Consider the following 57,671-nt stretch of genomic DNA (forward strand, 5'->3'; position numbering starts at 1 on the left):
GCAATATTCTAAGAAAAAAATTTCAGTATTATCTCTCACAGCTCTTAATATATCAGCGATTGTAAGTTTAAGTTCTATTGCTTTTATGGCGACTATAGGCTTACAGAGCGTATTTTTTTACATAATCGCAGCAATTACATTTTTAATACCTACGGCACTTATATGTGCTGAATTAAGTAGTATGCTTACTGAAAATAATGGTGGTGTATTTAGTTGGGTTAAAGCAGGCCTTGGTGAAAAAGCAGGCGTGCTAGCAATGTGGCTTGAGTGGTTTAATAATGTAGTAGGCTTTCCAAGTACGGTTACAGCACTTATAGCAACTTTTGCATATATAGGGTTTCGAGGATTTGTAGAAAATACTCAAACTAGTTTTGCTTTTTGGCTTGTAATGGTTGCAACATTTGTAGCGGTTAGTTTGTTTAATTGTTGGCCAATGCGTAGAGTGATTATTCTTAATATAATTGGCGTGGTTTTTGGAATGATAGTTCCAGGGATTATACTTATTGCTGGGGCTATATATTTTGTATCCACAGGGCAAAATCATTTACAATTTAATGGGGCTAGTGATTTCTTGCCAGCACTATCTTTAGGCACTTATGCCTTGCTTGTGAAGACATTATCATCGTATTCAGGTATTCAGTCTGTAGCATTTCACATGACAAATATTGAAAACCCTCAGAAGAATATTCCTAAATCGATACTTTTAGCAACAGTTACAATTGTTTCTTTGACTATATTGGCAACAGTCTCACTTATGATTGTGATTCCTGTAAAAGATGTGAATGTGCTTAATGGGCTTATTCAAGGAATTTCAGAAGTGCTGAGCATCGTTGGTCTAGCAGATATGAAGCCAATAGTAACAATCATGGTAACAATAGGAATGCTAGCAGCCTTGAGCACTTGGGTGCTTGGTCCTGCTCGTGGGATGCAAACAGCAGCAGAACAAGAGTTTTTCCCTAAGGTTATGGCAGGTAAAAATAAATATGGAATGCCTGTAAATATGCTAGCTATTCAAGTGGCGATAGTTATATTTTTGTCTTTAGCATTCTTAGTTATGCCATCTATATATGCAGCATTTGCTTTACTTGTGGCAATAACAGCTCAATTTACCGTTGTAATGTGGATTATGGTGTTTGCTGCAGCTATCCGCTTAAGATTTAAAAAAGCTAATGAACATAGAGTTTTTTATGTTGGTAAGAGAGGTACTAACTGGTTGTTGGTAAGTATGTCTTGTGTTGCTATATTTATGTGTATACTTGGCTTTATATTAGGGCTTTTCCCACCATCATTTTCTCATGTGAAAAATGTCTTCCAATATACGATGATTTTAGTAGTTGCAGACATAATAATTGTAGCTATTCCATTAGTATGGATTTGGTTACATAGGAAGAGGATTCTGTAGGGAGTGTTTAGTTTATCTAACTAATTCTTCAAAAGCTTGTTTATATATGGTCTAGCGAACCACATTAATATAGATACTATTGCAACTGTTAGCCCAATACTACCAAATACATTTCCATAGGTTTGTATGCTTTCAGATGGAGTGATATTAGCACTTACTGCTGTTAATTTACCTACCCAACCAGATATCGGACCAGCTAACATAGCACTTAAAAACCAAAATCCACAAACAAACCCAGACATTCTTTTAGGGCATAAGCTTAGCATCATAGCTAAACCTAAAGCAGATATGAGTAACTCTCCTATAGATATAAAGAAATAAGAGCTAATAACCCACCAACTAGATACGATTCCTGATGTTGTGGTAAACTGGGGAATATATAGAATTAGAAAAGCAATAGCACAAAAAGTCATTCCAGCACAAAATTTTGTTGCATGAGTCGATGAATAGTTTGTATAAATTTTAGATAATATTGGAGAGAATATTAAAACAGCCATAGGGTTGAAAATATAGTATTGGGCTGGTGATATGTTGTATCCAAAAAAAGCATGATTAACATTGTTTTTAACAAAAAGAATCATTGTAGAAGGCATTTGGTTATACATTACAAAAAATACTATAGCCTGTGCAAATAGTAATAAGGCTACAAGCATCTTGATGCGAGATTTGTTACTTTCTTTTGTCATAGAAAGGATGTAGTACAAAGTAGCTATGATAAGTGTTGTGACTACTAAAATGTTACTTATCAGAGTATGTAATAGTAATAAAGCTACTATATATACACTAAATACAGCTAATAAGACAACCGTGATTAAAGAATTGATACTTAGTGGTTTTCCACCGGCTGTCGTATGTATAGAACTAAGTTTTTTATAAAACCCAATATAGCCAATCAAACCGATAATAAGACCAATTGAACACGAGATGAATGCTATTGACCAACTGTAGTGTTGAGATAATAAAGGGATTGAAACAGTTGCTATAAAGCAACCCACACTAATAGACATATAGTATAGAGTTATTGCGCAATCAAGCATTTCAGGGTTATCTTCATAAAGCTTAGATATCAAAGAAGATGGATTCGCTTTAAAAAGAGCGTTTCCTACAATAATTCCGGCTAATGAATAATATATAGTATTAGTATCAACTATGCTTAGGCTAGCATATGAAATAATCAAAAACAAAGCACCAATTATAATGGTTCGTTTGGCTCCTAATATGCTATCACCAATCCAACCACCCAACCAAATGAATGCAAATAAGAAGGCATTGAATGTACCAAATAGTACATAAGATTCAGCTTCTGAGAGATTCAGTTTTCCAATCAAAAACAACATTAGTATTGATTGAATACCATAGAAACCATATCTTTCCCATAGTTCTAAAGACCAAATTATCCAAAAAGGCAAGGGAAGCATTTTAGTTTTAGTATTCATAAGAGGTTCTTAAAAAAACGGTATTGAAAGAAATATTAGCATTTAGTTGCAGTGTTATCGAATTAAAGTTTAATTTCTCGAATTAAACCTATCTCACCATCTTTTGAAATTTTTATATAATTACCGGTTTTATACCAGTCACCAAGGACATAGCGAATATAATTTTTTTCATGATGGATATTCATTCTATGTGTATGACCATGAATTATTACATCACAATCTTTACGATATTTAGCAATACCCTCAGCAGTTACATCTACAGTAGGATCTTTACGATTTTTTGCATAACTATGATTCCTAACATTTTGAGCAGTTTTTTCTCTCAAAAACAATGGGAGTCTTCTAAATATAAATCTAAGAGGGTAGTTATAAGCAATCCATTTGCGATATATTTGGTAGCTTTTATCATCTGTGCAAAATAAATCACCATGTGAAAATAGTATTTTCTTACCTGCAATTGTTGCATAGTATGGATCTTTTAGTATTTTCACACCACTTTGCTTAGCAAATTTTTTACCAATTAGAAAATCACGATTGCCATGGATGAACAGTATTTCTAGTCCATCGTCGCAAGCTTTCTTTAACCAGCTTGTTATTTCATGATAAAACTCATCTTTATGATTATCGCCAATCCAGTAATCAAAAAAGTCACCCATGATAAAAAGTATATTTTCTGAACTTGTTATGCTTTTTAAAAATTGTTTAAAAACTTCAGCCATTTCTGCATGACCTTCGTTTAAATGAAGGTCTGCAACAATGTAAATGTCTTTATTATGATCCATATTTTTCACGATAGTTTTTGAATTTTAATATAGTATCATCACTGAGATTCTCTTTTACATACTCATAGATAGCTGAAAAATTTGTTACAGCTAATACTGGTATATTAAAATCTTGCGAGATCTTTTTAGTCGCTGAAATATCACTATCTTTAGATTTTTCTTCACGATCTATAGAAAGCACAACTCCAGCAATTTCAGCATGTATTGTTTTAAGCTTTTCTTTTGATTCATAAAAAGCTGTGCCAGCCGTCATCACATCATCAATAAGTAAAACTTTTTTATTGCTCATATCAGCACCGACAAAAACACCACCTTCACCATGTTTTTTTGCTTCTTTACGATCAAATGCATAAGGCATGTCGACATTATATTTGGTAGCTAAGATAGTAGATATAGCTGCTACCAAGGGTATGCCTTTGTAGGCAGGACCAAAGAGTACATCATATTTGATGTCACTTTGTGATATTTTTTGTGCATAAAATTCAGCAAGTGTAGCAAGCTGTTTACCCGTATTAAATAGTCCTGCATTGAAGAAATATGGGCTGATTCTACCTGATTTTAGCGTGAATTCACCAAACTTTAGCACTTGGCTTTTTAGTGCGAAATCTATAAACATAGTTTTAATTAGTAAATTTGTAATAGCTTAATTATAACCGACCTTACGTACTAAACATAGGCTTCATAGATATAAGTTGCTATAATGTAGTCAAATTAGATTTTAGAATACTTTTATGTCAAAACACATTCATATACTAGGTATTTGTGGAACCTTCATGGGCTCACTAGCTATACTTGCTAGACAAAAAGGTTATAAGGTCACAGGCTCAGATTTAGGTGTGTATCCACCGATGAGTACTTATTTGCAGTCACAAGGTATAGAGATTATCCAAGGTTTTGATGTATCTCAACTTGATGCAAAGCCTAATGAAATAATTATCGGTAATGTGATGAAACGTGGAATGCCAATAATCGAGTATGTTTTAGATAATGAACTTAATTATTTTAGTGGACCAGAGTGGCTTTATCAAAATATTTTAAAACATAAAAAAGTCATTGCTCTTGCAGGAACTCATGGTAAAACAACTACTACGACTATGACTATAAAGCTACTTGAAGAGGCTGGGTTAAACCCTAGCTTTCTAGTGGGTGGTATTAGTGCTGATTTTGGTGTTTCATCTCGTTATACAGAATCTGATTTTTTTGTAATAGAAGCAGATGAGTACGATACAGCTTTTTTTGATAAACGCTCAAAGCTTATACATTATGCTCCTGATATTTTGGTCATAAATAATCTTGAGTTCGATCATGCGGATATTTTTAAAGATATCGAAGCAATATATTGGCAATTTCATCAACTACTTAGAAAAATGCCTGCTAAAGCAACTGTTATTTATAATGGTAAAGATGCAAATGTACAGAAAATTATCGATATGGGTTGCTGGTCAAAACTTATGAAAGTGCAAGATACAGAGGGTTTTCATATTGGTAACCATGAGGCTGATTATTCTAAATTTGATATATACTCAGGTAGTAGCGAGTTTGTATCTATAAAATGGGATGTTATCGGTGAGCATAATGCACTTAATGCATTAAGTGCATATACTGTAGCTAAGCAGATAGGTATAAGAAATAGTGTGATTGAAAAAGCATTTGCAGAGTTTAAAGGGATAAAAAGGCGCTTAGAGGTGCTTTATAAATCAGACAGCATAACACTATACGATGACTTTGCACATCATCCAACATCTATTGAACTAACACTTGATGCAGTACGTAATAAAACTGCAGAAGCATTCGTGGTGGCAATTATTGATCCTCGTTCAAATACGATGCGACAGGGCAATAATAAAGAAAATCTACCTAAAGCAATACTAAAAGCAGATAGCGTACTTTTATATGACCATGAGTTATTAAAGTGGGATGCAAAAAAGTTGTTAGGTAATAATAGCTCTGTTAAATATATGAAAACGGTCGATAGTTTTGTTGAAAATATAAAGGGTATAGTGGTAAATAAAAAACAAAAAATAGAGATAGTTATGATGGGTAATGGCTCATTTGATGGGCTTAGAGAAAAGCTAGTAGCATTATTGGAGAATAAATGAGTAGTTTAGTTTATGGAATCCACTCAGTGGATAGTTTGGTAAATACTGACCAAGCAAAAGAGATTTTTATATTAAAAAAGCAAAATGATAACCCTAAGGTTGAAAAAATTTTGGAAAAAGCAAAGTCTAATAGTTTAAGAGTTAGTTTCGTTGAAAATGTTAAGGAGTTACCTTTTAGAATAAAAAAAGGCGTTACGCATCAAGGCATTTTTGCATTAGAGAAAGTGGATTTTCAAAGTTATTCAGAAAATGATATTGAAGGTTTGTTACCTACAAACAAAGAAGCTTTTATACTTGTTCTTGATAATGTGCAAGACCCACATAATTTTGGTGCTTGTATTCGTTCAGCACATTCAGCAGGGGTTGATTTTATAGTTGTCTCAAAAGATAATAGTGCGCCAGTAAATGCTACAGTAAAAAAAGTTGCGTGTGGTGCAGCTGAGCATACTAAGATAGTAGTTGCAACAAACCTTGCTCGAGCTATCGAAAAGTTAAAAAAGGCAGGTGTATGGATAGTTGGGTTAGCTGGAGAAGCAGATGAGAATTTATATGCTATGAATTTGAAGGATTCTATAGCTATAGTTGCTGGAGCAGAAGGCTCGGGAATGCGAGCAAGAACTAAATCAAGCTGTGATTTTTTAGCTAAGTTGCCAATGCTTGGAGAGGTTTCCAGTTTGAATGTATCGGTAGCTACAGGCATTGCATTATATGAAGGTGTAAGGCAGAGAGGGTTGGATTAAACTTTAGGGTGATTCGTCCCTTATTTAGTAAGTTGATTATCTTATTTAGATCGCATAAAAAGTAAGAGAAATGCTAGCACTTGGTTCTTGTGCAGCTGTACAAAAATAATGCTTTCAAAACTCACTTAATCATTATCTTACAAGTACTTACTACGATGTGCGTTGCTATTAAAATTAAAGTAGGGAGATCAAATGCAATTAGCATTTTTAAATAGTAAAAAATATGCTGCAATAAATGCATTAAAGGCAGCTCTAGCTGCATCTATAGCTTATCTGTTAGGTATGTTTTTAGAAAGTCACTTTCAGATGGCTCAATCATATCTTTGGATAGTAATTACAGTGTTAGTTGTAATGTCTACTCAGCCTAATTTAGGAGGGGCTTTAGATAAAGCTTTAATGAGGTTTTTAGGAACTGTAATTGGAGCAATCATTGCTATTATTATTTTATTGTTGGTTCCTCGGTGGTTGCATTATTGTTTTGCTATACCTTTCATTATCTTCGCAGTGTATATGGCTGGATCATCGTCAAAGTTTGGTTACGCAGGTACTTTGTCAGGGATTACATTAATCATAATTTTATTAAACCAGAATCCTGGTGTGCAAGTAGCAATGTATAGAGCTGCTGAAATATCTTTAGGGATAGGTATATCTCTATTGGTAAATAGACTTGTATTTCCGATACGAGCAGAAACTAGACTTAAAGAGAGTTATGCTAAAACTATTTTGCAAGTTAGAGATTTCTTTGAAATCTTATTTATCGAAAGAAATGATGATCACCGCAAGTTGAGGGAAAGTTTATTTGGCGAATTTGCAAAGCATCTAAATCTTATTAAAGAACTAAAGTATGAAAAATCTGATAAGAGTGTAAAAGAATTTGAGAAAATGAGCTTATATTCCCGTAGACTTTATAGGTATATGATTATTTCTTATGAATATTTAGAGTCTAGATTTAGTGATAAAACTCTTGAAAATCTTAATGATGAGGTTTTTAAAATGTTCAAGCAACATATTGTTGAATCACTGGAAAACATTGCTAAAGATATTAAAAGTCGAAAAAGGATAAGTTATCATGAAGTTGTTAAGTATGATAAACATATTTTGCCTTTATTAGAGGATGAACAGCATGATGAAATATTTTTATTTTGCATAAAAATGTTTTTGGATGCATTAGAAAAATTTTCTAAAGAATACAACTATATCTTACAAATATCAAAGCATTGAAAACCTTGCTAAATAAGAGTTTTTAATATAGTATTTGAGCTTGAAAAATATTTATTTTTCTTGTTTAGAAGTTAGAGGGAATCATGAAATTATATCCAAAAAATCTTGTAATAATGATACTTATTACAACTATTATTATAGATGTTATGGCTGCAGGATTAGTTTTTCCGATTATGCCATCTCTATTTTTTGATAATATCTGTGTAACATTTGGCGATCCAGGCGGTAATTTTCAGAACTGGTATTACTCTATAGCTTTATCTTGTTGGCCACTAGGCTTACTGATAGGCTGCCCAATTATTGGAGAATTATCTGATAAATATGGTCGTAAATCAATATTGATAATAGCGTTAATAAGTACGTTTCTTTCGTATTTACTATCTATTTATGCGATTTATTCACATAATTTTATAATGTTTGTTGCTAGTAGATTTATCAGTGGTTTAGCTGGTGGTGCATTTGAGATTGCTCAAGCAGCTATAATAGATATGTCAGATGAGAAAAATAAATCTAAAAATATTGGGTTTGTAACTATGGCAGCGTCTCTAGGGTTTGTTATTGGTCCGGTGATTACAAGTTTAGTTGCATCTGTAAATGTTCATCATACTTTACCATTTGCATTTGCTGCAGTGATGGCTTTTATCAATGTAATTTTTGTTGCAATAGTGATGAAAAAAGATTTACCAAAAAATCCTGGTTTAATTATTCAGATTGGTAGTATTTATAAAACTATATCTTTTTTAGTGTCTGATAAGCGAGTTAGAGTGATAGGTGTAGTTTATTTGTTACTGCAGTGCGGCTGGGGCTTTTATGGCCAAGGTGTAGCATTGTTTTTAGACCATGTTTATGGCTATAGTGTCGCGGATATAGGTGCTTTTTATGCGTTAATGGGACTGTCAACGGCAGTAGCTTGCTTGGTTTTACAACCTAAACTTTTTACGAAATTTAGTAATTCTAATGTTTTTGTTCCGGCTGCTATTGTTTTAGGTGTGGGAAGTATTCTTGTTGGAATTATAGGTCCTCAAGAAGGTCAGTGGATTTTAGCTGCGATTTTATCAGTATCTCAGCTTTTGTGTTATACAGCTTTATTAACAATGATTTCATCAGCTGTTTCAAGTAGAGAGCAAGGAAAAGCTATGGGAGCTGCTGGTGCTGGATTTGGGTTAGCATGGTTTTTAAATGATTTAATGATGGGTCATTTATCTTCAACATCGCCATCAGCACCAATTACATTTGGTGGAGGAATGTTTTTTGTTGCAGTAATATTGTTTGTATTTGCTGTTAAAATCATGAAGGAAAAGGTAGAATAATAAGCTAGCTTAAATACACTATAAAAATTAATGCAATTAATCTCTCTAAAAAATATTTCTCTAAACTTTGGCACACAAATTATTCTTGATAATGCAAACTTAGAAATAAGTAAAGGCCAGAAAATATGTCTTATTGGTCGTAATGGTACAGGTAAATCTACACTTCTTAAAATTATTGAAAATAAAATGCAAGCTGAAGCCGGCGAGGTTATAGTGCATAACAATGCCGTAGTATCTAGCATGGTGCAAGATGTACCGGCGGGACTTGATGGAACTATTCGAGATGTTGTATTGTCTGGATTAGGCGAAATAGGTGAAAAATTAAAAAGATATAACAAACTCTTAGAAACAAACCCTATGTCGGAAGAGCTTGAAGGGTTACAGAAAGATATTGATCATAACCATGCATGGGGATTTTTAAATGAGGTTGATATACTTGGGTCAAAGCTTAAACTCGATTTAGATGGTAGTTTCAAAGAGCTTTCAGGTGGTATGAAAAGGCGTGTAATACTGGCAAGAGCATTGGTTAATAATCCTGATCTGTTGCTTCTTGATGAACCTACTAACCACTTAGATATTGACTCAATAAAATGGTTGGAAGAGTTTTTAAGAGATTTTAAAGGAGCAATACTTTTTATAACGCATGATAGAGAATTTTTGAATAATGTTGCTAAGAGTATAGTTGAATTAGATAGAGGCAAACTTTATAAGTTTGATGGTAACTATAAGACATTCTTAGAAAAAAAAGAACAAATATTAAATGCTGAAGAAAAAGCTAATAGTGAGTTTGACAAGAAACTTGCTCAAGAAGAAGTATGGATTCGTCAAGGAGTGAAAGCTCGTCGTACTCGTAATGAAGGTAGAGTAAGAGCATTAGAACAAATGCGTAAAGATCGTAAGCAACGTAGGGTTAAAGTTGGTGGTGCTGATATAGTCGCAGCGACAGAAAAATCATCTAAAAAACTTATCCAAGCTAAAAATATCTCTTGTGAATTTGAAAATAAAAAGCTCTTTAAAGACTTTAGTGTTGAGATACATAAGGGTGACAAGATAGCAATTATTGGGAAAAATGGTTGTGGTAAAAGTAGCTTACTTAATTGCTTGTTAGGTACAGCTAAACCTAATGCTGGTGAAATTGAACATGCTGATAATATCAAGGTGGCTTATTTTGATCAGTTAAGAGATCAGCTAGATATGTCTTTGAGTATTATTGATAATGTTAAGGAAGGTTCTGACTTTATAAATATTGCAGGCAAAGAAGTTCATGTAATTACATATTTACAAAAATTCCTTTTCACACCAGATAGGCTTCATGCTCCAATTACGCATTTGTCAGGCGGAGAGAAAAACCGTTTATTATTAGCTAAGATTCTTTCTAAGCCAAGTAATATTATAGTTTTAGATGAGCCGACAAATGATCTTGATATTGAAACATTAGAAATACTAGAAGAAATGCTTATAAACTATCAAGGGACATTGCTTTTAGTGAGTCATGATAGAGAATTTATAAACAATGTCGCTACAAGCACTATAGTTTTTGAAAATAGTGAGTTAAGTGAATATGTTGGCGGCTATGATGATTGGATCTTTCAGAAAGCTCAGTCAAACTCAAATCAAAATCTAACCAGTAATTCATCATCAAAAATAGAGGTTAAGCAAGCTAGTAAGCTAACGCACGAGCAAAGAAAAGTTTTAAGAAATTTACCAGTTCAAATTGAAAAACTAGAAAAGAGTGTTTCGAATATAGAGGCAGAAATGGCAGATGTAACTTTTTATCAAAAATCACCAACAGAAATTAGTAAGGTTGAAAATAAACTTGGTGAATTAAACCAAGATTTAGAGCAGAAATATATTCTATGGGAAGAGCTTTTAGAGCTTGAGTAGTAAATTTATATTTTTTTTAACTCATTTACATTATGCTATTATTATAAAGTTAGGTATTTAAAAATAACAAGATTATGAAAACATATAAAAGAGAAAGACACGATATTATAGAAGAAAGAAAGGTTCTGTCTATAACAGCTTTGGCAGAGTTTGCTGAAAGATATGGGTATTATGTAGTTCAATCATTACTTATATTTTTTCTAATAGAAAAATTTAATATATCTCAAGAGTTATCGGCATCTCTAGTTGGTACAGCATTAGCTATGATCTATATATCTGCAATTGTTGGAGGATATATAGCGGAACGCCTATTGGGGTACTATCGAGCAGGGCTTTTAGGTTCTGCTTTAATGTTAGTAGGTTACTTTTTACTAGCTTCAGCATCAAGTCAAAACAGCCTGTGTTTAGGGCTAGGTCTGATATGTATCAGTAGTGGACTTATCAAGTCAAATATGGCGGCTTTTATAGGCAGGTTCTATGACCGTTCTTCTTTTGATGACTCAAGAAGAGATTTTGGTTTTAATGTTTTTTATATGGGTATAAATCTTGGTGGTTTTCTTGGGTTAATCCTTGCAACATCACTAAAAGATCACTTCGGTTACGATATAGCATTCTATAGTAGTTTAGTGGTCAATTTATTAATGTTTATAATGTTATGTAGTGGTTATAAACTTATAGATAAGCATTTGCTAGATATTAGATTTAGCCTATTAGTTATTCTCAGAGTTTGCTTGATTTTAGTAGTTTATATATCTTTATTATTTTATGTGTTTAAGTACCCTGAAGTAGCAAATTATTCAGTTTTAGCTTCAGCAATTGTGTCAATTTTTATATTGCTTATTTCTATCAAGAAAAGTAGTGTCCGTAAAGTTATAGCTGCATCGGTATTCTTTTTGTTATCTATAGTATATTGGGCTTTATATTTTCAGATGTTTATTTGCTTGCTTTTATTTGTAGAGTATTCGGTTAAGCAATATCTTTTGAATTCTGGTCAAATATTGAGTGTGGTGTCATTAACTATCTTAGCTTTTGCAGTGATTATGGGCAGACTTTGGATATATCTTGCTAAAAAAGATAGAATGACTAATGATATTGACAAGTTTAACCTTGCTTTTGTAGTGATGGCTTTAGCGTTTATTGTTATAGAAGTGTTTATTTATGCGACTCCTGGAAGTATTAAAGTCTCACCTTTTGCATTTATAATAGGCTATTTCATTATAGGTATATCTGAGCTTTGTATTTCAGCGATAGGGCTTTCTTTAGTTACTAAGATAGCTCCAAAAGGTTTTGTAGCTCTATATATGGGAATATGGCTAATTACACTAGGTATAGGTGGTAAACTTGGGGGCGTTTTATCTTCTTATTTTTATATCCCAGAAACGGATGTGGTATTAGCTAAAACAAATATGGCAGATGCATTAGATGCATTCGTACTAATCGCAGTATTAGCTTCTTTAGCAATATTGTTGCTTAGAAAGTTTGTCAATAAATACACGCACTAAATTCTTTTAAGAAATATATCTAATCAAACTGTTTATAAACAGGTCTATATCTTTTATAATGTAGCTCAACTTTATATAAATACTATTTATCTAATAAGTATGAAAGAAATATCTAACATAAAAGTAAAAGTCCAAAGTGGCGGTAAATATACTACAGAGCAGGGTTTTCATGCCGTAAAAGATGGTATAAGAGATAAAAAAGAAAATTCTGTACATATTCGTAAACCCGACTGGTTAAAAGTTAAAAAGCAAAATTCAGCAGAATATTTAAAGGTTAAGTCTATAACTAAAGAGCATAAACTAGCAACTGTTTGTGAAGAGGCAAAATGTCCAAACATTAATGAGTGTTGGTCTCATGGTACGGCAACTATTATGCTTATGGGTGCAGTTTGTACTAGAGCTTGTAAATTTTGCTCAGTAGATACAGGTAATCCAAAAGGTTGGCTTGATAAAGATGAGCCAGTAAATACAGCTAAAAGTGTCAAACTTATGAATCTTGAATATGTTGTTTTGACATCTGTTGATAGAGATGATCTTGAAGATGGTGGGGCAGAGCATTATGCAAAAACTATATCAGCTATAAAAGATGTGGACAGTAGTATAAAAGTAGAGGCTTTAACACCTGACTTTGCTGGTGAAATATCAAATATAGATAAAATTCTTGCAACACCTGTTGATGTTGTAGCTCAAAATATTGAGACAGTTGAAAGACTTACCCATCCTGTTCGTGATCCTAGAGCAGGTTACTGGCAAACTTTAAACTTTTTGAAATATGCTAAAGAGAAATCTCCTAATGTAATAACCAAAACAAGTATTATGGTTGGTTTAGGTGAAACAGATGAAGAAGTTTATCAAGCTATGGATGATATAAGGAATGTTGGCGTGGATGTTTTAACTTTAGGACAATATATGCAACCAACAAAACATCACTTGAGTGTAGAGAGATTTGTTACTCCTGCAAAGTTTGAAGAGTATCGTAAAATAGGCTTAGAAAAGGGCTTTTTAGAAGTAGCCTCAGGACCAATGGTTCGATCAAGCTATAGAGCTGATAGAATCTTTAAAAAAGATAATTTAGGTTTGTGAAATATAAAGACTATAGGTGTGAAAATGGCAAAAGTGGCGGTTGTGCTTTCTGGGTCTGGATACTTAGATGGTACTGAAATACAAGAAGCTGTATTAACTATTCTTGAGTTAGAAAAACAAGGTGTAGAATGGCAAGGCGTTGCATTAAATGAAGATCAAAGTCATGTAATTAATCATCTGCAGCAATCTATTGATTCAAAAGCGTCAGCGAGAAACATTCTAGAGGAGTCAGCTCGCATTACACGTGGTAATGTGATTGATCTTGATGATGCTGATAGTGATGATTATGATGCTGTGATTTTTCCCGGTGGATTTGGTGCAGCAAAAAACATTATGAACTTTGCCTTTGTTGGTGATGAATCTTATACCATGAATCAAGAAGTACAAAAATTTGCACGAGCTTTTTATCTTGCAGACAAGCCTGCTGGATATATTTGCATAGCACCATTAATGATACCTTTAATTTATCCTGAAGGTACTAGAGCTACAGTTGGTACGGATGAGAACACATCAGCTATATTGGCAAAAAAAGGTGCAGAAGTGGAAATTATGGATGCAACGAATATATGTGTTGATGATGGTGTAAAACTTGTATCAACACCTGCATATATGTGTGCAAAAAATATATTGGAAGCATCTGAGGGGATTGCTAAATTAGTTGAAAAAGTTATTGGCTATATTTAATGCAAAAATTTAAATTTCAAAATGGAGCTTATGGTTAAACCATAGGAAGACTGTAATACTCAAATAGTAGTATTATAGCTATAAAAAAATAAGGAAGAGAATAATGGCAGGTCATAGTAAATGGGCAAACATTAAGCATAAGAAGGCCAAAGAAGATGCTAAAAGAGGTAAGGTTTTTACTAAGCTTATTCGTGAGATAACAGTTGCTGCAAGATTAGGTGGTGGCGATAAAGATGCTAATCCTCGTTTAAGAGCTGCAGTAGCTACAGCTTTTGCAAATAATATGAGTAAAGACACCGTAGAAAGAGCAGTAGCAAAAGGTGCTGGTGGTGATGATGGTGCTAATGTAGAAGAAGTACGTTATGAAGGTTATGGCCCTGCTGGTGTAGCTATTATGGTTGACTGTATGACTGATAATCGTAACCGTACTGTAGCAGAAGTTCGCCATGCTTTTTCAAAAAGCGGTGGTAATCTTGGTACTGATGGTTCTGTTGGTTATATGTTTGAGAAAAAGGGGATTATATCTTATGATGATAGTGTTGACGAAGACACTATTATGGAAGTTGCATTAGAGTCTGGTGCAGAAGACGTAGTAACTCATGAAGATGGCAGTATTGATGTAATTACTGCGCCACAGGATTTCTCTGATGTGCAAGAATCTTTAGTTGAGAAAGGATTTGCTGCAATAAGTGCTGAAGTGACATTTGATGCTGATGTAAAAGCTGAATTAGATGTAGATACTGCTGAAAAGGTTATGAATCTTATTGATAAACTAGAAGATCTTGATGATGTGCAAAGTGTGTATTCAAATGCTAACTTCACTCAAGAGTTAATGGAACAGTTAGGTTAGTCATGTTCTTTAATAAGCTTGCTTATTCTATATTATGATAATCCTAGGCATAGATCCAGGCTCTCGTGTTACAGGTTTTGGAGTTATCAAAATCCAAGATAATAAAATCTATTATGTAGCAAGTGGTTGTATTAGGATCACAGAAGAAGCTACAGCAAATCGCCTAAAGCAAATTGCAGATGGAATCACAGAAGTAATAAATACTTACGCTCCTACTGAATCTGCTATTGAGCAGATATTTATGTTTCAAAACCCTGGTGGAGCTTTAAAACTTGGACAAGCTCGTGGTGTAGCAATGTGTACACTTGCGATAAATAATTTAGAAGTAAGCGAATACTCTGCCAAACAAGTAAAGCAGGCCGTAGTTGGTAATGGTGGAGCAGCTAAGTCGCAAATCCAACACATGGTTCAATCACTACTTGGTCTGAGTAAGAAGCCACCAGAAGACGCTGCAGATGCTTTAGCTATAGCAATATGTCATTACCATAGTAGTAAATCATTAGCTCGTATGACTGGTGCTAAAAAGATCGTGCATGGTAGATTGAAATAATACATCTAAAACTAGTGCTTTTTTCAAAAAATTATTATTTATTGTAAGTTGCTATCTCAAAAACTGTTTTAAGAGTAAATAAAATTCAAAAAAGTGTTTGACCGTAACCTTGGGTAATACTTTATAATTCTATTATCAGTTATTTGAAACTCTAGATTTATGCAGTGGTATACAAAACAAATTAGTAGTCTAACAGGAGTCTCTATTAAGGCTTTATATCATTATGATAAAATTGGCTTATTAGTACCAATAAGAACCTCAAATGGTTATAGAATATATTCAGAGAAAGATTTAATAAAACTTCAAAATATTATTGCATTAAAAGCTTTTGGTTTTAACTTAAAGCAAGTAAAAGAGATTTTAAGCAATAACCTTGATATAAGTAAAAGTTTGAATCTTCAATTAAAGCTTCTTCAAAAGCAACAAATACACCTACAATCAATGGTAGAGGTACTAGAAATTGCAATAACTAAAAGTAAAAATGAAAAGTTTGATTTTAATGAGATATCTAAGCTAATTAAGGAGCATAATATGCAGGAAATTTATCAAGATCAAAGTATTAAAGAAATATTGGATGGTCTTGAAATACAGCAATATGAACAACTTCAAAAAGACTCACAGTCAAAGAAAAAAATATCTGCAAAAATGTTTGCAGTGAGATGGAAGAATATTTGCGATGAAATTAGCTTAAATATTAAAACAGACCCAAATAGTGAGTATGGTATAAGTATAGGAGAGAAAATACATGCCATTGTTTATAATCTATATGGAAGGAAATACGCTAGATTAAAACATGCTATTTGGTATAAAGGTTTTATAAGTGGTAAAGAGAGTAATGCAATTTCTAAAGAAACTATTGTTTGGATTGAGCAAGCGATGCAAGCATATTTTTCAAATAGATGTAAAAATATATTTATGAATTTAGGTGAAAAAGAAGATACTCTTATTGCAGAGCAGTTTGGACAGTTATTAGATGAGATGTATGGTTGTGAAAGTGATTTGAAATTAGTGTTTTTTGAAGACTTGTATAAACACCCTAAAGTTCCAGAAAAAACTAAAAGGTGGGTTAGAAAAAATTATAAAACATTTATATAAATCGTTGTTTATTAAAAGGATTAACTTGATTGTTGGTTAATAAGCTTTATTCTATCTTTTATACATGTTTACAAATAAATAGATAACTTATGATAAGTTTTATAAAAGGTAACTTACTAGAAAAAGACCCAGCAGCACTACTTATAGATGTGGGTGGTTTAGGCTATGAAGTCTCTGTGCCAATGACTACTTTTTACTCATTAGGTGATGCTAATACAGAGGTCTCTTTATATACGCATTTTGTGGTAAGAGAAGATGCTCAACAGCTTTATGGTTTTAAAACAAAAGTTGATAAAAAAGTATTTCGGGAGTTAATCAAAGTAAGTGGTGTAGGCGCTAGAACTGCTATAGCGATACTTTCGGGTATGGAGTGTAAAACTTTACTACATTGTATCGAAAATAAAGATTATGGTTTATTAGCAACTGTTCCTGGAATTGGTAAAAAAACTGCAGAAAGGTTAGTTGTGGAAATTTACGATAAACTCTTAAAGCTTGCAAATGAAATTCATGGACAAGAAGACTCTATGAATAGTGGAGCAGGTGTTTCATCATCAGATACTACAAATCTAGCGCCTCAAGGAAACTCAGTGTTTAATGAATCGGTAGATGCTCTTATGGCACTTGGATATAAGCAAAAAGATGCTGAAAAAATGATTAGAACTACTATTGGTGATTCTAAAAATGCTTCACAAGCTATTAAGAAAGCTCTTCAAAGTACTATCAAATCTAAATAGCATCTACTACCCATCCTCCTTTCTCTTAAAGTTTATAATCTCACGGCGTTGCTTTTTAGTGGGTTTATCAGCGCTTAAAAAACTAGCAGATTTTCTTAATTCAGTTTCCTTTTCTCGTTGAACTATACTTTCAGCAGTTTCTGAGTATAGTTTCTGAGCTTTGGTTGCTTGTTTCCTAATATCATCAAGGGCTAGTACAACTATTGTTTTTTTAATATATGATTGTTGGATTTGATACTCGTCCCCGACACTTACAGTTTTACTGACTTTAGTTTTATGGCCTTGAAAATGCACCTTACCTCCTTCAATGGCTTTTTTTGCTAAAGCACGAGTCTTATAAAATCTTGCTGCCCAGAGCCATTTATCTAGTCTGATACTCATTAAATTGTATTTTTATCTATTGATGTACTTATTATAACTAATTACGAGAAGCATTTTAACTAGTTATAATATTTGGTATTCTAGTAAGATATTTATTCTTTAACAAAAAATTATGACACAACTTTCAACTATAAAGCTTCGTAAGATGACTACTTCATTAGATGCCCAAAATAATGCTATTTATCAAATAGATGATATTAAATTTAATGATTTTATTGGCAAGAGTATCAAAATAGAATTTCTCGGTGAGATTAACTGTGTGTCTTGTGGAGCAAAGACCAAAAAGAGTTATTCGCAAGGGCATTGTTTTATGTGTATGCGCAGATTACCAGAGTGTGATATTTGTATAGTTAAACCAGAGCTTTGTCATTATGCCGAAGGGACTTGTCGAGATTCTAGTTGGGGTGAGGAAAATTGTCTAAAAACACACATTGTTTACTTGTCTAATACTGGAAATATGAAGGTAGGAATTACAAAAATAAAGAATGTACCATCAAGATGGATAGATCAAGGTGCAGCTTACGCACTACCAATATTTGCAGTAGAAAATAGACTGTTATCAGGTCTTGTAGAAGTTGCTATAAAAGAGAATATAGCTGATAAAACAAACTGGCGTAAGATGCTACAGGGAGAACCTGAAAATTTAGATCTACTAGCTATGAGAGATGAGTTATTAGAAAAGTCAAAAGAAAAAATAGCTGAGATAAAAGCTAAATATGGTGAAAATAGTGTCGAGCCTGTTGACTCAAAAGTTCAACATATAAATTTCCCAGTAGAGCAATATCCATTAAAAATAAAATCATTTAACTTTGATAAAGACCCTATTATTGAAGCTAAATTAATGGGTATAAAAGGACAATATCTGATATTTGATACAGGTGTAATAAATATTCGTAAATTTAGTGGTTATAAATGCAGTATAGAGAGTTAGTTATGACTAAGCATGTTGCAATAATTGGAGCTGGAGCTAGTGGCATTATTTGTGCTAAAAAGTTTTTAGATGCAGGTTTTAATGTTACTATTTTCGAAAAAAGTGATAACACAGCTGGAGTTTGGAATTTCAGTGACTCTGGAGTGGTATATGACAGTTTAAGAACTAACTTGCCTAAAGAGATTATGGCTTTTGAAGATCAGTTAGTTCCATATGGTGGTGAGGAGTCTTTTCCTGGTTATGCTGAGGTGAGAGATTATTTAGCCAATAACTCTAATGCTTGGGGTGTTGATAAGATTATAAAATTTGAGTGTGAAGTTATAGATACTGTCCCAATTGAAAAAGATAATCACCTCACTAAATGGAAACTTTTCTATAAAGATGGTGTCAGTGAGAAATCAGAAGAGTTTGATTATATAGCTACATGTAATGGCCACTATGAAACCCCAAATTTTCCGGATGATGTATTTATTGAAGCAGATACTAAAGAGCATGTGAGTCATAGCAAAAGCTATAGAGCTCCAACAAGCTTTGGGGCTAGAATTTTATGTGTTGGTTATTCTTCTTCGGGTAATGATATTGCTAGAGATTTGTTAGAGTCAGGTCGAGAAGTTTTTGTATCTCAGAAAATTATTGATGAAACTTCAGAAAAACAGAACTTAGCTAATGTAGAAGGTATAAGATTTGTATCTCAAATTAAGTCAATAAAAAAAGTTGGGGATGAATGTATTGCAGAAACACAGTTTGGCTCAACCATAAAATTTGATAATGTAATTTTTTGTACTGGATATAAATATAGCTTTCCATTTTTGAATGATGAAATTATTTCTACAAAAAATAATATGGTTAAACCACTATATAGTGAGTTAATTCATGAGAAATATTATTCGTTAGCTTTTGTAGGTCTTCCTTGGAAAACTTTACCGTTTGTATTAGCAGAATCACAGGCGATATTTCTATCTAAAGCTTGGGTTGATGACAGTATTATTAAATTAGTAAATCATCTTGAAATAAGCCAAGACCATTATACTAGGATTAAGAGAGAAAGCTTGTCTGGTAAGTATTATCATTGCTTAGGAGATAAACAATGGAGCTATGATAAAAAATTATTATCATTAGTTGGAGAGCTATCACAATATCGAATCAATAGGGTGGATGCTATCGAGGAGGTTTTTACTGTAGTCGCAATAGCAAAAGCTAAAGATTTACAGAGTTATCGAGATAAAAACTATAGTTTCGATAAGTTAAAAAAGTTTTCTCGTTAAAATTTATTTAATTATACATAAACTACAAGGTGACTTATGATTAGACAGCAATATCATTTTAGGAAAGTTGGGGACGATACTTTAATTTGGGATGTTAAAAAAATTATAAATTTATCTAAAAACCTTGAACCTAAACAAATATCTCTTGATAAAATTAAAGAGTTTAAAACAGAGTATTGGTATGAGCTTGGAGATGCTAACCCTACATGTGAAGGCATAACTAATCATGCTAAGTTAATTAATCAAGCTGATTTAAGTTACCCTATAATTTTATGTAAAAATGGTGAGATTTTAGATGGAATGCATCGCGTGTGTAAAGCACATCTGTTAGATCATAAAACTATATTAGCTGTACAGTTTAAAGAGAGTATAAAGCCAGACTATATAAATATAGATCCATGTGAACTATCTTATTAGCTTGGAAAATATAAAAAATTAATGAATTTTATAAATAAGTATTATTTGTAAACAGGAAACTTGTTGCATAGGTTTAGAATTTTGTTCGCAACTTCTTTTTCAATTTCTTCATTACCACAGTTAAACACGACATCAGCCAGTAAATTACCAACTAACTCACATTCAGCTTCTTTAAACCCACGAGTTGTAATAGCTGGGCTACCAATTCTAAGTCCAGAAGTTACGAATGGTGAGCGAGGATCATTAGGAATAGAGTTTTTATTTACTGTAATATTTGCTCTACCTAAAGCCGCTTCAGCTTCTTTGCCAGAAAATTCAGTACTAGTAATATCTAGTAGCAAAAGATGATTATCTGTACCGCCTGAGATTATGTTGATATTTCTTTCTTTAAGAGCTTTTTCAAGGGCTTTAGCATTTTTAAGTACTTGTTTTTGATAATCAACGAAACCTGGTTTTAATGCTTCTTTAAATGCTACGGCTTTAGCGGCTATTACATGCATTAAAGGGCCTCCTTGAATACCTGGGAATATTGCTGAGTTAAATTTCTTAGCTAAATCAGGGTTATTATTACAAAGGATTAAACCGCCACGAGGACCACGTAATGTTTTGTGAGTAGTTGTAGTAGCTACATCCACATAAGGGAAAGGGCTTGGATAAACGCCAGCTGCGACAAGACCAGCCACATGAGCTATATCTGCCATTAGTACAGCATCTACAGAATCCGCGATTTCTTTAAATTTTGCCCAGTTGATAATACCCGAGAAAGCAGAGAATCCAGCAATAATCATTTTAGGCTTATGCTCTTTAGCTAGTTCAGCAACTTGAGCATAATCGATATCACCCTCAGCGTTTAAACCGTACTGAACAGAATTATAAGTTTTACCAGAGAAGTTTACTTTACTTCCGTGAGTAAGGTGTCCACCAGCACTTAGATCCATACCTAGTACTGTATCACCTGGTTTTAATACGGCATTGTAAACAGCAGCATTTGCTTGAGAGCCTGAGTGAGGCTGTACATTAGCATAATCAACTTTAAAAAGTTCACATGCTCTTTCTATAGCTAATCTTTCAGCAATATCAACAAACTCACAACCACCATAGTATCTTTTACCATGGTAGCCTTCAGCATATTTATTTGTAAGTTGTGAACCTTGTGCTTCCATTACAGCGGGACTTGCATAATTTTCAGATGCTATTAATTCAACATGTTCGTGTTGTCTTCTTACTTCTAGCTCTACAGCTTCAAATATTTCTTTGTCGGAATTCTTTAGATTATCTAAGTCATGATTAAACATTTAGTCTTTCTCCTGATACTTTGCGTGATTAAACCTCTTCGATAGTGTAAGATTATATCCTATATTATCGTATATAAAAATATCTAAGTTAAGTTATGGGAAAAGTAATAGATCTTGATGAGATCGATAGAATCAAGCATGAAGAAGAAGCTTCGCACTATAGACTAAGTAGAAGTAAAAGTAGTGTTAAAAAAGATATGGATGAGATTACCGATTTTGGTAGATCTTTGATTGAGCTCAATAATGCTCAGTTAGCAAAAATTCCTCTTACAGAAACTGTTAGAGAAAATATAAAAGATGCAAAATCTATGCAAAAAATTGCCCTCAAAAGACAGGTTCAGTTTATTGGTAAACTTTTAAGAAAAGTTGATAATATAGAAGAGTTGCATAAAGCTTATGATGTTGCGACTAATCAAGATAAAGAGGCAAATCTTTTGTTTCATCGTATAGAAAATATGCGAGATAACTTGGTAGATCCTGAGAAATCAAAGGATGCTTTAGAGAAGCTAATAGCTGATTGTCCAAATATTGATGTGCAGAAATTAAGACAACTTATTAGAAATCATAATAAAGAAGTTGAAAAAAATAAGCCAAACAAATCTTTCAAAGAGATATTTCAACTAATAAAAACTTCATACGAATAAGGTTTATCAAGGCAATTAAACATTGATAAAAGTATTTAGCTTTATTATCCTTTACATTAACTAATTTACCTAGATATATACTCATGCAAGAAATTAAAGATATTCAGCATTTAATCAAAGCAGATATTGATGGAAATAATAAGTACATTATTGACTCATTATCATCAGATGTAGTTCTTATAAATCAAATTAGCCATTATATAATTAATAGTGGCGGCAAAAGGTTACGTCCATTACTTGTAATGCTATTTGCTAGAGCCTTAGATTATAACGGTGATGAACATTTATCATCTGCTGCAATCATTGAGTTTATTCACACAGCCACTTTACTTCATGATGATGTCGTTGATGACTCTCATTTGCGTAGGGGTAAAGAAACTGCTAACAATGTGTTTGGTAATGCAGCTAGTGTTTTGACTGGAGATTTTCTTTATTCAAGAGCTTTTCAGATGATGGTTGGCTTAAATAATATGCAAATAATGCAAATACTCGCTGACGCTACAAATAAGATCTCAGAGGGAGAAGTGCTGCAGCTTTTAAATGCTAGAAACACATCTCTTACAGAAGCGGACTATGTAAATGTCATATACTGTAAAACAGCTAAACTTTTTGAAGCAGCTTGTGAGCTAGCGGGTGTTATAAGTTTAAATGAATCTGACTATAAAGAGCATTCTTCAAATATCAAAGATTTTGGTGTGTATCTTGGTAATGCTTTTCAAATAGCAGATGATGTACTTGATTATGTATCTGATGCTGAAAGTTTGGGTAAAAATGTCGGAGATGATCTTGATGAAGGTAAGATGACGCTACCAACGATTTATGCTCTAGCAAACTCTTCGGCAGAAGATCAAGCGATTATAGTAAATGCTATCGAGAAGGGTGAATATGATATTTCCCAGATAGTTGGTATTATAAAAAATAGTGGAGCTATAGAGTACTCTTACAAAAAAGCTTGTGAATATGCAGATTTAGCAAAACAGTCAATTAGCTTTTTAGCTGATAGTGACTATAAAAAAGCTCTTGAGTTGCTATGTGATATAGCTGTGAAGAGAAAGAGTTAGAAAGTATTCTTAGAAGTATATCTTTTATAAAAATTAGTCTCATGATGCAAGGATGTGTAAATGTCTAATTCTGTCTTAATTCTAAGTGACATGTTTGGAGTAAATGATAAGTCAGAGTACTTAAAGAAGACTCTTTATTTTTTTGATAAGTTAGGTTTTTCTTGCGACATGTTATCCACACCTGAGTACTGTGGTATAAATAATTACTATAAAGAAAAAGATATTCATATTGAATTTATTGAAAGAGGAATTGATATAGGAGTTTATAAGCTATCAAAAAATAGTAGTAAATATGACATAGCTATAGGATTTAGTATAGGTGGTACGATATTGTGGAAATCTATTAAACAAGGTTTTAATGTTCCTAAAATATTATGTTTCTCACCATCAAGGTTAAGATTTGAAAGCGGTAAAATAATGACAGAATCACACATGGCACTTTCAGATGAGGGACATTCTAAGTATCACTTTGATAAGAGTTTACATGATTATTTATATATTGAAAAATCCTCAAATCATGATTTTTATAAAGATATAAGTTTAGAAAAATTTCTTAAAAATTTACTATAGCTAATTTCAATGATTTTTTATAGAGATAAAGGCATTAATTTGTGTTACTTAAAATCTTTTAACGTAATTTTAAAAGATAATGCTTGGTTAGGACCTATTGTAGCAGGCGCACGAGAACCATAAGCAACATCAGAAGCACAGTAAAGTACTATAGTTGAGCCTGTTGTGATTTCAGGGATAGCATCTTTCCAGCATTGGATTAAGTTTGGTAAAGGGAATGTCGCACTATCATTTGAATCAAACGATTTACCGATTAACGTACCTTTCTCGACATCACTAAATTCAGCGTTGTCTTTTTGGTAAGCAGGCACTGGGGTAGTTCCTTTATAAGCAATAGTTACTGTACTATTTTCATTCGGCTTTTGACCATCACCTTGTTTAATCATCTGGTAGTAAACTTTATCGTTTACTTTAACGATATTATCAATTTTAGAAACCTTATCCATAAAGTCTTCAGAGTTTGTTTTATTTTCTCTAGAAACTTCTAACTGCTTTTTGATCATTTTATCTTTTAAAGAATCCATGTTCCTTTTTATATCAGTTTCAGAGATTTTTGACTCAACACCATTCATAGCATCTTCAAATCCAGCAGTAGCTTTTGAGTCGTTTAACCCAAAACCTTGACCTGCAATCCCACTACCCACTTGGTAGCCAACAGTATAACTAGCATCAGCATTCATTTTTAATACTGTTTTTTCAGCTTTAGCTTTAGTTTGTGGTTTAGCTTCAGGCTTAGGTTCGACTTTAGCAGTGGTTGCTTGTTTTATATCATAGTCTTTAACTGTAGTCTTAGTTTCTGTTTCTGGCTTGCTTGTAGAACAAGAGCTAATAGCAACTGTAATAGCCGTGCAAGATATTAAAGTTACGATTTTTTTTAGTTTCATAAGTTCTCCTTATCGTTTTAAATCATTTTTTGTAATATTTAAAAAGTTAAAAAGCTCTTTATCTAACATTTGCGAGGGCGAGATGTTAGATAGTGCTTTAAAAATCACATTTTTTCTATCGGGATTGTTTTCTTCCCACTTGTTAAGCATACCTTTGATAAATACTCTTTGCAAATTATCTTGAGAGCCACAGAGATTACATGGGATAATTGGAAACTCTTTAAGCTCCGAATACTGTGCCGTTTCTTTCTCGCTAACAAATGCAAGAGGGCGTATGACAATATTGCGCTTATCATCACTTAGTAGCTTAGGAGGCATTGATTTTATAGAACCATTGTAAAACATGTTTAAAAAGAAAGTTTCAATCATATCATCACGATGATGTCCTAGAGCAATCTTAGTTATACCATTTTCTACTGCATAATCATAAAGTATACCGCGACGCATTCTCGAACAAAGTCCACAAGTTGTTTTGCCTTCAGGAATTACTTCTTTGACTACGCTATAAGTATCTCTCTCAATAATGTGAAAATCTACGCCTTTTGACTGTAGATAGTTCGGTAGAATATCTTCTGGAAAACCAGGTTGTTTTTGGTCTAAATTTACAGCGATTATATCAAATTTAATAGGTGCTTTTTTTTGTAAAATTATGAGTGTTTCTAGTAGGCAGTAAGAGTCCTTACCTCCAGATAAGCACACCATTATCTTATCGCCATCTTCAACCATATTGTATTGGTTGATTGCTTGAGCAGTTTTACGGACTATCTGTTTTTCTAGTTTTTTTAAAGTTTGTTTGTTTGTATCAGTCATTTTTTTTTAAGATTGTTTGTTTTATATGAGCTGGAATTTTCTCTGGTCTATTTGTACGAGGATTATAGCAGGCTATTTTGATTTTAGCTGTAGCCATTAACTCTTCACTATTGCATAGTCTTATATAAGCTTCAAATTCAATGCTTGCAGCACCATACTTAACTATATGATGAGAAACTTCAATATTTGCAGGGTGAAGTAGAGGACGAATGTATTTGCAAGATTGCTCAACAATTACAAATTGAACACCATTATCTTCTGCCCATTTCATAAGGTCTGACTCTTCATAAGCCCAAGTGGTACGAGCTTCTTCAAAGTAATCAAAATATTTACCATTGTTTACATGGCCATTTTTATCTGTATCTGAAAAGCGGACGGTAGTCTTGTATTTGTATAGAGATGTAACTTGCATAGACTATCCTTTAGAAAATATATGATAATAATGGTTTGCTAGGAACTTCACAATGTTGAAGTTGACCAGAGTATTTTCTAGCTACATCAGCTGTTTTTCTTGCATAGTTTTTCAGGAAAGAGTTATTTTTATGGCTACCTCTTCTATATCCGCCAATACCTTCATGGTATGCCAGATAAAGGTCATAAGTATTTGATTTACTAATACCCGTTTTGTTATGGACATTGTTTAAATACCAACCAATAAAATCTACAGCATCAGCGTAACTAGTTCTAGATACAAAAGACTGTTTAGTTTGCTTTTTATAATGATCCCAGGTTCCGTCAAGTGCTTGTGAGTATCCATAAGCAGATGAAGCTCTTCCAGCAGGTATAAATCCTAAGTAGTATTTCATTGAGGGCTTAGCGTCACTTCTAAAAGAAGATTCCTGACGAACAAAAGCCATTTGAACATTCATAGGTATACCCCAGCGATTATAAGAGTCAACCATATCATAATACCAGTCTGGGTGTTGATGTATTATGCTACAAGCATTGTTGATATTTTTGGGTTGTTTAGTAGCACAAGAAGCTAGGACTGTTAAACAAATTATTAAAGTTAAAAGTTTTACTAAATTTTTCATACTATAAGTACCTATAAAATACATTAACTACTTTATCTTGGAATCTACGAGCGCTATTACGCTGAGAGTATTTTAAATCATTAAGCATTATAGAAAAGCTTATGCGGTGGTTTTTTGCCGTTAATACATAACCTGAAAGTGTAGATACGCCACTTAAAGTACCTGTTTTAGCATGTACTTTTCCTAGGAGTTTGCCACCCATTCTATAAGCTATAGTTCCATTCATACCCGAAGCAGGTAGATAGTTATAAAATTTTCTTCCGATTTTGCTATTGAATGATTTAGAAAGAAAGCTAACCATAAATTGAGGCGTAACTTTGTCAAGCTTTGATAAGCCTGATCCATCATACATAGTAAGGTTAGTAGTGTTAAGGTGAAGTTTATTATAGAAAATTTCTTGTACAGCTTCAGTGCCGGCGATAGTTGAGCCAATGCCTTTTTGCTTAAGACCTACAGTATTTAGTATAGTTTCTGCATATAGGTTGTCTGAATGCTTTAATGTTCTATCTATGATAGTACCAATTCGAGCGGAGTTTGTACTTAGTTGGACTGTATTCCCAGCAGGGATAGAACTAGTTATTTTTACACTATTATGTTTTATACCGTTAGATGATAAGAAGTCATTAACAGTATCTAATGTTTTTAGAGCTGGGTTTTTAATAGCAAGACTAAACATTCTCTCAGCAGTACGTGACAAATAACCATTAATATAAACTTGGTTATCATCATTCATTGATATTTGAGTAGCTTTAGATGAGCTAGTATAGGTGGTAGAGTTTATAAAGTCGATATTACTAGCATTACTAATTTTTATTACTCTTGTTGAGAGGCTATTAGGGTTCTTAGCAAGTTTAATTACTGTACAGTTGCGATTTAAAGTAAAGCTTGAAGCTGGAGCACCATAGCATAATGCAGAATCTTCTTTAGACCAGCCTTGAGGGATGTAAGCACCAGAAAATACACCAACAAGGTATACATTGCCTGTTATTTGTTTTATACCTTTAGAGGTTTTGATTTTTTTAATTAAAGAAGCAAGCTGACTACCCGTTAAAGAAGGATTACCACTAAACTGTATATATAGGTCACCATATAGTACATGGTTTTTTACTTTGTTAGAGTTATAATTAACAGTTGTTGAAAATGTAAAGTTACTAGGTAATGTAAGAAGTGCGGCAACTATCGTGAAAACCTTATTGTTGCTTGCTGGTGTCATTGGTCTATTTTTAGCATAGGAATATAAGTTTGCACCAGATTGAGTTCTTTGAGTTGCTATGCTTATTTTAGCACTAGATAATCCATATTTTTTTACAAGGTATTGTATTTCGCTACGAGAGGTTGCAGAAAAACCACTAGTGAATGTACTTAAAATTACAAAAAATATAAGTATCTGTTTAATTTTTTTATTCAAAATTCTAAAAACCATGATTTTTTTGATATTTTCTTAGGTGATTATAATAGCATTTTGAGTATTATAAATATATAGATAAGTTGTTTTAGAAGTCTTTAAAGCTGAAGTTAAATTACTATAAAATAGATAAAGAAATTATTGTTTTGACCAGGTATTATTGGTAGTAAAAGTGAAAAATAAAAAGCTTCGAGTGCGGAAGAAATTAGCTTATTTATATTTTGAAATCATAGTTCAATACTTTCGTGATTAAATGTATAATGTTTTTTTAAATTAAAAAAAGTTTTACATTAAGCCCATGATTACAACATCTTTAACATATATTACGTCTTTACTGCTTATATGTAGTGTTACTGTTTATGTAACTACACATTCAAAAAACAAGATTTTTGAATATTTACCAGCAATAGTGATTATATATTTTAGTATAGTCTTACTTTCTATATGTGGATTGTGGGATAACACTTCTACAGATATACAACAGACAAAGTCTTCTCTTGAGGATTTAATTTTACCTGTGATGTTATTTTTGATGCTTATTCGTTGTGATATTCGTATGGTATTTAAGCTAGGTAGAAAACTTCTTATAGCATTCTTTGGAGCTAGTTTTAGTATTATAGTAGCTTTTAGTATTATGTATTTTGTGATGGGTAAATATATATCACCAGATGCTTGGAAAGGTTTCTCAGCTCTATCTGCTAGCTGGATGGGTGGCACGGGAAATATGCTAGCTGTCAAACAATCACTACACACTCCTGATACTCAAATGGGGTATATCTTACTTACAGATTCGATTAGCTATACTATTTGGTTTGCGTTTTTATTTGCTTTAATCTCAAGGGCAAATGTTTTTGATAAATGGGTTAAGGCTTCACCACTGGAAGAGCATATTCAAAAAGCTAATATAGAAGATCCTTATAAGATAAAGGGAGATATAAATTTTGCTGGAATATTTGTGTTACTTGCGATTGCATTTTTAGCAACTGATTTAGCTAAAACACTATCGGTATATTTACCTGTTACAATGCTTATTTCTGCTAAAACATGGACAATACTTTTGGTTACAGTTTTTGGATTTATAGTGGCAATGACACCTATAGCTAAAATAAGAAGTGACAGTATTATGGCTAGTATATTTTTATATTTTTTAGTTGCTTTAATAGCTTCTGGATCTAGTTTTACAGGTATAGCAAATGCTCCACTATATATAGCGTGTGGACTTATGGTGCTTGTTATTCATAGTATTATTATGGTTATTATAGCTAAAATCTTTAAACTTAATTTAGCTATATGCTCGATAGCTTCTTTGGCTAATATTGGCGGCATAGCTGGTGCTCCTATCTTAGCTAGTGCTTACACTAGAAGTTTGGTGTCAATAGCGGTTGTAATGTCATTACTAGGTTTTTTGATTGGAACACAAGGTGGTCTAATCGTTGCTAAAATAATATCAGGATTTGCAGTATGAGTAAGATAACAGATGTAGAAACAAGCATAATTAAAACACCTTTAAAAAGAACCTTTACAACAGCGGTAAGAAGTACCAACCATATAGACTCTCTAGTCTTAAGGATAACTACTGATGATGGTTTGGTTGGTTTTGGAGTTGCTCCAGCTACTACGGCGATTACTGGTGACACCCTTGCAGGTATGCAGTATATTGTTAAAGAGCTTTTTGCTCCTGTGATGATTGGCTCAGATATAAAAGATTATAAGCATATTATAGCTAGTGCTTTTGCAAGAGTATCATTTAATACTGGTGTAAAGATGGCTTTAGATTTAGCTTTGCATGATTTGCTTGCAAAACAGCAGAAAATATCTGTAGCTAATTTACTTGGAGCTAGTGGTAAAACTATTAAAACAGATATATCTATTAGTTGTGGCAATATTAAAGATACTCTTATGAATATTCAAAATGGTGTAAATGCTGGGTTTAATGCTGTTAAGGTTAAAACTGGAGCAGATTTTGTTAGAGATATTGAGCTTTTAAAGCATATAGATAAAAATTTTTCTAGTGAGATAAGCTTTAGGTTTGATGCAAATCAAGGCTGGAGTATTAAGCAGACAAAGCAGTTTATAGAAGAGCTAGATAAATACTCTATAAATACAGAGATTATCGAGCAACCAGTGAAGCATTATGATATTTCAGCAATGAGGGAGCTTACAGCATTTAGTAATCTACCTTTGGTTGCAGATGAGAGTGTGTTTAGTTTAGATCAAGCTGAAAGAATTATTAATGAAAAAGCATGTAATATGATAAATATCAAGCTAGCTAAAACTGGTGGCATACTTGAGGCTCAAAAAATCAAACACCTTGCAGATAGTGTGAATATGCCTTGCATGGTAGGTTGCATGATGGAGTCTCCTGTTGGTATTGTTGCTACAACTAGTTTTGCATTGGCTGAAAATATAACTATAGCTGATCTTGATCCTGTTGATTGGGTTAGTAAAGATGTTTACGCTGATTATCTTGGTTTTAGTGTGCCAAATATTATCCTAAAAGATACCTATGGCTTTGGGTTTGCTGCTTAAAAAAAATAAAAGAAAAACCAACAGTTTTGGTGAGTATAAATGAAAAAAGATAAAGTTTTAGTGTTGGTGCATGGGTTTATTAAAAATAGTAAAGACATGCGTACTTTGAAAATTTTTTTTAGTGAACATTATGAAAAAATCATAGCTGTAGATTTGCCCACTACATTTGTAAATATGGATACATCTATAAAAGCTTTATGTGAGGTTATAAAAAATATCCCTCAATCAAAATCAATCACATTTATAGCTCATAGTATGGGTGGTCTTATAACCTGTAAAGCCATATATGAGCTGCAACTTAAAAATGTCGATAAATGCGTATTTATAGCTTCGCCATTTGCAGGCTCAAAAGTTGCTGATTTTGGTGATAGAATTCCATTTTATTCTAGAGTTTTAAAGCCGAATAAAGATTTAAAAGTTACAGATAAGTACCTAAAGATTTGTAATGAGGTAGCCTCTAAATTTCCTGTTGGTTTAATCGCAGGTAATAGAAACTCAAAATTTAATTTATTAGCTCGATTTTGCTTAGGTAAAGAGCAAGATGGCTTAGTGGAGGTGGATTCTGTTTTTGCGATAAGCAGCTGTGATAGAATAGTTTTATACAAAAATCATCAAGAAATACACCATGATAATGAGACACTTGCTTATGTGGCGTGTTTTCTAAATATAGGTAAGTTTTTAGCTTAGTCATTTAAGCTCTTACATAAAAACTCTCTATAGAATGTGGGTTTATAACATCTGACAATAAGGTGATTGTTCTATAGCTAAAGATCCACAATCTTCCATACCTAAACTTAAACTAAATCCGCTAGACATTAAACCTACTATTATGATGTTTGCAATAATTATCTTTTTCATGTTTTACCTCTAATATTTGTATTTATGTGTTTATTATTACGGTTATTTACCTATAAGTGAAATAGATAAATTTTATGATGATGATAATTTTTTGTTATGACGATGGGTTTTTATGAAATTATAGTCATCTATATGCGCTATAGTTATAGTTTTGAAATTTTCAGGATGGTAGCTATAATGGATAGTTTTATCCAATAAAAAATTAACATATGAAAATTATACTTATTTTTATGGTTGTGGCCATTGCATCAGCAAGTGGCTTTGTTGTTCATGTAATTACAGTAGAGTGGCTTCCAGAATGGGTTGGATCTCAAATGCAAGGGTTGAAAGTGACTAGTTCGTGGGATGTTCGATATGTTGCTGCAATCACTTCGTTAGAATACGGTTTCTCAGCAATTATTATTTATCATCTTACTCGCAACAAGCTTTTGTCACTTGGGAAGTTTAAGTCAGCTTTAATATTCTCTATTCTTCTAATAGCTATACATGGGATGTTTATTCGGCAGCCGTTTATGGATTATATAATTGGGAATCCGTTAAATGTTGTTTTAGTCCAAAATGCTTTTAAATGGTTAGTGTGGTTACTAATGTCATTCTTTATCGTTTATGGTTATGAGTTTGTTATGAATTTAGGTAGTAAAAATGCTAACAAATCAGCATCTTTATAACTTCATATGAATGGTTGTTTGAAACCTGTTTAATAGCAAAAATTAAAGATATATATGTTTCATTTCTGACATTTTTTACAAAAAAAAGTATTTCTTTGAGCTATTACTAAGCTGTTTATTTTTGAGTCACATATATAGCATGGTTCTCCAGTTCTACCATATACATTTAATTGCTGTGTGAAGTATCCTGGTTTGCCTTCGGTATTTTTATAGTCTTTGAGGGTTGTTCCACCTTCTGCGATAGCTTTTTTCAAAATTGCTTTGATTGAATTGACAAGTTTCTCAGCTTCTTTTTTGGTAATAGTATTTGATGGCCTAGTAGGTAATATATTGCTATCAAATAATGCTTCACTTGCATAGATGTTACCAACACCAACAACTATTGGATTATCCATAATTGTTTGCTTTATTTTTCTAGTAGTTTTTTTTAGCTTAGATAAGAGATATGCTGAATTAAAATCATCAGTTAGAGGTTCGACCCCATGAGTAGCCAAAACTTTATGCTTTAAAGGGGAAGAGTTTTGATTAATAAGCCAGTAGCCAAATTTACGCGGGTCATTATAAATTATGCTTAGATCATCATTTAGAGTTATGACTATATGGTCATGTTTGATTTGCTCATATTTAGAAGTGTTTTTGACTTTAATAACACCGGACATGCCTAAATGAACAATTAGCTGGAGTTCATTTTCAAAAGAAAGAACTAAATGTTTACCTCTACGATCGATGCTTTTTATAGTTTTATTCTCTAGAAGTTTAAATTCTTTTTCGCATAACGGGTAGCGAAGTTTATTTATATTGATTTGAATGTTGAAAATTGTTTTTCCGAGAACAGTCTTTCCAAGACCATTTTTGACTGTTTCAACTTCAGGTAACTCAGGCATAATTTATATTAAGCTATAAACATTATAGTGACTATATGATAACATATTAGCGTTAATACATTTATGCTAGATTTAGGAGAAATATGCCTTTAAACCAGTTAAAGTCGGCTGTACATAAAAGATTTAATCAAGTTTACTTATATGAGTGTAATGAAGATATAGACTTTTCGTTATTTAAGAAAGGCTCTATCGTAATAGCTAATGACACTTCAATAGTTTCTATCTTAGCATTTAAAACATATCTTACAGGTGCGAATTTAACTGTTTTAGATAGCTTCGACAATCGAGCTAAAGGGTTAGAGAAATATCTTACAAACACAGGGATCAGTTATATTGAGCATATTAGTTTCTGGGATCGTGATTCTGTGCTTATTGTTAATACTGGCTTTATTTCTCAAGTTGAACAAAGCGATGATAGGTTTATTCTTTGTATTTGTGGCGTTGAGCTACCTCATTTTTCAGAACGAAAAAATTTAGATAGACAAGTATTTTTTGATGTTGCAAAACTTCAAAGTCTGAGAACTTTCAATGAAGAGTTTGAGAACTTATCAGTCAAGACTTGGGAAGAGTATCTTTTACAGTTAAACCAACCGGCTGAGATATGGTTTAGGCAAATGTTAAATGCAGGTACTCATAGAGTGATAAGTGACACTACAGGTGTGGATTTGGACGGTCACAAGTTTGCAACAGCATCAATTTTGATGGCTAAAAAGCTCAGTAAGCTTACAGAAAGTCAGGGTAGTGTGGGTGTTTGTCTACCTACAAGCGCTGGAGGTTATTTAGCGATTATGGCGTTGATGATATCTGCTAAATCAATTGTAAATCTAAACTACACAGCTTCAGAAGAAGCTCTTCATCATGCTATTACAAATGCAGGGATTAAGACAATTATTACCTCTAAAGCATTCGTTGAAAAGCTAGCTGGAAAAGGTTTTATGGTTGAGAAAGTTTTTAGTATGTGTCAGGTTGTATATCTTGAAGATATTAAAACTAGTATTACTAAGTTTGACTCACTTCTTACATATTTACAGGTTAAATATTTACCAGAAAATATGCTCGTAAACAAATACGTTGCAAAGACTAAGTTAGAAGATTTAGCCTTTATAATATATAGTAGTGGTAGTGAAGGGGTGCCTAAAGGTATAGCCGTTAGCCATAAAAATCTCCTAGCAAATGTGTATCAAAGCACTAAGGTTATTGAGTGTAGTGAGAATGATTCGGTTGCTGGTATTTTGCCGATATTCCATGCTTTTGGACTTACTATATCTTTGGTTTCATTTTTCCAAGGTGGTTTCATAGCTTGTCATACAGATCCTACGGATGCTAAAGGTGTTGCAAACCTTATTAGTAAATACAAGGTTACAGTTTTATGTGCAACACCTACATTTTTACGCATATATACAAAAAACAGAACAGTTAAGAAAGAGGATTTAGCAACGCTAAGATATATAGTGACAGGTGCTGAAAAACTTTCTAAAGAAGTGCGCACAATGTTTGAAGCTAAATTTGATAAAGTTATAAGTGAAGGGTATGGAACGACAGAGCTCTCACCAGTTGCTGCAGTAAACAGACCAACTAAAGCACCGAACAAGATAGGCACTGTTGGACTTACTGTGCCTGGAGGACAATTTAAGATTGTTCACCCAGAATCACATGAGGAGTTACCTTTAGGCACTGAAGGTATGGTCGTTTATCGTGGTGTAAATAAAATGGACTACTATTTAAATGATCCTGCTAAAACTAAAAAAGTCATGCTCGATATGTATGGACATTCTTGGTATATAACTGGTGATAAAGGTAAGCTTGATAGTGATGGATATCTTACTGTTGTAGATAGGTACTCTAGGTTTGCAAAGATTGCTGGTGAGATGGTTAGTTTAGGTTTGCTTGAACAACAGGTTTATGATGCTTTGCGTGAAAAGGGTTATGATTCGCATAAAATTGATTTTGAAGTTTTAGCTGTAGCTACACCAGATGCAAAACGAGGTGAGATTATTAATTTGCTCTATACTTTGGAAGAATTAGCTCAAGATGAGTTAAAGGATATTGTAAGACACTCAAATATTGAAAACTTATATCGCCCATCAAATTACTTTAAAGTGATAGCTATACCAAAGCTTGGCTCAGGTAAAACCGATTTTTCAAAAGCTAAAAAGCTTGCTTTAGATTTAGTTAAGGCTTAAGTAAGATGCATTTTTCAGTACTTTTAAAAGAATCGATAAAAGGGCTAAATATAAAACCTGAAGGGATTTATATTGATGCAACTTTTGGTAGAGGTGGTCACTCTAAAGCGATCCTTTCTCAACTTTCAGGAAAAGGCAGACTAATTGCTTTTGATAAGGATTTAGAGGCTATCAAATATGCTAATGAGAATTTCTCACAGTATAACAATTTTGAAATAGTTCATACTAGTTTTACTCAGATAAATAACTATTGTAGAGAAAATGATTTATTAGGTAAAATTGATGGCATAATTATGGATCTTGGCGTTTCTTCACCACAGTTAGATGATGCTGAACGAGGGTTTAGTTTTATGCGTAATGGTCCGTTAGATATGCGTATGAATGTGACAACAGGCCTTACAGCTAGTCAGGCTCTAGAGGAGCTATCAGAGGAAGAGCTTGCTTATATATTTAAGGTGTATGGTGAAGAAAGATTCGCTAAGAAGATAGCTGGTAGAATAAAAGCGCATATACAGGAAAATGGAAGTATAAAAACTACAGCTGAGCTCGCTGAATTAATCCGAGCAATAATAGGCCAGAGAGAAAAGAAAAATCCAGCAACTAGATGTTTTCAAGCATTACGAATTTATGTGAATAATGAACTGGGAGACTTAGAAGATCTTTTAGAAAGTATCTTGGAAGTAGTAAGAGTTGGTGGCAGAATTGCAGCTATATCATTTCATTCTTTAGAAGATAGAATCGTAAAACAAAAATTTACAAATATTATATCTCCTAAACAAGAAGTAAATAGGATTACTAGAATGTTGCCACAACAAGATTTAAGTGCTGAGTTAAAATGGGTGACTAAAAAAGCTAAAGCAAGCCAAGAAGAATTAGGACAAAATGTACGTTCTAGAAGTGCAATTTTAAGAGTGGTTGAAAAATTATGATCCTTACAAATCGTCAAATAAGAATTAGACTTTTTGAATCTTTAAAAAATAGTTTTTTTAAAAAAACCGTTGCTTTAGCTTTTTTACTGCTTTTCATATTACTTATTACAGCTTTTAGTCTTATAGTTACGAGATTTCACTATAAGCTAGAGCTAAGCAAGCAAAAAGATTTAATAATTGAACAGGCACACCTTGATGAACAGTGGAGTCAAATCGTACTTGAATATAGTTCGCTAGCTACACCAACCTCTGTTGAAGAGTTTGCTGATAAAGAAAATATGTCTTTACCGACTAAGAATGAAATGGAATTTTTAAATATCAAAAAGGATGCGACTGATGAGTAGTTACAGTCCTAAATTTAGGCATTTAATAGTCATAATAATGCTTGTGATAAGTTTTTCTGTACTTTTTTCAAAGCTTGTCTATATGGAAACAGGTCAGCATCAGAAGCTTAAGCAAGAAGGTGATAATCGTAGTGATAGAAGTGTTGTTATTAAGTCGTATAGAGGGATTATATTAGATAGAAATGGCGATCCTCTAGCTATTAGTACACCGGTTGACACTATATGGGTTGACCCTTTTTATATTAAAGCATCTAGTCCAAAGCTTGCAAAGATTATGCAAACATTAGACCTGGCAAAGGCAACGCAGGAAAAAATCAAGCGACAAGTAAAGAAACGAGAAGGTAGAAGTGGATTTGTATATCTTAAAAGAAAAGTCCAACCCTATGTGGCTCAAGAAATATACTTAATGCATATTCCAGGAATTCATATTGAGCGTGAATTCAAGCGTTATTATCCGTTAGCTCAAGTAGCATCACATATAGTTGGTTTTACTAATGTAGACGGAAAGGGTCAAGAAGGTCTAGAATTAGAGTTTAACAAGTTTCTTACAGGAACGGATGGTTATTTTGAGTATAAAAAGGATCTGCATGGTGGTGTGGCATCAAAAGCGCAAGATAAATTTATTGCTCCTAAAAATGGTCAAAACTTACAGCTGAGTATTGATTCAAGATTGCAGTATGTAGCTTACAAATATCTTAAAGAAGGTGTGATTAGTAGTAACTCTGATGCTGGATCAGTTATAGTTGAAAATGTTCGTACAGGCGAGATACTCGCGATGGCTAACTATCCTTCATACAACCCTAATAGTATGGCTGATGCATTTCCTGAAAATCGTCGTAATAGAGCGGTAACAGATGTTTTTGAGTTAGGTTCTGTGATGAAAACATTTTCAGCAGCTACAGCCCTTACTTATGGGGATGACTACACGCCGGAAGAACCTATTATAAATACTCATCCAGGCCATTATCGTATTGGCAAAAACACAGTCCGAGATTTTAGAGATTATGGTGAGTTAGATCTTCGACATATTCTGATGAAATCTAGTAACGTTGGTATTTCAAAAATGATATTAGGCTTAACGGATCCGACCATTTTAGAGTCATCTTTACGTAAATTTGGTTTTGGTGATAAAACAGGTATACAGCTTCCCGGAGAACGAGAAGGGTTTGTGCCTGTTAAGGATAAGTGGGGTGATTTCCAACTTGCCACATTATCTTTTGGTTATGGTATGAATGCTACTGATATGCAGCTAGTTGCAGGAGCATCTGCTATTGCAAATGATGGTAACTATATAAAACCAACAATATTGAAAAGAAGAGTTGGGGAGGAGGTTGATTCTCGGCCTATAGTTACAAAAAAAGTATCAAAAGAGATGCTTAGTATGATGCAGTCAGTTGTAGAAGGTTCTGGTGGAACAGGTTCTAAGGGAATTATCCCACTATATCATGTGGCTGGTAAAACAGGTACAGCACGTAAGCTTTCTGGTGGTACTTATGGAGCAAATTATTTGGCAAGTTTTATTGGTATAAGTCCAGCTAGTAATCCTGAAATAGCTGTTGCTGTGACCATTGATAATCCAAAAGGCGATAGTTATGGTGGCGGTTCAGTTGCAGCGCCTGTTTTTGCCAAAGTGGCGTTAAATAGCTTGCAAATATTAGGAGTCAAACCTGATAAGCTTTAATCAATATATTAATTACGCTTAAATGCAGTAGTTCATATTTATCATTAATAGAATTAAGTAACTTAACAGTATATATTCTTTGTTTTAATCTGTTGTATGGTATATAATATTTTTTCGATAGACTGTTCCTTTGTGCGGTTTATTCAATGTTGATTTAATTTAAAAACAAATGGAGTAATATTATGTTAACAACTCAAGACAAACAAAATATCGTAAAAGAACACCAACAATCAGAAGGTGACACAGGCTCACCAGAAGTGCAAGTTGCTCTTTTAACTGCAAGAATTAATGACCTTCAAGGTCACTTTGCTTCTCATAAGAAAGATAATCATTCAAGAAGAGGTCTTTTGAAAATGGTGAGTCAACGCCGTAAATTACTAGACTATCTTCATGGTAAAGATGTAGAAAGATACCGTAGTCTAATCAAAAAGTTAAATCTACGTAGATAATTTAAAAATAATCCATCTAAAAATCATTCTTACATCACAAAATCAAAAAATAAGGTTTAATCGTGAAAATATACAAAGAAGTTTTTGAATTAGGGGATAAAGAGATAACTATCGAAACTGGCGGCATGGCTCGTCAAGCTGATGGTTCCGTTACGGTAAGCTGTGGTAGCAATGTAGTTTTAGTAACTACAGTTGTTAAAAAATCAGTATCACCTGGGCAAGATTTTTTTCCTCTTTCAGTACATTATTTAGAAAAAACATATGCTGCAGGTAAAATTCCTGGTGGGTTTTTAAGAAGAGAAGGTAGACCTTCAGAAGAGCAGATTCTTATATCTCGCCTTATAGATAGATCTATTAGACCATCTTTCCCGGACGGTTTTTTCAATGAAATCCAAATAGTTGCAACTGTAGTTTCTTATGATGGTGGTTTTTCACCGGATATGTTAGCTCTAATAGGTGCGTCAGCTTCTTTAGCGCTTACTGGTGCTCCTTATGAGGATATAATTGCTGGTGTAAGAGTAGGTTTTGTAAATGGAAAATACACGCTTAACCCAAATAAAGAAGATTTAAAAGAATCAGCTTTAGATTTAGTGGTTTCTGGTACTGATGATGCTATATTGATGGTAGAGTCAGAAGCTAAAAGCTTACCTGAGTCAGTTATGCTTGGTGGTATCTTATATGCACATAAGCATTTAAAGACTATTATTTCGTCTATAAATAAACTTGCAAAAGTAGCTGCAAAACCAGCTATGGAATATACGGTTTATGAGATTAATAAGATTCTTAAGGCTCAAATTAAGTCAAATTTCTTTGGTGAAATAAAACATGCTTACTCATTTGCATCTAAACAAGAAAGAAATGTGAAGCTCTCTGAATTAAGAAAGAAAGTATTAGAGTATGTTTATACAAATGATACTGACAATCACGACTATTCAGAAAAAGAAATAGTTGATGCTTTCCATGATATAGAAAAAGACCTTGTAAGATCAAATATACTTGAAGGTAGTCCAAGAATTGATGGTAGAGCTACAGATGTAATTCGTCCAATCAATGTTAAAACTGGCGTATTACCGGGTGTTCATGGTTCGGCATTATTTACACGTGGTGAAACTCAAGCATTAGTTGTAACGACACTAGGTAGTGATCGTGATGCACAGATGGTTGAGAGCCTAGATGGTATGGAAAGATCTCGTTACATGCTTCACTATAACTTCCCTCCTTACTCTGTAGGTGAGTGTGGTATGGTTGGTATGGCACCTAAGCGTCGTGAGATTGGTCATGCTAATCTTGCAAAACGCGCAACTCAAGCAGTATTTCCAAATCAAGATGCATACCCTTATGTAGTGAGAATAGTATCTGAGATTTTAGAGTCAAATGGTTCAAGTTCAATGGCTACAGTTTGTGGTTCATCTTTATCTATGATGGATGCAGGTGTGCCTATCGCTGAGCCAGTAGCAGGTATTGCTATGGGTCTTATCAAAGATGGCTCTAAATATGCTGTGCTTTCTGACATCTTAGGTGATGAAGATCATCTTGGAGATATGGACTTTAAAGTTGCTGGTACTAGATATGGTGTTACAGCACTTCAAATGGATATCAAAATTAAAGGTATTTCTCGTGATATTCTTGAGCAAGCTTTAGAGCAAGCTCGTAGTGGTAGATTACATATACTTGGCATTATGAATGAAGTAATTAAAGAACATAAAGAAACTGTTTCTAATGTTGCTCCTCAAATTCATGTTATGAACATCAAACCAGCTAAGATTAAAGATGTTGTTGGTCGTGGTGGTTCTACTGTAAAAGGTATTGCAGAAAAAACTGGTGCGCAAATAGATACAAGCGACACTGGTGAAGTTAAAATCTTTGCAAGAGATAAGGCTTCTTTAGATATGGCTGTTATGATGGTTGAAGAAGTTGTAGCTGAAGCTGAAGAAGGACAAGTTTATAAAGGTAAAATAGTTAAGATACTTGACTCAGGTGCTTTTGTGAATTTGTTTGGTAAGCAAGATGGCTATTTACCATTTGCTGATGTTGAGCAAGCAGGTATCAAAACAAACTCTCTATCTGAAGGACAACCTTTAGAGGTTGTTGTTCAAGCAGTTGATAGAATGGGTAGAGTCAAGGTTGGTATAGTAAAGAGGTAGTTTTATGAGTGTAGAAGTACAACAAGTTGATCCTATTAATTTTACAGAGTCAGCTTCTTTGAAAGTGAAAGAGCTTATTGAAGAAGAGGGTGATGCCACGCTTAGTTTACGAGTTTATATAACTGGTGGTGGCTGCTCAGGCTTTCAATATGCTTTTGCATTTGATAATGACCAAAAAGAAGATGATATGGTAATTACTAAAAATGGAGTAAGACTTTTAGTTGACTCTATGAGTTTTCAATATTTAGTAGGTGCCGATGTTGATTATAAAGATGATATTGAGGGTGCTTATTTTATAATAAGAAATCCAAATGCCAAAACTACTTGTGGTTGTGGCTCATCTTTTTCTGTATAATAATCTTACATATTTTTTTCAAAGAACATTTTAATTAGAGAGTACTATGAAAATTGCAAATTTTGAAGTAGGTAATGGTAAACCATTTTTTTTAATGTCTGGACCATGTGTAATTGAGTCAGAACAAATGGCGATGGATACCGCTGGATTTCTTGCTGAAGTAACTAAAGAGTTAGGAATTAACTTTGTATACAAGTCTTCTTTTGATAAAGCAAATAGATCATCTATAAACAGCTTTAGAGGCTTGGGTGTAGATAAAGGTCTTGAGATTCTTGCAAAAGTGAAAAAAGAATTTGGTGTACCAGTTGTTACAGATGTACATGAAGATACCCCTTTTGCAGAAGTTGCAGAAGTTGTAGATGTGCTACAAACTCCTGCATTTTTATGTCGCCAAACAAATTTCATAACAGAGGTATGTAAGCAAAATATTCCTGTAAATATCAAAAAAGGTCAGTTTTTGGCACCTTGGGACATGGAGCATGTGGTTGCAAAAGCTAAATCTACTGGTAATGAAAAGATCATGGTTTGTGAACGAGGTGTAAGCTTTGGTTACAATAATCTTGTTTCTGATATGCGTTCACTTGAGATTATGAAATCAACTAATTGTCCTGTTGTATTTGATGCAACACACTCCGTACAACTTCCAGGTGGTCAAGGTGGAACTTCTGGCGGCCAACGCGAATTTGTACCGGTGTTATCGAAAGCTGCTATTGCTGTGGGTATTGATGGATTATTTATGGAAACTCATCCAGATCCTTCAAAGGCTTTGAGTGATGGTCCAAATTCATTCCCTATGTACAAAATAAAAGCTTTTTTACAGGTGTTAAAAGAATTTGATCATATTGCTAAAAGCCAACCAAAAATAGAATTATAGGAATATACTGTGGCAAGAGATGTATTTATAATAGGTATTGTTGGTGGCTCAGGCTCAGGTAAAACGCTTTTTTCAAATGCTATTATCAAAAAACTTCACTCAAGGCACCTTAAAAGAATAGCTGTTATATCGGAAGATAGATACTATAAAAATTGGGGCGCTCTTGTAGGTTATGAAGAAGCTTGCAATATAAACTACGATCATCCTGATGCTTTTGATCATAAGCTTTTAAAAAAGGATTTAGCAAAACTTATTTCTGGGCAAGATATTGAAGTGCCTTTTTATGATTATTCTACGCACTCAAGAATAGAGGAAAAAGCTGAAACTATTAGTGCAGGAGTAAGTGTAATTATCTTAGAGGGGATTATGCTTTTCAATGATCCAAAACTTCTTAAAATGATGGATTTTAAAGTTTATATGGATACACCTTCGGATCTTTGCTTTATAAGAAGAATGCTAAGAGACCAAAAAGAAAGGGGTAGAACTGTTGATAGTATTGTTAGTCAATATCTAAACACTGTTCGCCCAATGCATATTAAGTTTATTGAACCATCTAAGCGAAAAGCTGATATTATAATACCAGATGGTGCACAAAACAAAACAGTTATAAATGTGATTTATAATAAAGTGAAGCAACTATTAAAGAAAAATGGAGTAAGAAATGGCTAGAGTAACAGTAGAAGATTGTTTAGATAAGGTAGAAACAAGGTTTGACTTAGTAGTATTGGCTTCTATGAGAGCTAATAATATCTTAAAAAATGGCTATTCTGAGTCAGAAGAAGAGAAAAAGGAAAAAGCTACAGTTTTAGCTTTGCGTGAAGTTGCTGAGTCTAAAATAACTCCTGAGCAAATTCTTAGAAATGAGATTGAAGGATAGTAATAAAAGCAGAATAAAATATATTGACATATTTTAATATGGCTATATAATACTTCTCTATCGGGTGCATAGCTCAGCTGGGAGAGCATCGCCCTTACAAGGCGAGGGTCGGGGGTTCGAGCCCCTCTGCACCCACCACGATACTAAAAGGCAGTTTATACTGCCTTTTTTTATGTCTGAATATTGTGGTAGTTTTAGGTTTCATCTGATAATCTTTGTAGTAGACCTTATTATTTACACTAGTCTTAATATGAATGTATAAATATACATTAGAATTTAACTTATAAAAGGATATGTATGAACAAAAAAATATTACCTTTGTCTTTATTGATGTTAACTGGATTAACTAGCTATAGTTCAGCTTTTAGTGCTGATAAAAATGATTCTGCTGAGCCTACAACTCAACAAGTTCAAATATCTACAAATGATGCTTGCCCACAATCGCAAGAGGCGAAAACCATAACTATGAAAGATATGTCTTTTTCATATTTCAAATATGAAGATCATATTTGTGGAACTCTTGCCGTTGATTTATCTAAAAATAAAGATTGGTCAAAAGCTGGTAGTGGATGGTTTGCAGCTGGATTTGGAGCTAAGACAATGAAAGGCTCAAATATGTTTATATTTGTACCTAAAAATTCAGATGTGAAAAATACTAAGTATAATGTGTTTGCAAATATTGGTGGTGCTTATGGTCCTACTAAAAGTTTAGATACTAAACCTATAGATGGGCAAATCAAAATCCTATCTTCATCATTAGGCAAGGTCAATTTTGCAATTTATCCTGCTAAAATTGATGGTTTATCAAATGATGATAAAAAAATTAATATGATTTTTTCACATTCTAAACCGGGTATGACTGAATTTGCACCAGGTCATACATCAGCGTATGATGGAAAAAGTTTAGATCTTTAATTAGATCGATAACTATAATATGGTTTTGTAGTATTTAATAAAAAAATATTTGTCTTTAGAGCTTATATCCCATAAAATTCTAAGTAATATAACTTTCTCAATAAATCAAATGGGCAGATCACGCCGTAATAAACTCAAAGAGGGTATCTTTGAAGCACAAATAATTTCTTTAAGTCATGATGGAAGAGGTATTGCAAAGGTTGATGGGAAAACAACATTCATACCTTTTACTCTTCCAGGTGAAGAAGTTAAATTTGAATACACTTTTTCAAAAGCCAAATTTGATGAAGGTAAGGTTGTAGAATATATTTCTAAGTCAGCAGAAAGGGTTGAGCCTGTTTGTGAGCATTTTGAAATCTGTGGGGGATGTAGCTTACAGCATATGTCATCACAAGCGCAAATTAAGCTTAAGCAAGAAACTTTATTAAATCAGCTAAAATATATTGGTGAAGGTGTTGAACCACAATCAATTCTAGAACCGCTATTATCACAAAATACTGAAGGCTATCGTAACAAAGCTAGATTAGGCGTAAGGTTTGTTACAAAAAAAGGTAGAATTTTAGTCGGTTTTAGAGAAAGAAATGGTAGGTTTTTAGCAGATATAGAAAAATGTGTGATATTAAACCCACTCATCGGACAAAAGTTACCAGAGATATCTGTATTTATAGAAACTCTTTCAAACTATAAGCAAATAGCTCAATTAGAAGTAGCTATCGATGATTATCGCCCAACTATTATCATACGACATCTTGAGCCATTTACAGATTCAGATATAGAGTTAATTAAGCAATTTGCCCAAGAGCATAATTATTGGATTTATTTACAGTCAAAAGGACCTGATACAGTCTTTAGGTTGTACCCTGAGCAAAATGTAGAGCCTGTTAAGCTAAGTTATAATCCTGTGAAAGATATTAAGATAGGTTTTGAGCCTGGTGATTTCACACAGGTAAATAACGACATTAACAAAAAAATGATCCAAAAAGCCATAGAGCTTTTAGATATTCAAAAAGATGATTCTATTATTGATTTATTTTGTGGGCTTGGTAATTTCACTTTGCCGCTATCACAATTTGCAAAGACTGTAATAGGTGTTGAAGGTGAGCAAACAATGGTTAATAGAGCTATTGAAACTGCAAAAAATAACAATGTAAAAAATGCAAAGTTTTATATGGCTAACTTATTTGAAAGCTTTGAAGATAAAGAGTGGTTTAACGATTTCGAATATAACAAAATGCTTTTAGATCCGCCGAGAGCGGGAGCACAAGAAGTCTGTCAAAACATCGAGAAATTTGGAGTAGAAAGAATTGTATATGTATCTTGTAGTACAGCAACTCTAGCTCGTGATGCTGGAATCTTGGTAAATCAAAAAGGCTATACTCTAGTAAGTACAGGAGTGATGGATATGTTTCCCCATACTATGCATGTAGAATCAATCGCAGTTTTTGTGAAAAATAAAAGGTAAATATATAAAGGATAGAGTTATGTTTATTGGTGTAGATATTGGTGGTTCAAATATGGCTGCTGGATTATTTGATGAAAATAGAAAATTGATAACAACAGCAAAAGTTAAGTCAAAAGCAAAAGAAGCTACAGATGTCGTTATTGGTCAGCTTTTTAAAGTTGTTGATAAATTGAAAGTAGAAATTTCTGCTGATAAAAAACTTCAAGGCATAGGCATAGGTGTAGCAGGACTCGTTGATAAAAAAACTTCAGTTATGAAAAAAAGTGTCAATATAAATATTAATGATGTAAATCTAAAAGAAGTTTTAGAAGAAAAATATAGTGTTTTAGCTAAGGTAGAAAATGATGTGAATGTTGGTATCTTAGGTGAAGCAAAATATGGTGCAGGTGTTGGTTACGATGATATTGTAGGAGCTTTTGTTGGAACAGGTATTGGAGGAGGATTAGTTTTAAATGGTTCTCTATATACTGGCAACGGGGGTCTAGCTGGGGAGTTAGGACACACTATAGTGAAAAGTGGTGGAGTTTACTGTCGTGGTTGTGGATCACAAGGTTGTTTGGAAGCTTATGCTGGTAAAGTCGGTATTGAAAATAAGATTGAAAGTTTAGCTAAGAAAAATATCAAAAGTACACTTATAGATCTTGTTGTAGAAAATAATGGTAAATTAAAAAGTAGTCATATTAAAAAAGCATTGGTTGAGAAAGATCAAATTGCATTAGATATACTCGATGAGGCAATGGAGTATCTTGGTGTGGGGCTTGCGACAAGCTTGAATATGCTTAACCCATCAATGGTCATTTTAGGTGGTGGAGTAATGGAGGCAATTGGTGAGGAGTATTTAGCTAAAGTAAAAAGAACTGTAGCAAGATATACTTTCGCTGATATATATGCTGAATGTGATTTTAAATTGGCAAAACTTGGTGATGATGCAGGAATTTATGGAGCTATGGAACTAGTTGCTAATGAATTTCACTAGAATGTCTATAAATTTAGCCCAACAAATCTTTAAAAAATCATTATGACCTCCTTTTTTTATCATTTTTACTAGGTTTTATCTAATAATAGTCAGACCTCTTAAACTTAATGATTTTAATAAAATTAATTAATCAATCAATTTCAAAATTATCGCTTTAATTACTTAACTTGTTATGTTTCATAGGCTATAATCAGCACTATAAGAAAGCCCAATTAAAAGTAGATCATCATGACTGTTAGACAAACTCTTTTATTGATAATTACGCCTATTGTGGCAATGTGTGTATTGTCATTTGGTAATGGTTATTTTACTACATTTTCATCAATAGAATTAAATAGCTTAGGCCGTTCAAATTTTATGATAGGGATAATTTCTGCTGCTTATTTTCTAGGTATGACTACAGGGTCCTATTTCTCCCAGTTTACTGTTGTAAGGGTAGGTTTTATAAGAGCTTTTGTATTATTTGCATCACTTATGGCTATAAGTACAATGACTTTGGGGATATTTAAAGAGACTTCTGTTTGGATAATATTTAGGTTTACCTCAGGCTACTCATTAGCAGCACTTTTTATAATTATTGAAAGTTGGTGTATTTTATCATCAGATAAGAAAAATAGAGGACTTATATTTTCTATTTATTTGTTTGTATACTATGGCACACAAGCAGTATCTCAGTTGATGATAAATGTGCATTTTAGTCAGTCATTATTAGCATATTGTTTTATATCTTCTTTATGTAGTATAGCTATTGTACTAATGGCATTTACAAAAACAGTTGCTCCAGCACCTCATTCAGACGAGGTATGTTCTCCTAAAAAAATATTTAAAAAAGTACCTCTAGCTATAGTTGCAGGAGGTATTGGTGGGGCTATTATTGGTTCGATATATACAATTTTACCTATATTTTTAGTTAGAATGGACAGCACTCATAATTTAATATCTGTATTAATGATGACTACTATATTAGGTGGTATGTTGCTCCAGGTTCCAATGGGTAAATTATCAGATATTATTGATCGTAGAAAAGTCATACTTTTAGCTGTAGTTGGTATAGTTGTAACATCATTACTTGCATTATTACTACATGGTTTACCTTTTATATTCGCAATAGTTATATTTTTGTTTGGTGGTTGTGCTTTTGTAATTTATCCACTATCAATTTCTCATGCCAGCGACTTTCTTGAGGATCATGAGATTGTTGGTGCTATAGGGGTAATAACAATTGCTTATGGTGTTGGTTCAGTGGTTGGACCTATCATAATTACTAATTTTATGGCGATAGTTGGGCCATTAGGTTTCTTCATTATAATACTTGCAGCCTCAATAGTATTAAGTGTATATGTTTGCTATAGGTTGAAATCTAGAGAAGAGGCTACCGATACTGCACCGTTTACTATCGCCACACCAGAGACTGTGGGTTTTGCTGAAGCTCAAGAAGTAATATCTGATAAGCTCTCAGAATAATCAATCTAAACAATTATATTAAATTGCAAAGTTAAGATAGCTAGCTTATAATTACAACTAGTTTTTCAAGCTCAAAAGAGACTAATTTAACTAAAGGAGTTAATTTAACATGTCATCATTAATTTCCCAAGTATTTGCTAGACAAATATTAGATTCACGTGGAAACCCTACTGTAGAAGTAGACGTTGTTTTAGAAAGTGGTGCGTTTGGCCGTGCTGCAGTACCTTCTGGTGCATCTACTGGTATAAGAGAAGCATTAGAACTTAGAGATGGTAACAAGGAAATATTCTTAGGTAAGAGCGTTTATAAAGCGATTGAAAATGTAAATACAAAAATTGCTCAAGCTATTAAAGGTATAGATGCTTTAGATCAAAGATTAGTTGATAAAACTATGATTGATTTAGATGGTACAGAAAACAAAAAAAATCTTGGTGCTAATGCTATTTTAGGCGTTTCTTTAGCAACAGCTAGAGCAGCAGCATCTCATTTAAGAAAGCCATTTTATCGTTACTTAATGGATGTAAAAGAGTACTTAATGCCTGTACCAATGATGAATGTGATCAATGGTGGTTCTCATGCAGACAACAATGTAGATATGCAAGAATTTATGATTGTACCAGCTGGTTTTGATACTTTTTCTGAAAGTTTAAGATGTGGTACAGAAATATTCCATACACTTAAAAAAGTGTTAGTTAACGATGGTTATAGTGTTGCTGGTGTTGGTGATGAGGGTGGTTATGCCCCAGACCTTCCATCAAATGAAGCTGCAATTGAGGCTATTTTGAAAGCTATTAAAGAAGCAGGTTATGAAGCTGGTAAACATGTATTTATCGCACTTGATCCTGCTAGCAGTGAATTCTATAAAAATGGAAAGTATGAGCTAGCATCAGAAAATAAATCTCTTACTAGTCAAGAGATGGTTGACTACTATGCTGACTGGGTTGAAAAGTATCCTATAGTTTCTATTGAAGATGGTCTTGCAGAGGAAGATTGGGATGGTTGGAAGCTTCTAACAGATAAGCTTGGTAAAAGAGTTCAGCTAGTTGGTGATGATTTATTTGTTACAAACCCAAGTATCTTAGCTAAAGGTATTGAAAGAGGCGTAGCAAACTCAATTTTGATTAAAGTAAATCAAATTGGTTCACTTACTGAAACTTTTGAAGCAATGGCAATGGCTGGCCAAGCAGGCTATACTTGCGTTGTATCTCATCGTTCTGGAGAGACTTCTGACACTATTATTGCCGATTTGGCTGTAGCTACTTGTTCTGGTCAAATTAAGACAGGTTCTTTATCTAGATCTGATCGTATAGCAAAATACAATCAACTTCTTAGAATAGAGGAAGAGCTTGGTGAAAATGCTATTTACCCTGGTGTTAAAGCTTTTGTATTTAGTCCAGATGAAGAAGCTTCAGAAGCTAAAGAAATTGTTATTGAAGAGTCTGAAACTGAAAAAGTTGTTGTTCAAGTAGAAGATTAATAAAATTTCATGAGTAGCCGATCTAATTCGTTTTTCTATATCTTTATTACTATAGTTATTTTCTTGATAGCAATACTGCAATATGAGTTATGGCTTAGTAATACTGGACTACTAAGCTATAAGACATTATCTGCAGATGTTATATCAGAGACTAAAGAGGTTAAAGATAAAACTCAGGCAAATACAAAGCTTTATTCTGAAGTTATTTCATTAAGAAAAAATGGTGAAGTTCTTGAGAGTTTAGCACGTCAAAATATGGGCTTAATAAAGAAAGGTGAGATTTTTTATAGTGTCAACTAGCCTCCCTAAATATGTCATAATTCCTGCTGCTGGTATTGGAAGTCGAATGAATAGCGACATTCCTAAACAATATTTAAAGCTAGCCAATAATCATACAGTTTTAGATACCACTTTATCTAAATTTGTAGAGGAAGATTTTTTTGATTTAGTTATAATTTCTTTAAAAGAAAATGATGAATATTGGAAGCTTTCTCAGTACTTTAACCATCCAAAAGTTAAAGTATGCAAAGGAGGTAATACAAGATTTGAAAGTGTTTTTAATGCTTTACACTCTTTAGCAGCTGTTCATAATGATGCTTGGATATTCGTTCATGATGCAGCTAGGCCAGCTATTAGCTTTGATGAAATTAAACTACTGTATGACCAGGTTTTATTAGAAAAAGATGAGAGTGGTATCCTTGCTGTTAAAGCCTTTGAAACAGTTAAAAAAGTATCTCAGAAGGTTATTGAAGAAACTTTAGATCGTAGCTATATATGGTTAGCTCAAACTCCTCAATTATCTAAATATAATACTCTTAAAAGTGCTTTTAAGTTTTGTGTTGATAATAATCTTGTGGAAAAAATTACAGACGAGTCATCAGCTTTAGAGCTTTTTGGGTTATCTCCAGTTATTGTTGAAGGATCTAGGAAAAATATTAAAATAACTACAAAAGAAGATCTTGAATTTATCAATTTTTTTATCTGAAAAAACTCAGTTAATCATAAGCCCTATCATATAGCCAAAAATTATAGTTAATCCTATAATGACAAGCATAGCATTTAGACTAGCCTTTCTATATTCTTGGTATCTTATATTTTGGTAAATAATAATAACAGGAAGAATATATAGTAAAAAAGCTACTGTTGGAGCAACCAATATTCCTATTATATTTAGGATTTTGAAGTTACAGACCGTGCATACCCAAAGTACAGAAAAAATTATTAAAATACATAATAGGTTGATGTATTTATCTTTAATATTTAAATTGTAGTAAGAGTTCAGAAGGTTTTTAAATAAATATCTTAATGCTTCTCTAGAACCAATATAACAACCTACAAAAGAGCTTATAATAGCTGTAAATACTATCAACGGCCCAAGTGTTTTTAATAATGCACTTGGATGTTGTTGTTCAATTAAGGTTACTATTGAAAGATTATTTGCACTAGCTGTATTTAAGTCTTCAATAGTTGTACTCAGTAAGCAGGATGTTACAAATAAAAGTACAAATATGAAAAGCACGCAGCTGTTAATTTTTAATATCTTATAAACCTTTATTTTTGCATCTGTATTAATCATTTTCATATTTTCTTTATAAAAAACAACTAGACTTGATACGACAGGAGAGTGATTCATTGATAGGATTAAGATAGGTAATACCATCAATACACCTTTTATATAATTCATTATTTCAAAATGACTTTTACTAATGAATTCACCATTCCAATAAGGTATGACATAGACACTTAAAACAACAACCATAATTATTAGTGAAACTACTATAAACTGCATAAACTTAAGTATTATGTTTATACCTAAGGAAACAATAGTCATTAGAACAGTTAATATGAGAAAGCTAAACCAGATTTGATCAGAAAAGTCTATAGTTGAAAAATGATATTTATATAGAAAATTACCCAGCTCATTGTTTAAACCAATTGAATACATTGGCATATTTAAAAATATAGCTAAGAAATATAGCATTACACAAAGCAAACCAAAAAACTTTCCAAGATTATGAGTAAAAACTTCTGTAATAGCCTTATCTTGAGAATTTATTACTATATTTGCCATACTTTTATGTGAATAGTATGTTAAAGGTAGTGCAAATATCATTACAGTTAATAGTGCCCAAAAGCCACTATCTCCAGCTTGGACAGGTAGATAAAGTAAACCAGCACCAACAGCTGTCCCAAAGAGTGTAAAAACCCATTGGACATCTATTTTTTTAGTATGGTAGATTGACTTTTCCATTAATTACTCCAGTCAAGAATTACTTTTCCACACTTACCACTTTTCATGATTTCAAATCCTTCTTTATAGTCATTAATGCTCATTCTATGAGTGATAACAGGACTCATATCCATGCCTGCTTGCAACATACTTGACATCAAATACCATGTTTCAAACATTTCTCTGCCATAAATTCCTTTCAATATTAATCCTTTGAAAAGAATAGCCCCCCAATTAACTGAAATATCACTAGCAGAGATTCCTAAAAGAGAGAGTTTACCTCCATGATTCATAACTTCAAGCATCATTGAGATAGCTGAGTTAATTCCAGACATTTCTAAACCAACATCAAATCCTTCAGTCATACCTATACCAGATATTATTTTCCGCATTTCAGTATTTAAATCTTCCTGATTTTTATATGGTGCTACATTTAATACAAAAGTCGCTCCAAAATCTTTAGCTTTTTTAAGGCGGTATTCATTTATATCTGTTACGACAATTCTTCTTGCACCGCAAAACCTAGCAATTTTAACAGCCATAAGACCAATTGGTCCAGCTCCTGTTATAAGTACATCTTCACCTGTTAAGTTAAAAGATAGAGCAGTATGGACAGCATTACCTAAGGGGTCAAATATACTAGCAACTTCATCAGAGATTGTGTCTGGGACTTTAAAAACATTACTAGCTGGCATAGTCAGGTATTCAGCAAAAGCTCCCTGTACATTTACGCCTATGCCGATAGTTTTACGACAAAGATGGCGCTTACCTGCATTACAATTTCTACAGTGTCCACATACAAGATGACCTTCTCCTGAAACTCTGTCACCGATACCAAACCCTTGCACTCCATCACCTAAGGCTACCACTTCACCAATAAATTCATGTCCAACAATCATTGGTACAGGTATAGTCTCTTGTGACCACTTATCCCAGTTATAAATGTGTAAGTCAGTACCACAAATTGCAGTTTTCTTGATTTTTATGAGAATATCATTATGCCCATACTCTGGAATAGGAGCATCGTCAATCATCCAAATACCAGGTTCTGCCTTTAGTTTAGATAAAGCTCTCATAGTTTTTTGTTTCATACTAAATAATCCCTAGTTCTTTTGCAGCTTTTGTAAAGCCTTCAACAGCTTTGTCTATTTGCTCAAACGAATGAGCAGCTGACATTTGTGTACGAATACGAGCTTTGCCTCGTGGTACTACAGGGAATGAAAAAGCAATTACATATATTCCATAATCTAATAGTTTCTCAGCAAATATAGCAGCTTTTTTCTCATCGTAAATCATCACAGGGATAATAGGATGCTCACCAGGAATTAAATCAAAACCTGCAGCCGTCATTTTAGATCTAAACCTTTGTTGGTTAGCTTGTAATTGATCACGGAGTTTATTTGAGCTTTTTGTTACTTCTAAAGCTTTTAATGAGGTCTTAGCGATAATAGGAGCTACTGAGTTTGAGAAAAGGTAAGGGCGAGATAGATTTTTAAGTACATCAACAATTTCTTTTTTAGCGCAAATATATCCACCAGAAGCACCACCAAGACCTTTACCAAGCGTACCTGTAAGTATATCTACTCGACCCATTACGCCACAATGCTCAATCGAGCCTTTACCATTTTTGCCGACAAAACCAGAAGCATGAGAGTCGTCAACCATTACTATAGCGTTGTATTTATCTGCTAAATCACAGACAGCTTTTAAGTCAGCAATAATACCATCCATAGAAAATACGCCATCAGTAGCAATCATTTTGAATCTTGCTCCAGCTTTATCGGCCTCGATTAGCTTTTCCTCAAGATCTTTCATATCGTTATTTGCATATCTAAAACGCATAGCTTTACATAAACGCACACCGTCAATAATACTTGCATGATTTAGTGAATCACTGATGATAGCGTCTTCTTTTGTAAGTAGAGTTTCAAATAATCCAGCATTTGCATCAAAACAAGATGGATAAAGTATAGTGTCTTCAAATTCAAAAAAATCACTAAGTTCTTTTTCAAGTTCTTTATGTACGCGATTTGTACCGCAAATAAATCTAACAGATGCCATACCATAACCACATTCTTCAATATGCTCTTTTGCGTATTTTACAATTTCAGGATTATTAGCAAAGCCTAGGTAATTATTCGCACAGAAGTTTATTAGAGTATCTCCATTTTCGAGCTCTATAACAGGATCTTGAGCAGAGGTGATAACTCTTTCAGTTTTGTATGTGCCACCATCTTTTAGTTCTTGGATTTTATTTTGTATATGTGAATAGAATAATTTGTTCATTTTAAACTCCTTTTTTATAAAATTAGTACAGCTTAAATCTTATGAAATTTATTATTTTATAGATTATTCTATAAATTTTAAGATTTAGATTGTATTTTGAAACACAGTTATAAGTATCTAAGTTAGTTTATATTACTACCTAGATAAATAGTTTCTAAACAATAGTAACAATATATATATAAAAAGATTGAGAATAAAGGTATTGATAGCAGAAAAAGCTATAAAGCTTTGAAGATTTATATGGGTATTATTCTATTTCAAATTTTTCTCTAGAATAATCTGCAAGAATATCTGAATTAAGTCCTAGCTTACTTCCATCAACAGCTGGGTTTGGTAAGTTAATGGCCCAGAACATGCTACCACCATAATTATTTTCAGCAACATAGTTAACTGCTTGCTTACTAACATCCATTCCTTCCCATACGCCACCAGCTGCTTGGAATCCTGGTTCAAAACCAAGTACAATAAGCTCTGGATTTACTCGGGTTTTGAATGTATCTAATACATCTTTATATACGTCCATATTCCAGGTTTTACCATTTGGCATATAGCTAGTACCAACATCGTAAGCCATGATATTCACCCAATTTACTACTTTGTTTAGAGAACTGCCATTAGCTTTTAACCAATTATCTATAGCAATACCTTCACCATCAGATTTAAATCCAGCAAAACCATATTTTTTACTATCTGGCATAAATGCATTAAATCGAGTTGTATAACCTATTTCTTTATCTTGCATTCCTGCGGCATCAAGTTTTTGGCGTAGTTTCAGCATCGTTTCTGCTAAGACTGCTTGCTCTTCTTTTGCATTAGGGTTCGGTTGACCATTAGCTAATTGATTAATATGCTCCCAGTCAAAATCAATACCATCACCACTTTGTTTTAGCAATTGAACCATCATATCTACAAGTTTATCCACTTGGGCTGGACTAATTGTTTGCTGTAAATCAGACCAACCACCTAAAGCCCAAATAAACTTACCATCGGTTTTATGAGTTGCTTTTATTAGACCATCAATTCTAGATCTCATCCAGTTATCTTCACGTTCCCAACCAGCAGTACCTTCTGGATAAACTTTCATCAATCCTAAAACATCTTTTGCTGTCATAGATTCGTATATAGCGGTACCATCCCACTCAGTGTTTGATGGGTTATCTGGATTAGGGTTTTTAGCTAAAGTTAAGAAAGAGTATAAGACATGAGTATAAGGAGCTACATCATTTGTATAGTATTGAGATTCAGCCATATTTGTACTAGAACTTTGCATAGCACCTTTCCAGTTTGCCCAGTATCCAACTACTTTTTTACCTGATTCTATCGGAGCTCTTTGCTCAAATTGAATTTCAATATTTTGAGAATCATTATCTGCTGAGAATGAGCTTGTGTTTAGCGTAGCCTTGTAACCATTTGGCTTTGTAACCGTAGCAGTCCATGTAGAATTATCTTTAGGAATATCAATCTCAAAGGTATTATTACTATCAAGTGTAATTTCTTGGCTATCATTATTATCATTCATTAAAGTTAATATAGCTGTTTGCTCATTTGGTAGGCCTTTAACATTTATAGTAACAGTTTGCGTAGCAACTTCTTGTTTTATAAACTCTAGATTAACATCTGTAGTGTTGAATTTAGTTACATTAGCACTAATCGGATTAGCTTTAAATATAGCACCACCAGCAGACATATCTGCAACAGAGATAATATATTTGCCTTCAGGGAGGTCATTTATGACTGTAGCATTATTTAGGCTGATTGTTCCCTGTCTTATAAAGTTAGCATCAGATTCGCTTTTAATCGTGTAAGCAGGTTTTTGAGTTGAATTGATTGCTATATCAGCGGTAAGGCTTATAGATCCAACTTCAGCAGGAGCTGGAGCAGAATAGTTAACATCTAAGTTGACACTATCATTTTGAGCTACTGTAAAGTTAGCTGGTGATACGGAGGCTTTACTACTACCTATATCTTCAGCAAAAACAGTATATTTGCCAACTGTTAGCTGTTTGGTTATAGATGAGTTCCAGTCTAGCTTAAAGTCTTCAACTTTAGCACCATTGTCATTATATATTATGATATGAGGAGTAGAGTTTGAATCTACTCCCTGAGGGTTTTCTCCAGTACTGATTGTAAACTCACCAATTTGCTGCTCTTGAGATCCATTACCTACATTAAAGTTTCTAATCTCAAAATCAGGAGCATAGTTTGCATCATATGTTGCTACATTTAAAGGTGAGAAAGAAACTACAGTGGATTTACCTGCTGGTAAAACATATCCCTGATCTTGTGGCCACCATTTTTCTACAGTTACAGTTACTTTGTTGCCATTTTTAATTACATTAGTTTTCCCAGGTAATCCCCATACGCTACCTACTTGTACTCCATTTGATAGCTCAAAGCTAATAGGTTTATCTAGTAAGTTCGTATCTGCATCACATTTAAATCTTATAGATCCTGTCCATCCATCTTTTGCTTCTTCAAGATTACAATCTGCATATGCAATTGATCCCATAAAGGCTAGAGTTATTGCTGATATTAATTTATATTTTGATTTCATAATATAATCCTCTTATAGTTGCTAAAATTTATAAGCAAATAAAAATGCTTACATTCTCATTATCAGCCTAATCTAACGAATATTCAAGTAATCCTACCTTAAAAGGTTGAAGCTTGATTGCTGTTTAATTTTTTGTTAAGTAAATATTTCTGTGTTGTAAGAGCTTACATTAGACATTTTATAAAACTTATTTAATAGACGGCATAAGGTTTTTTTGAGTGGGTTTGTTAAATCTATAGGAAATTAAATTAAGCTTCTTTATTTAAAATACAATTTTTTAATTAAAAAGGTTGTTGTGTAATGATTTTTATTTATAGCAACACATGTTTATTCAAATCCGTAAGCATCCATAGCACTTTGAGAATATCTTGTACCATGAGTTGCTCCATGATGAGCAATAGAATCAATTCTTTCTAGAGTTTCTTTATTCAAATTTATTTCGTAAGCGATTAAAGAATCTTTAATTCTTGAGGTTTTTCGCATACCTGGTATTACAAGTACATTTTGAGAAATGAGCCATGAAAGTGATAATGTTGATAAGGAAATGTTTAAACTATCAGCAATAACTTTCAGCTTTTCAATAAGTTTCATATTTTCAGTATAGTTATTTCCTGTGAACTTGGGTAAAGTTTGTCTAAAATCATTACCTTGTAACAATGATGCTGAAAAAGTATCTGTAAGCATACCTCTACATAGAGGGCTATATGCTACAAAATTGATAGAATTACTTTTACACATATCAAGAATACCATTATTTTCGACAATACGCTCAAGCAGTGAATACTCGGACTGTACAAAATCTATACTAGTGATTTGATGTAAGATTTTTAACTGTTCAAGGTTTGGCTCACTTAATCCAACAGATTTAACCAAACCTTCTTCTCTTATATCCTTAAGAAACCTTCCTAAAACCTCTAGTTTTTGTTCGTTGGCATTAGGAGGAAGACGATGGACATAGAAAATATCCAAGTAGTTTGTTTGTAAATTTTTTAAGGAATGATTTAGTTGCTCCCTCAAATATTTGGGTTCTATACATATTCCTCTAACATTCGGATCATTTTTGTCTCTTAAAATCCCTGCTTTAGAAGCTATAATCAGATTTTTTCTAATTGAAGTGTTCTTTAAATTAAGGTGTTTACCTAAAAAAACTTCATTAGCACCATAAGCGTAACCATCTGCCGTATCAAAATGATTGATACTATTGTCTAGAGCTTCTTTCATAGCATTGATAGCTTCATCGGCATCTGTATAACATAGAACTCGGAAATCCCCATTGCACCAAATCCAACTATAGATATATTGCCAATTGCATTCACATGCTTCTTTAAATTCATTTTATTAACCCTCTATTTTTTGTTTAAAACAACTCTTTAATAGAAATCAAAGCATTAGCTGCTTTTGGAAATCCTGCAAAATATGCTGTTTGTAGTATGGCTTCAGAAATTTCTTCTTTAGAGGCACCT

The 57,671-nt window shown here is 33.1% G+C and carries 58 protein-coding genes and 1 tRNA gene (2 of these 59 running past the window's edge); 41 read left to right on the forward strand and 18 right to left on the reverse strand.

The genetic code is table 11. The features are described 5' to 3' along the window. A protein-coding gene (locus FLM55_RS09100) for an APC family permease (RefSeq protein ID WP_178948969.1) crosses the window boundary here: on the forward strand, positions 1–1,402 show its 3' portion. 2 nt of this gene lie to the left of the window's left edge; 1,402 of the gene's 1,404 nt are visible here — the last part of the coding sequence; the start codon is cut by the window's left edge — 1 of its three bases falls inside, at position 1; it ends in the stop codon at positions 1,400–1,402. Positions 1,403–1,422: 20 nt separating this feature from the next. Here FLM55_RS09100 and FLM55_RS09105 read toward each other — a convergent pair whose 3' ends face one another. The 3 genes from FLM55_RS09105 to pyrE form a co-directional block, all read right to left on the reverse strand. Next, a complete protein-coding gene (locus tag FLM55_RS09105) occupies positions 1,423–2,838 on the reverse strand; it encodes an oligopeptide:H+ symporter (protein ID WP_178948970.1) in 1,416 nt (471 codons plus the stop codon). A 62-nt stretch (positions 2,839–2,900) separates the two neighbouring features. Beyond that, entirely contained in the window at positions 2,901–3,620 is a 720-nt protein-coding gene (locus tag FLM55_RS09110; RefSeq protein WP_178948971.1) for a UDP-2,3-diacylglucosamine diphosphatase, read from the reverse strand. Continuing rightward, positions 3,610–4,236 (reverse strand): orotate phosphoribosyltransferase, encoded by a 627-nt coding sequence (gene pyrE / locus FLM55_RS09115; RefSeq protein WP_178948972.1) that lies wholly within the window; start codon positions 4,234–4,236, stop codon positions 3,610–3,612. The genes FLM55_RS09110 and pyrE overlap by 11 nt, the downstream gene beginning before the upstream one ends. A 115-nt stretch (positions 4,237–4,351) precedes the next feature. Between pyrE and mpl the strand changes: the two genes are divergently transcribed. The 12 genes from mpl to ruvA all read left to right on the forward strand — a co-directional run bounded on the left by mpl (position 4,352) and on the right by ruvA (position 17,372). Beyond that, positions 4,352–5,719 carry a UDP-N-acetylmuramate:L-alanyl-gamma-D-glutamyl-meso-diaminopimelate ligase gene (mpl, locus tag FLM55_RS09120; protein ID WP_178948973.1) on the forward strand — a complete coding sequence of 456 codons (1,368 nt, stop codon included), beginning with the start codon at positions 4,352–4,354 and terminating at the stop codon, positions 5,717–5,719. Then, a complete protein-coding gene (rlmB, locus tag FLM55_RS09125) occupies positions 5,716–6,459 on the forward strand; it encodes a 23S rRNA (guanosine(2251)-2'-O)-methyltransferase RlmB (protein ID WP_178948974.1) in 744 nt (247 codons plus the stop codon). Before mpl ends, rlmB begins: the two co-directional genes overlap by 4 nt. A gap of 192 nt (positions 6,460–6,651) precedes the next feature. Next, positions 6,652–7,680, forward strand: coding sequence for an FUSC family protein (locus FLM55_RS09130; protein ID WP_178948975.1), 1,029 nt, complete (start codon positions 6,652–6,654; stop codon positions 7,678–7,680). Between the two features lie 83 nt (positions 7,681–7,763). After that, complete coding sequence (locus FLM55_RS09135) at positions 7,764–8,990, forward strand: MFS transporter (RefSeq protein ID WP_178948976.1); 1,227 nt, start codon at positions 7,764–7,766, stop codon at positions 8,988–8,990. A gap of 30 nt (positions 8,991–9,020) precedes the next feature. Further along, on the forward strand, positions 9,021–10,874 hold the full coding sequence (locus tag FLM55_RS09140; RefSeq protein ID WP_178948977.1) for an ATP-binding cassette domain-containing protein: 1,854 nt from the start codon (positions 9,021–9,023) through the stop codon (positions 10,872–10,874). 74 nt (positions 10,875–10,948) lie between these two features. Continuing rightward, positions 10,949–12,376: a peptide MFS transporter gene (locus tag FLM55_RS09145; RefSeq protein ID WP_178948978.1), complete on the forward strand. Its 1,428-nt coding sequence runs from the start codon at positions 10,949–10,951 to the stop codon at positions 12,374–12,376. Between the two features lie 99 nt (positions 12,377–12,475). Further along, positions 12,476–13,459 carry a lipoyl synthase gene (gene lipA, locus FLM55_RS09150; protein WP_178948979.1) on the forward strand — a complete coding sequence of 328 codons (984 nt, stop codon included), beginning with the start codon at positions 12,476–12,478 and terminating at the stop codon, positions 13,457–13,459. 24 nt (positions 13,460–13,483) lie between these two features. Next, complete coding sequence (gene elbB, locus FLM55_RS09155) at positions 13,484–14,143, forward strand: isoprenoid biosynthesis glyoxalase ElbB (protein ID WP_178948980.1); 660 nt, start codon at positions 13,484–13,486, stop codon at positions 14,141–14,143. A 103-nt stretch (positions 14,144–14,246) separates the two neighbouring features. Further along, the gene (locus FLM55_RS09160; protein ID WP_178948981.1) at positions 14,247–14,993 is read left to right on the forward strand and encodes a YebC/PmpR family DNA-binding transcriptional regulator; all 747 of its coding nucleotides are present in this window, start codon (positions 14,247–14,249) and stop codon (positions 14,991–14,993) included. Between the two features lie 34 nt (positions 14,994–15,027). After that, positions 15,028–15,543 (forward strand): crossover junction endodeoxyribonuclease RuvC, encoded by a 516-nt coding sequence (gene ruvC / locus FLM55_RS09165; RefSeq protein ID WP_178948982.1) that lies wholly within the window; start codon positions 15,028–15,030, stop codon positions 15,541–15,543. Between the two features lie 159 nt (positions 15,544–15,702). Then, positions 15,703–16,638 (forward strand): MerR family transcriptional regulator, encoded by a 936-nt coding sequence (locus FLM55_RS09170; RefSeq protein ID WP_178948983.1) that lies wholly within the window; start codon positions 15,703–15,705, stop codon positions 16,636–16,638. An 89-nt stretch (positions 16,639–16,727) separates the two neighbouring features. Continuing rightward, complete coding sequence (gene ruvA, locus FLM55_RS09175) at positions 16,728–17,372, forward strand: Holliday junction branch migration protein RuvA (RefSeq protein ID WP_178948984.1); 645 nt, start codon at positions 16,728–16,730, stop codon at positions 17,370–17,372. Positions 17,373–17,378: 6 nt separating this feature from the next. On the opposite strand, the gene FLM55_RS09180 is transcribed toward ruvA, so the two are convergent. Beyond that, complete coding sequence (locus FLM55_RS09180; protein WP_178948985.1) at positions 17,379–17,753, reverse strand: RNA-binding S4 domain-containing protein; 375 nt, start codon at positions 17,751–17,753, stop codon at positions 17,379–17,381. Positions 17,754–17,865: 112 nt separating this feature from the next. On the opposite strand from FLM55_RS09180, the gene FLM55_RS09185 reads away from it, so the two are divergent. Genes FLM55_RS09185 through FLM55_RS09195 form a run of 3 tightly spaced genes read left to right on the forward strand, consistent with a single transcriptional unit; the run spans position 17,866 to position 20,366 of the window. Further along, positions 17,866–18,684: a DUF2797 domain-containing protein gene (locus tag FLM55_RS09185; RefSeq protein ID WP_178948986.1), complete on the forward strand. Its 819-nt coding sequence runs from the start codon at positions 17,866–17,868 to the stop codon at positions 18,682–18,684. Further along, positions 18,666–19,949 carry an NAD(P)-binding domain-containing protein gene (locus FLM55_RS09190; RefSeq protein WP_178948987.1) on the forward strand — a complete coding sequence of 428 codons (1,284 nt, stop codon included), beginning with the start codon at positions 18,666–18,668 and terminating at the stop codon, positions 19,947–19,949. The genes FLM55_RS09185 and FLM55_RS09190 overlap by 19 nt, the downstream gene beginning before the upstream one ends. 36 nt (positions 19,950–19,985) lie before the next feature. Next, positions 19,986–20,366 carry a hypothetical protein gene (locus FLM55_RS09195; protein WP_256868876.1) on the forward strand — a complete coding sequence of 127 codons (381 nt, stop codon included), beginning with the start codon at positions 19,986–19,988 and terminating at the stop codon, positions 20,364–20,366. 41 nt (positions 20,367–20,407) lie between these two features. Here the strand turns inward: FLM55_RS09195 and glyA are convergent, their stop codons facing one another. After that, a complete protein-coding gene (glyA, locus tag FLM55_RS09200) occupies positions 20,408–21,661 on the reverse strand; it encodes a serine hydroxymethyltransferase (protein ID WP_178948988.1) in 1,254 nt (417 codons plus the stop codon). A 95-nt stretch (positions 21,662–21,756) separates the two neighbouring features. Between glyA and yjgA the strand changes: the two genes are divergently transcribed. From yjgA to FLM55_RS09215, 3 genes are all read left to right on the forward strand, one after another. After that, entirely contained in the window at positions 21,757–22,305 is a 549-nt protein-coding gene (yjgA, locus tag FLM55_RS09205; protein ID WP_178948989.1) for a ribosome biogenesis factor YjgA, read from the forward strand. Positions 22,306–22,388: 83 nt separating this feature from the next. Continuing rightward, positions 22,389–23,366 (forward strand): polyprenyl synthetase family protein, encoded by a 978-nt coding sequence (locus FLM55_RS09210; protein ID WP_178948990.1) that lies wholly within the window; start codon positions 22,389–22,391, stop codon positions 23,364–23,366. A 60-nt stretch (positions 23,367–23,426) separates the two neighbouring features. Further along, positions 23,427–23,936: a hypothetical protein gene (locus FLM55_RS09215; protein ID WP_178948991.1), complete on the forward strand. Its 510-nt coding sequence runs from the start codon at positions 23,427–23,429 to the stop codon at positions 23,934–23,936. A gap of 44 nt (positions 23,937–23,980) precedes the next feature. Here the strand turns inward: FLM55_RS09215 and FLM55_RS09220 are convergent, their stop codons facing one another. The 5 genes from FLM55_RS09220 to dacB are packed head-to-tail and all read right to left on the reverse strand — an operon-like array spanning position 23,981 to position 28,072. After that, positions 23,981–24,820: an FKBP-type peptidyl-prolyl cis-trans isomerase N-terminal domain-containing protein gene (locus tag FLM55_RS09220; protein ID WP_178948992.1), complete on the reverse strand. Its 840-nt coding sequence runs from the start codon at positions 24,818–24,820 to the stop codon at positions 23,981–23,983. Between the two features lie 9 nt (positions 24,821–24,829). Continuing rightward, positions 24,830–25,630 (reverse strand): tRNA 2-thiocytidine(32) synthetase TtcA, encoded by an 801-nt coding sequence (gene ttcA / locus FLM55_RS09225; protein WP_178948993.1) that lies wholly within the window; start codon positions 25,628–25,630, stop codon positions 24,830–24,832. Beyond that, positions 25,623–26,042, reverse strand: a complete 420-nt coding sequence (locus FLM55_RS09230; RefSeq protein ID WP_178948994.1) for a thioesterase family protein — start codon at positions 26,040–26,042, stop codon at positions 25,623–25,625. The genes ttcA and FLM55_RS09230 overlap by 8 nt, the downstream gene beginning before the upstream one ends. 10 nt (positions 26,043–26,052) lie before the next feature. Next, positions 26,053–26,664 (reverse strand): transglycosylase SLT domain-containing protein, encoded by a 612-nt coding sequence (locus FLM55_RS09235; protein ID WP_178948995.1) that lies wholly within the window; start codon positions 26,662–26,664, stop codon positions 26,053–26,055. Between the two features lies 1 nt (position 26,665). Further along, positions 26,666–28,072, reverse strand: coding sequence for a D-alanyl-D-alanine carboxypeptidase/D-alanyl-D-alanine-endopeptidase (gene dacB / locus FLM55_RS09240; RefSeq protein ID WP_373193959.1), 1,407 nt, complete (start codon positions 28,070–28,072; stop codon positions 26,666–26,668). A 295-nt stretch (positions 28,073–28,367) separates the two neighbouring features. On the opposite strand from dacB, the gene FLM55_RS09245 reads away from it, so the two are divergent. From FLM55_RS09245 to FLM55_RS09255, 3 genes are read left to right on the forward strand one after another with little or no spacing between them, the layout of a single operon-like run. Next, a complete protein-coding gene (locus FLM55_RS09245; protein ID WP_178948997.1) occupies positions 28,368–29,534 on the forward strand; it encodes a DUF819 domain-containing protein in 1,167 nt (388 codons plus the stop codon). Next, positions 29,531–30,598 carry a dipeptide epimerase gene (locus FLM55_RS09250; protein ID WP_178948998.1) on the forward strand — a complete coding sequence of 356 codons (1,068 nt, stop codon included), beginning with the start codon at positions 29,531–29,533 and terminating at the stop codon, positions 30,596–30,598. Before FLM55_RS09245 ends, FLM55_RS09250 begins: the two co-directional genes overlap by 4 nt. Before the next feature lie 39 nt (positions 30,599–30,637). After that, positions 30,638–31,285, forward strand: coding sequence for an alpha/beta hydrolase (locus tag FLM55_RS09255; RefSeq protein ID WP_178948999.1), 648 nt, complete (start codon positions 30,638–30,640; stop codon positions 31,283–31,285). A 42-nt stretch (positions 31,286–31,327) separates the two neighbouring features. Here FLM55_RS09255 and FLM55_RS09520 read toward each other — a convergent pair whose 3' ends face one another. Continuing rightward, positions 31,328–31,456, reverse strand: a complete 129-nt coding sequence (locus FLM55_RS09520) for a hypothetical protein (RefSeq protein WP_256868877.1) — start codon at positions 31,454–31,456, stop codon at positions 31,328–31,330. A 209-nt stretch (positions 31,457–31,665) separates the two neighbouring features. Between FLM55_RS09520 and FLM55_RS09260 the strand changes: the two genes are divergently transcribed. Continuing rightward, on the forward strand, positions 31,666–32,124 hold the full coding sequence (locus tag FLM55_RS09260) for a hypothetical protein (protein WP_178949000.1): 459 nt from the start codon (positions 31,666–31,668) through the stop codon (positions 32,122–32,124). 59 nt (positions 32,125–32,183) lie between these two features. Here the strand turns inward: FLM55_RS09260 and mutM are convergent, their stop codons facing one another. Beyond that, on the reverse strand, positions 32,184–33,008 hold the full coding sequence (gene mutM, locus FLM55_RS09265) for a bifunctional DNA-formamidopyrimidine glycosylase/DNA-(apurinic or apyrimidinic site) lyase (protein WP_178949001.1): 825 nt from the start codon (positions 33,006–33,008) through the stop codon (positions 32,184–32,186). An 83-nt stretch (positions 33,009–33,091) separates the two neighbouring features. On the opposite strand from mutM, the gene FLM55_RS09270 reads away from it, so the two are divergent. The 18 genes from FLM55_RS09270 to ispD all read left to right on the forward strand — a co-directional run bounded on the left by FLM55_RS09270 (position 33,092) and on the right by ispD (position 50,123). Beyond that, positions 33,092–35,191 carry an AMP-binding protein gene (locus FLM55_RS09270; RefSeq protein WP_178949002.1) on the forward strand — a complete coding sequence of 700 codons (2,100 nt, stop codon included), beginning with the start codon at positions 33,092–33,094 and terminating at the stop codon, positions 35,189–35,191. A gap of 5 nt (positions 35,192–35,196) precedes the next feature. Beyond that, positions 35,197–36,120: a 16S rRNA (cytosine(1402)-N(4))-methyltransferase RsmH gene (rsmH, locus tag FLM55_RS09275; protein WP_178949003.1), complete on the forward strand. Its 924-nt coding sequence runs from the start codon at positions 35,197–35,199 to the stop codon at positions 36,118–36,120. Beyond that, positions 36,117–36,464 (forward strand): cell division protein FtsL, encoded by a 348-nt coding sequence (gene ftsL, locus FLM55_RS09280; RefSeq protein WP_112870203.1) that lies wholly within the window; start codon positions 36,117–36,119, stop codon positions 36,462–36,464. The genes rsmH and ftsL overlap by 4 nt, the downstream gene beginning before the upstream one ends. Continuing rightward, positions 36,457–38,145, forward strand: a complete 1,689-nt coding sequence (locus tag FLM55_RS09285) for a penicillin-binding protein 2 (protein ID WP_178949004.1) — start codon at positions 36,457–36,459, stop codon at positions 38,143–38,145. The genes ftsL and FLM55_RS09285 overlap by 8 nt, the downstream gene beginning before the upstream one ends. Positions 38,146–38,327: 182 nt before the next feature. Continuing rightward, positions 38,328–38,594 (forward strand): 30S ribosomal protein S15, encoded by a 267-nt coding sequence (rpsO, locus tag FLM55_RS09290; protein ID WP_112870201.1) that lies wholly within the window; start codon positions 38,328–38,330, stop codon positions 38,592–38,594. A 62-nt stretch (positions 38,595–38,656) separates the two neighbouring features. Next, positions 38,657–40,738, forward strand: a complete 2,082-nt coding sequence (pnp, locus tag FLM55_RS09295; protein WP_178949005.1) for a polyribonucleotide nucleotidyltransferase — start codon at positions 38,657–38,659, stop codon at positions 40,736–40,738. 4 nt (positions 40,739–40,742) lie between these two features. Continuing rightward, positions 40,743–41,093: an iron-sulfur cluster insertion protein ErpA gene (gene erpA, locus FLM55_RS09300; protein WP_112870199.1), complete on the forward strand. Its 351-nt coding sequence runs from the start codon at positions 40,743–40,745 to the stop codon at positions 41,091–41,093. A 46-nt stretch (positions 41,094–41,139) separates the two neighbouring features. Continuing rightward, the gene (gene kdsA, locus FLM55_RS09305) at positions 41,140–41,967 is read left to right on the forward strand and encodes a 3-deoxy-8-phosphooctulonate synthase (protein ID WP_112870198.1); all 828 of its coding nucleotides are present in this window, start codon (positions 41,140–41,142) and stop codon (positions 41,965–41,967) included. Positions 41,968–41,976: 9 nt separating this feature from the next. Beyond that, complete coding sequence (gene udk, locus FLM55_RS09310) at positions 41,977–42,636, forward strand: uridine kinase (RefSeq protein ID WP_112870197.1); 660 nt, start codon at positions 41,977–41,979, stop codon at positions 42,634–42,636. Beyond that, on the forward strand, positions 42,629–42,844 hold the full coding sequence (rpoZ, locus tag FLM55_RS09315; RefSeq protein ID WP_112870196.1) for a DNA-directed RNA polymerase subunit omega: 216 nt from the start codon (positions 42,629–42,631) through the stop codon (positions 42,842–42,844). The genes udk and rpoZ overlap by 8 nt, the downstream gene beginning before the upstream one ends. Positions 42,845–42,906: 62 nt before the next feature. Continuing rightward, positions 42,907–42,982 (forward strand) — tRNA-Val (locus tag FLM55_RS09320). A gap of 159 nt (positions 42,983–43,141) precedes the next feature. Next, positions 43,142–43,759, forward strand: coding sequence for a hypothetical protein (locus tag FLM55_RS09325; RefSeq protein ID WP_178949006.1), 618 nt, complete (start codon positions 43,142–43,144; stop codon positions 43,757–43,759). Positions 43,760–43,868: 109 nt separating this feature from the next. Then, entirely contained in the window at positions 43,869–45,221 is a 1,353-nt protein-coding gene (gene rlmD, locus FLM55_RS09330) for a 23S rRNA (uracil(1939)-C(5))-methyltransferase RlmD (RefSeq protein WP_178949007.1), read from the forward strand. 19 nt (positions 45,222–45,240) lie between these two features. Then, positions 45,241–46,197, forward strand: coding sequence for an ROK family protein (locus FLM55_RS09335; protein ID WP_178949008.1), 957 nt, complete (start codon positions 45,241–45,243; stop codon positions 46,195–46,197). A 228-nt stretch (positions 46,198–46,425) separates the two neighbouring features. Continuing rightward, entirely contained in the window at positions 46,426–47,661 is a 1,236-nt protein-coding gene (locus FLM55_RS09340; RefSeq protein WP_178949009.1) for an MFS transporter, read from the forward strand. A 109-nt stretch (positions 47,662–47,770) separates the two neighbouring features. Beyond that, positions 47,771–49,138: a phosphopyruvate hydratase gene (gene eno / locus FLM55_RS09345; RefSeq protein ID WP_178949010.1), complete on the forward strand. Its 1,368-nt coding sequence runs from the start codon at positions 47,771–47,773 to the stop codon at positions 49,136–49,138. Positions 49,139–49,147: 9 nt separating this feature from the next. Beyond that, a complete protein-coding gene (locus tag FLM55_RS09350; protein ID WP_112870190.1) occupies positions 49,148–49,438 on the forward strand; it encodes a septum formation initiator family protein in 291 nt (96 codons plus the stop codon). Continuing rightward, a complete protein-coding gene (gene ispD, locus FLM55_RS09355; RefSeq protein WP_256868879.1) occupies positions 49,428–50,123 on the forward strand; it encodes a 2-C-methyl-D-erythritol 4-phosphate cytidylyltransferase in 696 nt (231 codons plus the stop codon). Before FLM55_RS09350 ends, ispD begins: the two co-directional genes overlap by 11 nt. A gap of 6 nt (positions 50,124–50,129) precedes the next feature. Here ispD and FLM55_RS09360 read toward each other — a convergent pair whose 3' ends face one another. From FLM55_RS09360 to FLM55_RS09385, 6 genes are all read right to left on the reverse strand, one after another. Next, positions 50,130–51,389 (reverse strand): amino acid permease, encoded by a 1,260-nt coding sequence (locus FLM55_RS09360; RefSeq protein ID WP_178949011.1) that lies wholly within the window; start codon positions 51,387–51,389, stop codon positions 50,130–50,132. Next, entirely contained in the window at positions 51,389–52,444 is a 1,056-nt protein-coding gene (gene tdh / locus FLM55_RS09365; RefSeq protein ID WP_178949106.1) for an L-threonine 3-dehydrogenase, read from the reverse strand. The genes FLM55_RS09360 and tdh overlap by 1 nt, the downstream gene beginning before the upstream one ends. Positions 52,445–52,460: 16 nt before the next feature. Then, a complete protein-coding gene (locus FLM55_RS09370; RefSeq protein ID WP_178949012.1) occupies positions 52,461–53,654 on the reverse strand; it encodes a glycine C-acetyltransferase in 1,194 nt (397 codons plus the stop codon). Positions 53,655–53,901: 247 nt separating this feature from the next. Then, positions 53,902–56,208, reverse strand: a complete 2,307-nt coding sequence (locus tag FLM55_RS09375) for a glycosyl hydrolase family 18 protein (RefSeq protein WP_178949013.1) — start codon at positions 56,206–56,208, stop codon at positions 53,902–53,904. A 327-nt stretch (positions 56,209–56,535) separates the two neighbouring features. After that, positions 56,536–57,429: an aldo/keto reductase gene (locus FLM55_RS09380; protein WP_178949014.1), complete on the reverse strand. Its 894-nt coding sequence runs from the start codon at positions 57,427–57,429 to the stop codon at positions 56,536–56,538. A gap of 136 nt (positions 57,430–57,565) precedes the next feature. After that, positions 57,566–57,671 carry the 3' portion of a carboxymuconolactone decarboxylase family protein gene (locus FLM55_RS09385; RefSeq protein WP_178949015.1) on the reverse strand. The gene runs 257 nt beyond the window's last position, so only the last 106 of its 363 coding nucleotides appear in the window; the start codon falls outside the window, past its right edge — the gene reads right to left on this strand; it ends in the stop codon at positions 57,566–57,568.

It is taken from the genome of Francisella sp. Scap27 (assembly GCF_013394105.1).
In the GTDB taxonomy this organism is placed as follows: domain Bacteria; phylum Pseudomonadota; class Gammaproteobacteria; order Francisellales; family Francisellaceae; genus Francisella; species Francisella adeliensis.

Coding starts and splice junctions, on each gene's coding strand:
- FLM55_RS09140 (WP_178948977.1), top strand. CDS start 9,021: ATGCAATTAATCTCTCTAAAAAATATTTCTCTAAACTTTGGCACACAA.
- FLM55_RS09340 (WP_178949009.1), top strand. CDS start 46,426: ATGACTGTTAGACAAACTCTTTTATTGATAATTACGCCTATTGTGGCA.
- rpsO (WP_112870201.1), top strand. CDS start 38,328: ATGTTAACAACTCAAGACAAACAAAATATCGTAAAAGAACACCAACAA.
- FLM55_RS09285 (WP_178949004.1), top strand. CDS start 36,457: ATGAGTAGTTACAGTCCTAAATTTAGGCATTTAATAGTCATAATAATG.
- rlmD (WP_178949007.1), top strand. CDS start 43,869: ATGGGCAGATCACGCCGTAATAAACTCAAAGAGGGTATCTTTGAAGCA.
- FLM55_RS09255 (WP_178948999.1), top strand. CDS start 30,638: ATGAAAAAAGATAAAGTTTTAGTGTTGGTGCATGGGTTTATTAAAAAT.
- FLM55_RS09220 (WP_178948992.1), bottom strand. CDS start 24,820: ATGAAACTAAAAAAAATCGTAACTTTAATATCTTGCACGGCTATTACA.
- FLM55_RS09190 (WP_178948987.1), top strand. CDS start 18,666: ATGCAGTATAGAGAGTTAGTTATGACTAAGCATGTTGCAATAATTGGA.
- lipA (WP_178948979.1), top strand. CDS start 12,476: ATGAAAGAAATATCTAACATAAAAGTAAAAGTCCAAAGTGGCGGTAAA.
- pyrE (WP_178948972.1), bottom strand. CDS start 4,236: ATGTTTATAGATTTCGCACTAAAAAGCCAAGTGCTAAAGTTTGGTGAA.
- FLM55_RS09210 (WP_178948990.1), top strand. CDS start 22,389: ATGCAAGAAATTAAAGATATTCAGCATTTAATCAAAGCAGATATTGAT.
- FLM55_RS09195 (WP_256868876.1), top strand. CDS start 19,986: ATGATTAGACAGCAATATCATTTTAGGAAAGTTGGGGACGATACTTTA.
- FLM55_RS09235 (WP_178948995.1), bottom strand. CDS start 26,664: ATGAAAAATTTAGTAAAACTTTTAACTTTAATAATTTGTTTAACAGTC.
- FLM55_RS09230 (WP_178948994.1), bottom strand. CDS start 26,042: ATGCAAGTTACATCTCTATACAAATACAAGACTACCGTCCGCTTTTCA.
- FLM55_RS09180 (WP_178948985.1), bottom strand. CDS start 17,753: ATGAGTATCAGACTAGATAAATGGCTCTGGGCAGCAAGATTTTATAAG.
- FLM55_RS09370 (WP_178949012.1), bottom strand. CDS start 53,654: ATGAACAAATTATTCTATTCACATATACAAAATAAAATCCAAGAACTA.
- mutM (WP_178949001.1), bottom strand. CDS start 33,008: ATGCCTGAGTTACCTGAAGTTGAAACAGTCAAAAATGGTCTTGGAAAG.
- FLM55_RS09335 (WP_178949008.1), top strand. CDS start 45,241: ATGTTTATTGGTGTAGATATTGGTGGTTCAAATATGGCTGCTGGATTA.
- glyA (WP_178948988.1), bottom strand. CDS start 21,661: ATGTTTAATCATGACTTAGATAATCTAAAGAATTCCGACAAAGAAATA.
- FLM55_RS09160 (WP_178948981.1), top strand. CDS start 14,247: ATGGCAGGTCATAGTAAATGGGCAAACATTAAGCATAAGAAGGCCAAA.
- erpA (WP_112870199.1), top strand. CDS start 40,743: ATGAGTGTAGAAGTACAACAAGTTGATCCTATTAATTTTACAGAGTCA.
- FLM55_RS09270 (WP_178949002.1), top strand. CDS start 33,092: ATGCCTTTAAACCAGTTAAAGTCGGCTGTACATAAAAGATTTAATCAA.
- FLM55_RS09170 (WP_178948983.1), top strand. CDS start 15,703: ATGCAGTGGTATACAAAACAAATTAGTAGTCTAACAGGAGTCTCTATT.
- FLM55_RS09110 (WP_178948971.1), bottom strand. CDS start 3,620: ATGGATCATAATAAAGACATTTACATTGTTGCAGACCTTCATTTAAAC.
- tdh (WP_178949106.1), bottom strand. CDS start 52,444: ATGAGAGCTTTATCTAAACTAAAGGCAGAACCTGGTATTTGGATGATT.
- FLM55_RS09380 (WP_178949014.1), bottom strand. CDS start 57,429: ATGAAAGAAGCTCTAGACAATAGTATCAATCATTTTGATACGGCAGAT.
- FLM55_RS09135 (WP_178948976.1), top strand. CDS start 7,764: ATGAAATTATATCCAAAAAATCTTGTAATAATGATACTTATTACAACT.
- ftsL (WP_112870203.1), top strand. CDS start 36,117: ATGATCCTTACAAATCGTCAAATAAGAATTAGACTTTTTGAATCTTTA.
- FLM55_RS09185 (WP_178948986.1), top strand. CDS start 17,866: ATGACACAACTTTCAACTATAAAGCTTCGTAAGATGACTACTTCATTA.
- kdsA (WP_112870198.1), top strand. CDS start 41,140: ATGAAAATTGCAAATTTTGAAGTAGGTAATGGTAAACCATTTTTTTTA.
- FLM55_RS09260 (WP_178949000.1), top strand. CDS start 31,666: ATGAAAATTATACTTATTTTTATGGTTGTGGCCATTGCATCAGCAAGT.
- FLM55_RS09325 (WP_178949006.1), top strand. CDS start 43,142: ATGAACAAAAAAATATTACCTTTGTCTTTATTGATGTTAACTGGATTA.
- elbB (WP_178948980.1), top strand. CDS start 13,484: ATGGCAAAAGTGGCGGTTGTGCTTTCTGGGTCTGGATACTTAGATGGT.
- ruvC (WP_178948982.1), top strand. CDS start 15,028: ATGATAATCCTAGGCATAGATCCAGGCTCTCGTGTTACAGGTTTTGGA.
- FLM55_RS09105 (WP_178948970.1), bottom strand. CDS start 2,838: ATGAATACTAAAACTAAAATGCTTCCCTTGCCTTTTTGGATAATTTGG.
- rsmH (WP_178949003.1), top strand. CDS start 35,197: ATGCATTTTTCAGTACTTTTAAAAGAATCGATAAAAGGGCTAAATATA.
- FLM55_RS09350 (WP_112870190.1), top strand. CDS start 49,148: ATGAGTAGCCGATCTAATTCGTTTTTCTATATCTTTATTACTATAGTT.
- ruvA (WP_178948984.1), top strand. CDS start 16,728: ATGATAAGTTTTATAAAAGGTAACTTACTAGAAAAAGACCCAGCAGCA.
- mpl (WP_178948973.1), top strand. CDS start 4,352: ATGTCAAAACACATTCATATACTAGGTATTTGTGGAACCTTCATGGGC.
- FLM55_RS09360 (WP_178949011.1), bottom strand. CDS start 51,389: ATGGAAAAGTCAATCTACCATACTAAAAAAATAGATGTCCAATGGGTT.
- FLM55_RS09215 (WP_178948991.1), top strand. CDS start 23,427: ATGTCTAATTCTGTCTTAATTCTAAGTGACATGTTTGGAGTAAATGAT.
- FLM55_RS09250 (WP_178948998.1), top strand. CDS start 29,531: ATGAGTAAGATAACAGATGTAGAAACAAGCATAATTAAAACACCTTTA.
- ttcA (WP_178948993.1), bottom strand. CDS start 25,630: ATGACTGATACAAACAAACAAACTTTAAAAAAACTAGAAAAACAGATA.
- FLM55_RS09520 (WP_256868877.1), bottom strand. CDS start 31,456: ATGAAAAAGATAATTATTGCAAACATCATAATAGTAGGTTTAATGTCT.
- FLM55_RS09145 (WP_178948978.1), top strand. CDS start 10,949: ATGAAAACATATAAAAGAGAAAGACACGATATTATAGAAGAAAGAAAG.
- FLM55_RS09375 (WP_178949013.1), bottom strand. CDS start 56,208: ATGAAATCAAAATATAAATTAATATCAGCAATAACTCTAGCCTTTATG.
- rpoZ (WP_112870196.1), top strand. CDS start 42,629: ATGGCTAGAGTAACAGTAGAAGATTGTTTAGATAAGGTAGAAACAAGG.
- yjgA (WP_178948989.1), top strand. CDS start 21,757: ATGGGAAAAGTAATAGATCTTGATGAGATCGATAGAATCAAGCATGAA.
- rlmB (WP_178948974.1), top strand. CDS start 5,716: ATGAGTAGTTTAGTTTATGGAATCCACTCAGTGGATAGTTTGGTAAAT.
- FLM55_RS09130 (WP_178948975.1), top strand. CDS start 6,652: ATGCAATTAGCATTTTTAAATAGTAAAAAATATGCTGCAATAAATGCA.
- eno (WP_178949010.1), top strand. CDS start 47,771: ATGTCATCATTAATTTCCCAAGTATTTGCTAGACAAATATTAGATTCA.
- FLM55_RS09245 (WP_178948997.1), top strand. CDS start 28,368: ATGATTACAACATCTTTAACATATATTACGTCTTTACTGCTTATATGT.